The sequence below is a fragment of the Cryptosporangium sp. NPDC048952 genome (assembly GCF_043197895.1).
GTDB lineage: Bacteria > Actinomycetota > Actinomycetes > Mycobacteriales > Cryptosporangiaceae > Cryptosporangium.
Genome location: NZ_JBICTY010000005.1, coordinates 54,668 through 111,628 on the forward strand (window position 1 = coordinate 54,668; position 56,961 = coordinate 111,628).

The window sequence follows — 56,961 nt, forward strand, 5'->3', positions numbered from 1 at the left end:
TGAGGGAGTCGCATGATCAAGGTGTACGTGGCGCTGTGCCTGCGGGTGCAGGAGCTGACCCGCGAACGCGACCGCGGCGACGGCCCGGTGCCGACGTCGATCATCATCGCGGGGCTCGCGGTGCTGGCCGCGGCGGTGGTCGCGTGGGCCACGACGAAGGCCAACAACGCGATGAACTCGGCCCCGTAAATGCCGCTCCGTGGCCCGGTTCCCGGTGACACTGGCCGCCGCCGAACCGGCGTCGGTGGTGCCGCGGTGCGCGACGGCGGGCGGCGCGGTGGCGTCCGCCGGGGTGGACGCTTCAGCTGGGCACGGCGGGAACGTAGGAGCGACCGCGGGTCGTCGCCGGTGGAGTTGGCGATTCTCGCGCCTGCGGTGTTGCTGGCGTTGTTCGCGTCGATCCAGGTCGCGGCGGTGTTCATGGCGCGGTCGGTCGCGTTGTCCGCGGCCCAGGAGGCGGCGACCGCGGAGCGGGTGGCGGGTGCCCCGGCCGGTGCCGGCGAGGACCGTGGCCAGCGGTTCCTGTCGCGGGCTGGTGACTGGCTCGACGCCGGTCAGGTCGGCGTCCAGCGGGACGGCGAGCAGGTCACGACGACGGTCACCGGTCAGGCGATCTCGCTGATTCCGGGGTTCACGTTCACGGTCACGGAGACGGCGCGCGGTGAGGTCGAGCGCTTCACGACGGACGACGGGGGTGCGGGACCGTGAGCGGGCGGGGTGGCTCGGCCGTGGGCGGGCGGGGTGGCTCGGAGGCTTGCACGCTTTGGCGTGCCATAGCCCACCAAGGCGTGCAAGCCTCGACGGCCCGGGACGCGGGCGAGCGGGGCTCGATCGCCGTGGAGTTCGCCATCTTGGTGCCGGCGTTCCTGCTGTTGATCGCTGTGGCTGCGGTGATCGGGCGGCAGACCGTCGCCCAGACCGCGATCGAAGGCGCGGCCCACGACGCGGCGCGGGCGGCGTCGATATCGAGGACCGCGGCCACCGCGCAGAGCCGCGGGAACGAAGCGGCGAAGAGCGTCCTCGACGCGCAGGGTCTGCACTGCGACCCGGTGACGATCACCGTCGACACCGGCGAGTTCGCACGTCCGGTCGGACAGGCGGCCGCGGTCACCGCGACGGTTTCCTGCTCGGTGGCCTTCTCCGACATCGCGATCCCGGGCATGCCCGGGAACCGAACGTTGTCAGCGACCTTCACCAGCCCGCTGGACGTCTACCGGAGCCGATCATGACCCCCCGCCCGTCCCCGGCGCCGCTCGCGGTCGCGGCGTGGGACCCGCTCGCGGCGCCGGTCGCGGGCGCGGTGCGGGACACGGGCGCGGTGGCGGTGCCGGTCGCGGTCGCGTCGCCGGATGCGGGCGCGGTCGCGCTGCCGGATGCGGTGGCGGTGCGGGACACGGTCGTGGTGTCGAATGCGGTGCCGGGCGCGGTTGCGGCGTGCGAACCGCTCGTGGTACCAGATGCGGTCGCGGTGCGGGACTCGCTCGTGGCCGGTGGGGCGGGCGTCTCGGGGGATGCGGGGCGGGTGAGCGTGTTCCTGGCGATCGCGCTCGCCGGGGTGCTGATCCTGATCGGGATGGTCGCCGACGGTGGAGCGCGACTGCGCGCGATGCAGCGCGCGGACAACGTCGCCGCGGAAGCCGCACGCGCCGCCGGCCAGGGAATCGACGGGGGCAAGGCGATCCCGGGCGGCGAGAAGGAGCTGGACCCCGAGCTGGCGAGTCAGGCCGCTCGGGAGTACCTCGCCGCGGCCGGCGTGCCGGGCACGGCGGTGGTGGGAGAGGGCGGGAAGCAGGTCACCGTCGAGGTCACGATCACCCGGGACACCGCGATGCTCAGCCTGATCGGGATCAACACGATCCAGGTCACCGGCCGTGCCACGGCTGTGCTCCGCACCGAATGAGCAGGAGGCGAGGATGAGTTCTCCATCCACGACCCGGCGTCCGGGTCGGGGCGAGGGCCCGGCGGGCCCCGGCGGCCCAGGCGGTGGCGGCGTCCCGGGCGACGGCCGCGGTGGGCGGGCGCGGCAGGTTTTGTCTGGGGTGGTCGCGCTCGGGGTGCTGCTCGGGGCGCTGGTCGGTGTGCCGGTGCTGCTGGCGGTGCTGGGCGGGAACCCGCTGCCGGATCATGTTCCGTCGTTGGCGGAGGCCGGGGAGGCGCTGACGTCGCCCGACGACGGGACGCTGTTCCTGCAGGCCCTCGCGGTGGTCGGCTGGGTGGGATGGGCGACCTTTGCGCTGTCGGTGCTGGTGGAGCTGCCGGCGGCGGTACGACGCCGTCCTGCGCCGCGGCTGCCCGGGTTACGCACCCAGCAGCGGATCGCGGCGACGCTGATCGCGGCGGTCGCGCTGATCGGGAGCTCCTCGGCGGTGGCGAGCGCCGCGACCCCACCAGCCCAGGTCTCGATCGGGACCGCACCGGTCACCACCACCTATACGGGCACCGCCCCCTGGTCCTCTGCCACCCCCCGCCATTCCCTCCCACCCGACCTCGCCCCGCCCCACGCCGCACCCCCCGAAGGCGCGCCTCGCGCCGCGGCGCCGCCTGAAGGCGTGTCTCGTGCCGTCGCGTCGCCTGAGAGCGCGTCTCGTGCCGCGGCGCCGCCTGAAAGCGCGTCTCGCGCCGTCGCGTCGCCTGAAGGCGCGTCTCGCGCCGTCGCGTCGCCTGAAAGCGTGCCTCGCGCCGCTGCGCCCTTCGATGACGCGGCTCGGGGTGGTGGGTCGCGGACGGCCGGACCTCATGGCTCCGCGTCTCGTGATGTCGCGTCCCGGGATGCCGCTTCGTTGGGCACGGCGCCGTTGGATGCGCGGCGGGCGGAAGCGGCGCTACCGGAGGGCCGGGCGGCGGGTGCGGAGGCGTTGCCGCCGTTGCCGGTGCGGACCGTGGTGTTCGGGGGAGTGCCGGGTAGTGCGGTTCGGCCGGTTGCTACCGGGGGCGAGACCTATGTGGTCGCGCCGGGGGATCGGTTGGCTGACGTTGCGGCGCGGTTCCTCGGGGACCCGGATCGGTATCCGGAGTTGGCCAGCGCGAATAGTCTGTCCGATGCGGACGAGATCCGGCCTGGGCAGCGGATCGTGCTTCCTTCGCATGCGCGGGATCGCGGGGCGTCGCAGTATGCGGCGGGGCCCGTGCAGAAGGCGGGGGACAGCTACGTCGTTGCGCCCGGGGACCAGTTGTCCGACGTCGCCGAGCGGTTCCTCGGGGACGCGGACCGGTATCCGGAACTGGCTACCGGGAGTGGGCTCGAGGATCCGGACGACATCCGGCCTAGTCAGCGGATCCAGTTGCCGCCCGGTGCGCAGGATCGCGGTTCCGACGCCCACGCCACCGGGCGGGTCGACGCCGCCCCCGACTTCAGCCCACAACCGCCGACCCCAGCCCCGGGAGCCCCAGCACCGGGCAACCCTGCCCCGTCGACCCCGAAGACCCCCGCCCCCAGGACGCCCACCCCCGCACCATCCGCGCCAGCCCCGAGCGCCCCGGCTCCGTCCACCCCCGCACCAGGCCAGGGCGCCCCAGGCACAGCCGCCCCGAGCACGCCCGCGCCCCGCTCAGCGGCGCCGTCTACCCCCGCGCCGTCCACGGCCGCCCCGAAGACGCCCGCCCCGAAGACACCCGCACCGGGCCACGGAGCACCCGGAACAGCCGCGCCGTCCACCCTGGCGCCGACCGCGCCGCCAGCACCGAGGACGCCCGCACCGGGCGAGGGCGCCCCGGGCACTGCCGCGCCGAGCGCCCCCGCGCCCAAGACAGCCGTGCCCAAAACGCCCGCGCCAAGCGCCCCGGCCCCCGGGACGGCCGCGCCGTCCAGGCCCGCACCGGGCCAGGGCGCACCGGGAACGGCTGCGCCGTCAGCGCCCACGCCGTCCACGCCCGCACCCGGCCAAGGAGCCCCCGGTACAGCTGCGCCACCCGCGCCCGCCCCCGGGACCGCTGCGCCACCCGCGCCCGCCCCCGGGACAGCTGCGCCCAAGGCACCAGCGCCCAGGACGGGCGCGCCCGATGCGCCCGGCCCCGGGACGACCGCGCCGTCCGCGCGTGCTCCGGGTGGGACGGCTCGGCCGGGGTCGGGGGAGCTCACGGCCGCCCCCGGCGGCGTCCGGCAGGAGCCGGACAACCCCCAAACCCGACCCGCCTCGCTCAACGAAGGGCTCTCGCCACTTCTGCCGATCGGTGTCCCGCTCGCCGGCGCGGGCCTGCTCGCGGCCCTCGTGCTGGCTCGCAGCCGACGCCAGGAAGCCATCGTCGGCCGCCACCGCCGGCACCGCGGCCACGGCAAGAGCAGCGACGGCACGAGCAGCCACGGCACGAGGGGCCACGGTAAGAACGGCCACGGTAAGAACGGCGACGGTAAGAACGGCCACGGCACGAGCGGCCACGGCAAGAACGGCGACAACAAGAAGAGCACTCCGAAAGCACCAACCGTCGCCCGCGACGGCTTCATCGCCGCACCCCCGCGCCCCCGAACCTCCCTCGAAGCCCCACCCGCAGCCAAACCCGACGCCAACAAGCGCCTCGACGCCGCCCTCCGCGCACTCTCCACCGCCCTGGTCGACCGCGAGGGCGACGCGATGCCCGACGTCACCGGTGCGTGGATCGAGCGGGGCGTCGTCCGGCTCGTGCTCGACCGTCCGTGCGCCGACCCACCCGCACCCTGGACGGGCAGCGAACTGTCCTGGGAGCTCCCCGCCGACGCGGACCTACCCGACACGACCGGCGTCCCCGCCCCGCTGCCGATGCTCGTCACCGTCGGCACCCGCAGTTCGAGCCCGCTCCTGCTCGACGTCGAACGCCTCGGCGTCATCACGCTCACCGGCGACACGTGGCGCGCCGACGACCTTCTCCGCTACGTCGGCGCGGAGCTCGCGGGCAATCCGTGGAGCGACGACCTCGAGATCCTCGTCGCCGGCCTCGACGAGGAGCAGACGAACAACCTCGTGATGATCGGCGACGGCCGGATCGAGCCGGTCCCGACCATCGCCGACGGCATCGGCCGGATGCGCCGCCGCGTGTCCCAAGCGCTGGGCGTGGAACCCGACGCCCCCGGCCGCCACGCTGCCAAGGACGAGACCGACGACGAGTGGGCACCCACCGTCCTGCTCGCCTCCGATCCCGACCTCGAAGAAACCATCGCGCTGGGCGAGCTCGACGCCGAACTCGCCACCACCGGGCGGTGCGGCGTCGGCGTCGTCGCATCCATTCGCGGTGACCTGGGGCGGTGGCCACTCGACATCACCGGCGAAGGAGCCATGTCGGCGAACTTCATCGGCGTCCGCGATCACGAGCTGCTCGCGGCGCGACTCTCCCCCTCGCGGCTGGGGAGCCTCGCCGAGCTCTTCGTCGACTCCGCCCTGGTGGAGAAGACCCCTTGACCTCAACCGAAGTTGAGTTTGCATGATCTTCGACGACGCGGAACGCGAGTACCTGTCGGACCAACGGCTCGGCCGGCTGGCGACCGTGGATGCCAAAGGCATCCCGCAGAACAGCCCGGTCGGCTTCTCGGTCGACTACGAGGCCGGCACGATCGACATCGCCGGCTGGAACATGGGCGCGAGCCGGAAGTTCCGGAACGTGCGACAGCAGGGCGGTGTCGCGTTCGTCGTCGACGACATCGCCTCGGTGAACCCGTGGCGGGTGCGCGGCGTCGAGATCCGGGGCGTCGCGGAGGCACTGACCGAGCCCCAACGCGAGATCATCCGGATCCACCCGCACTGGATCTTCAGTTGGGGCCTGGACGACCCCGACCACCCGAAGGGCTGGATCCGCCGACTCGCCACCTAACATGTCGAATGGGTCATCGGGGTTGGGAGAAGCATGGGGCTGGTCGTGGGAGTCGACGTGGGCGGTGCCCGCATCGCGGCCGGTCTGGTCGACGCCGATGGTCGGGTACTGATCCGGCAGACCGTTCCCACTCCACCGCGCCCCGCTGACCTGGTGCCCTGCGTCCAGAAGCTGGTCAGTGGCTTTCGGGGCGGATACGCGCTCTCGGCGGTTGGGTTGGGAGTCGCGGGCTTCGTCGACCGGGACCGGTCGACGGTGCTGTTCTCGTCGCTGGCGGGCTGGGCCGACCTGCCGATCGGTGCCGAGCTCGAGCAGCTGCTCGCCATTCCGGTCGTCGTGGAGAACTCCGGCAGCGCCGCGGCCTGGGCGGAGGTGCGCTTCGGTGCCGGCATGGGGGAGAGCAGCCTCGTCAGCTGCGTGATCGGCACCGGGCTCGGGGGAGGCTTCGTCGTCGACGGGCACCCCTACCGTGGCCGGTTCGGCGTCGCTGCGGAGTACGGGCACATTCCGGTGGTGCCCGGTGGGCTGCCCTGCGGCTGCGGCAACCGCGGTTGCTGGCAGATGTACGCGTCCGGAGCCGCGTTGGCGCGCGAGGCCCGCGAGCTCGCGAAAGCCGGCGCGGAGCAAGCCAAGCCGCTGCTGGAGAAGACCGGTGGCGACGTCGACGAGATCGGCTACCGGGTGGTCGTGGCAGCCGCGCGGGAGGGTGATCCGACGGCCGTCGCGATGGTCGAGAAGCTGGGCCGCTGGCTCGGCACCGGGATCGCGACAGTGGCGTCGGTGCTCGACCCGGGGCGCGTGGTGATCGGCGGCGGGCTGGTCGCGGCGCTCGCCGGCGTGGCGGTTCCGCCCGACAGCGAGAACCTCGAACTGCTGCTCGAACCCGCGCGTGACGAGTTCCGCCGCAGCCTGCCGGGGCGCGGATACCGGCGGGAGGCGAGCATCGAACCCGCCCGCCTCGGCTCCGACGCCGGCCTGATCGGTGCCGCGGACCTGGCCCGCTCCCGTTTCCGGAGCTGACGGCCGTTTCCCGGCAAAGGACCCGTACCCCACCTCGCGGTCCTCCCGGGTACCACCGAACGGCGCCGCGATGTCCACCATTGGGCCCTCAGGTCGGGGGCACTTCGTCGCAGAGCGGGTTTGGTGGCACTACGGGGCGGTACGGATGGCCGCGTATCTGCCATGGTGTAGCGGTGTTCGGGTGCTCTCGTGGACGACAGTCCGTTCTCGACGGTCGCGTCGATGCGCACGGCTGCCATCAGGGCACTCCCGTCGTAACGCTCGGGAAGTCGTGACGTTCTCGCCCGGTTCCGGCGACAAACGTGCGGTCAACCACGACGGCGCGCTCCCCGGTGCTGCCGAGGACCGTGAAGAGGCACGACGCCGCGCCGCGGCGTTCTCCGCGCACCGCAGAGCGGTGTGCCGTGACGAGCTGTGCCGCGCCTCCGCCGCCTGCGGCGTGGGCTGGCTGATCGTCTACCAGATACTGGCCCTGTTCGCCGAGGACAGCTGGGCAGCACCGCTGGTCACCGACGCCCTCTACCTGTTACCGATCACCGCCGCGGCGATCGCCGGTGTATTCGCCGCTCGCGCCAGCAGTGGCCGCATCAAACGGGTCTGGACGTGGCTGGCGATCTCCCACATCTGCTGGCTGATCGGCGAGCTGGTGTGGAGCGTCTGGGGCGTCTGGCTGTCCGAGGACCGGCTCGGCGCGGTGGCCGACACGGACAAGTCGATACCACTGTCCGATGTCGCCTACACGATCTCCTATGCCGCGCTGGTGCCGGCGGCGTGGATCGGCTTCGTGGAGACCAGGAAACTCTGGCGCGCGCGGGCCCTCGTCGACGCGGCCCTCGTCGTGCTCGCTGTCGGCTCGATCGGATGGCGTCTGCTCAGCGGCTCCGACCCGGTACAGCCGGACGTCCTCGTCGACCTGGCGTATCCCGCGGTCGGCCTGCTCTTCGTCCTCGCGCTGATCGGTGCGGGCCTGTCCGGCCACCGCGGCATCCCCTGTTCGATCCTGCTCACGATGATCGGGTTCGGAATCGGCGTCGCCGCCGACGCAGGCTACGCGTTCGCCGACGCGAGCAACTCGTTCACCGACGCGAGCCTCGTCAACCTCGGCTGGCAGGCGCAGGCCGTCTTCCTCACGCTGGGAGGTCTGGCCGCGATCCGGCACCCGGACGTGGAGCCACCCATGGAACGGTTCGACCACGATCGCGCGTTCGGCGCGGTCCTGATCTCCGGGCTCGTCGTCGCGCTGCTGGTAGGCGTCGACCAGATCCGCAACCACAAGGTCGACACGGTGTGGCTCGGGGTGACCGCGCTGGTGCTCGCCGGTCTGCTCGCGCGCCAGGCGCTGACGACGCGCGAGCGCACCCGTCTCGCCGAGCAGCTGGACGAGGCGCTGCAGGAGCAGCGGCGCACCGCGGTCACCGACGGGCTCACCGGCCTGTACAACCGGCCGTTTTTCCAGGCGCTGCTGGGTGTGGAGGCGCGGCGGGCGCTGCACGGCAACGGGCGCGCTGCGTTGATCCTCGCCCAGCTGGACTCGTTCGAGGAGGCCAACGACGCCGGCGATGCGGTGTTGGTGCAGGTCGCCGACAGGCTGCGAACCGCCGCGCGCCCCGGCGACGTGCTCGCGCGCTACGGCGTCGAGGAATTCGCCTGTCTGCTGCCCCAGACCGACGAGGAAGCCGCGATGGAGGTCGCGGAGCGGTTCCGGCAGGCGCTGCGGCGCACGTCGATCGTCGTGGGGAGCGGTGAGTCGGTGGCGGTGACCGCGTCGTTCGGTGTCGCGACCGCCACCGGCCACGAGGTGCTCGCGGAAGAGGACGACGAGCCCGTCCTGGACATGGACCGGCTCGTGCAGGACGCCGACCGGGCGCTCAACGACGCGAGGGTGCGCGGTGGGGACCGGGTCGTCGTCGCTGGTCGGGCCGACCGTCGGACGCTCGCCGACGACGTCGACGTTCCGGCCGAGCTGGCGTGGCTCGCCGATCGGGTCGACCGGGTGCTGAGCGACCACGAGCACAGCACGGCGGTGGCGCGGTGGTGCTTGCTGGTCGGCGGGTATCTGGCGCTCGATCACATCGAGTTGCGGCAGGTCGTCGCTGCTGGACGGCTGCACGACATCGGAAAGTTCGGCGTCGGTGCGGCGATTCTGCGGAAGACCGATCCGCTGACCGACGCCGAGTGGGGGGCTTTGCGGTGCCATCCGGCGGAAGGGGCGCGGTTGCTGCGCGGGGTCGGTGGTCACGCGGCGCTCGCGCCGTTGGTGGCGGCGCACCACGAGCGGTGGGACGGGCTCGGGTATCCCGAGGGCCTGAAGGGTGAGGACATTCCGCTCGGGGCGCGGATCATCGCGGTGTGTGACAGTTGGGCGGCGATGCGGGTCGACCGGCCCTATGCCCCCGCGCTCGACGCCCGCTCCGCCCGCGACGAGATCGAGCGCGCCCGAGGCACCCAGTTCGACCCGATCGTCGTCGACGCGTTCCTGGCGTTGCTGGATCAAGACCTAATAGACGACCCCCTCCCTCTTTGAGGGCGGCCCGCCCAGAACGACGCTGCCAGGCGAGCGCGAACCCTTGAGTATTCAGCTATACGCGGCGGGTCCGCGCTCGACTGGCAGCGCCGTCCTGGGCGGGCTCCAGGTTCAGACAAGTGCGCGCGCCTGGCGGCGCTTGAACAGCAACAGCATCAGGTGGACGCTGAACGCGGCGACAGTGGCGCCCAGTGTGTTGAGGAGGACGTCGTCCACGCTGGTGACGCGACCTATCGCAAGGGCGTACTGCAGGATTTCGACGGTGATCGAGGCGGCGCAGGCAATGGCGGTGACCGTCCGCACCCTGAGTGACCACCGTAGGGCGGAGCAGGCGCCGAACGCGGCGAACACCAGCAGGTTGCCGCCGATCTGTTCGATCGCGACCGCGGGCGCACCCCCGAGCTGATCGATCAGCCCGACCAGCGGCACTGACTCCACGGACCTCCCTGACCCCCGCGGAGTCAGGATCATCCACAGCCAGGGCGCGGTCCCCACCACCATCCCCACCTCGGCAACCGAATACCGCCACGCATGCCCGGTCCCGGGCTGCGCGAGCCCGGGAGTGGCCGCGCCGCGCCGGCTGCGCCATCGGGCCAGGGCGACGACGACCGCGGCGGCGGGCAAAAGTGCCAGCGTCGCCACGAGAACGACGCCGCTCCACGCCGCACCGACCATGGGCGGCATCGTGTCACAGGCGGAATAGTTGACACGTCATCTACATTAAGAAGGGAAACAACCCGAGGGAGGCTCCCGATGCCCGCAGTGACCGTCGAGAACCCGCTGCTCCTGCCGAGGATCACGCCCGTCGACCCCACCGCCGACCGTCCACGCCTCGTCAGCAGCGTGACCACCGCACCGCAGGGCTACGAGGGCGAGGGCTTCCCGGTCCGGCGCGCCTTCGCCGGCGTCGACCTCCGCGCCCTCGACCCGTTCATCCACATGGACCAAATGGGCGAGGTCGAATACGGCGCCGGGGAACCGAAGGGCACGCCGTGGCACCCGCACCGCGGCTTCGAGACCGTCACCTACATGATCGACGGCGAGATGGCCCACCAGGACTCGAACGGCGGCGGTGGCCTGATCACCAATGGCGACACCCAGTGGATGACCGCTGGTGGGGGCATCCTGCACATCGAAGCGCCCCCGGAACACATCGTAGCCAGCGGCGGTCTGTTCCACGGGCTGCAGCTCTGGGTGAACCTGCCCCGCTCGCTGAAGTTCGCGCAGCCCCGCTACCAGGACATCCGTGGCAGCAAGGTCGCCCTGCTCAGCAGCGACGACGGGGGAGCGCTGCTCCGGGTGATCGCCGGTGACCTCGACGGCCACGCCGGCCCCGGCAGTACCCACACCCCGATCACGATCGTGCACGCGACGCTGAGCCCGGGAGCCAGCGTCACCGTGCCGTGGCGTCCGGACTTCAACGCGCTGGTGTACGTGCTCGGCGGCGACGGCACGGTGGGGTCGAAGCAGCGCCCGATCCGCTCCGGGCAGCTCGCGGTGCTCGAGGACGGCGACTCGATCACTGTCGCCGCCGACGCCAAGCAGGACTCGCGTCACCCGAACTTCGACGTCGTCCTGCTCGGCGGGCAGCCGATCCGGGAGCCCGTCGCGATGTCCGGCCCGTTCGTGATGAACACGCGCGCCGAGGTCGTGCAGGCGTTCGAGGACTTCCGCGCCGGCCGCCTGGGCAGCCTCCCCGCCGCTCACGGCGCCTGAACGAGGTGGCGGAGGGCTCGCTACGACGAGCCTTCCGCCACCTCGTTCCTAGCGCGAACCCCCGTCGGGGCCGGGAGTATGCGGCTGGGGACGAATTGCGACAGCCACTTCGTCCGCACCACGGCCAAGGGGCCGATGATCGCCAGTACCAGCACGTAGCCGGCCGCGAACGCCGCCACCCGCGCGTCCAGGCCCGCGCCGATCGCGAGCGTTCCGAGCACGATCGAGAACTCGCCCCGGGTCAGCACGGTCACCGCCACGTTCGTCCCGGCACGCCGGTCGAACCCGTACAGCCGCGCCGCCCCGAGCCCGGCGATCGCGTTCAGCACGATGGTGAGCACCACCGCGACAGCGATCGGCATCCCCACCGACACGACGTCACCGGGATCGATCGTCAACCCGAACGTGAAGAAGAAGATCGCGGCGAACGCGTCCCGCAGCGGGTGCACCAGCGCGGTGACGCGCTTCGCCTGCGGCGTCGACCCGATCACCAGCCCGATCATGAACGCACCGATCGCGTCCGAGACGCCGAGCTCCTCCGCGGCACCCGCGACCACGACCGCGAGCCCCACGAACATCACGACGAGCAGCTCGTCCGCACGCACGTCCAACAGGCGCGACACCAGCCGCAGAACCCCAGCGCGCCAGCCCGAACAGCACCACGAGGAAGACGAACGCGATCCCGAACTCCGCCGCAGCCGCCGCGGGCGACGAAGCGTCGCCCAGAACGGGCTGCAGGGCCGCCAGGTAGAACGCCAGGAACACGTCCTCGACCACGATGATGCCGAGGATCAGCCGCGATTCCGGATTCCGCAGGCGACCGAGTTCGATCAGCAGTTTCGAAACGATCGCCGACGACGAAATGCCGACGACCCCGGCCAGCACGAACGCTTCCCGTGTTCCCCAGCCCAGTGCGAACCCGAACGCCAGGCCTCCGCCGATGTTCAGCACCAGATAACCGAGCCCGGCGGTCACCAATCGGCGCCCGCCGAGCACCAGATCGTCCAGGTGGAATTCGAGTCCCAGATAGAACAGCAGGAACACCAGGCCGAGCTTGGACAGCAACTCGAAGTGACCCGGGTCGGAAACGAGCGCGAGCCCCGGCGTGTGCGGGCCGAGCAACACCCCGGCCAGAATGAACAGCGGAATCGTCGGCAGCCCGATCTTGGCGCCGAGGCGGGCGAGAATTCCGGCGGCTAAGAACGCCCCGCCGAGCGCGAGCAGGATCTCTCCGATGTGCATCAGACCACCGCCCCGGAATCGGCTCGAACCGGCTGCTTCTTCGAGGGCGAGCCACTACCGCGGACCCGTCCCGGCCACTTCTGCTCGAGGACGACGGCGAGCGGCGTCGCGGTGAACGCGGACGACGCGGTACCGACGATCACGCCCGCGAGCAGCGCGATCGCGAAGTCGGTGAGCGAGTCACCGCCCAGGAACGCCAGCGCGCTCAGGATGAACAGCGCGCCGAGACCGGTGTTCACCGTGCGGGGCACGGTCTGCAGCACCGCTTCGTTGGCTACGTCGGCGAAAGGTGCCAAACGATTTTCGGAGCGCAGCCGGTTCGCCCCGCGCCAGCGTTCCCGGACACGGTCGAAGATCACTACCGAGTCGTTCACCGAATAACCGATCACGGTCAGCAGCGCGGCCAGGAACACCCCGTCCAGCGACTTCCCCAGCCAGGCGAACAGACCAACGACAATGACGACGTCGTGCAGCAGCGCGAGCACCGAGGAAACAGCGAACGTCCACCGGAACCGAATCACCAGGTACGCGGCCTGAGCGAGCAGCGCGACCGCCAATCCGATCAGCGCCTTGGTGCGCAGCTCGTCACCCAGCGACGGTCCGATCTGCTCGTCGCGAATGCGCTCCACCGAACCGGCACCCGCATCAGCGAGCGCGGTTCGGATCTGCTGCTCCTCGTCGTCCGTGATCTTTTCGGTGCGCACACTGACGTCGGAATCGCCGGACTCGACCACCACCGCACGCGGGAAACCCGCGTCCGTGACGGCCTGACGGGCATCACCGATCGAAATCGACTGCGACGTCGTGTACTCCATCAACCGGCCGCCGGTGAATTCGACGCCGAGGTTCAGTCCGCGAATTCCGATGCCTGCGAACGCGAGCACGACGAGCACGGCCGACACCGACAGGAACACCCTCCGGTGCCGCATCACGTTGAAGTTGCGAGCGGTGATCCACCGTTGTACCCGGCCCGGTCCGGACAGTCCCGTCCACTGCGGGTGCCGTCTGATCCAGGGCGACGCCACGAGCAGCTCCATCAGCACGCGGGTGAACAGCAGCGCGCTGACCATCGAGGCGAGGACACCGATCGACAGCGTCACGCCGAAGCCGCGGACCGGGCCCGACGCGAGGAAGAACAGCAGTCCCGCGGCGAGGAGCGTGGTGACGTTGGAGTCCGCGATCGCGGAGAAGGCGTTCTTGAAGCCGCTGCTCACGGCGGCCGGGAGCCCCCGCTTGGACACGCCGCCGGCGAAGTCCTCGCGGGATCGTTCGAAGATGAGCACGCAGCCGTCGATCGCCATGCCGATCGCGAGGACGAAGCCGGCTAGGCCGGGGAGGGTGAGCGTGGCACCCAGCGCGGTGAGCGCGCCGTAGGAGAGCACGCCGTAGCCGGCGAGGGCGATTCCGGCGACGAGGCCGGAGAGCCGGTAGACCAGCAGCAGGAAGCCGATCGTGAGGGCGACGCCGAGGATTGCCGCCTCGGCGCTGGCGCGGATCGCGGTCGCGCCGAGGGTCGGGCCGACGGTGCGTTGCTCGACGGTCTCGACCGGTACCGGGAGGGCGCCGGCCTTGACCAGCAGCGCCAGGTCGGTGGCTTCGGCCTTGGAGAACTGGCCGGTGATCTGGGTGGAGCCACCGGTGATGCCGACGTTGCAGCGCACGTCTTCACCGACCTGGGGCGCGGAGACGATCTCCTGGTCGAGGACGATCGCGACGCGGCGGGTCGGGTCGCCGGACGGGGAGCAGGCGGCCTGGCCGGTGACGGTCTCCCAGGCCCGCTCGCCGGCACCGCGGAAGTCCACGGTGACGAACCAGCCCAGGCCGCTGGTGGCGTCGAAGTTCGCGGCGGCGTTGGCGATTCCCTCGCCGGTGAGGGCCGCCGTGCCGAGCTTGAGCGGCACGCCGGTGTCGTCCTTGAGCGTGATCTCCTGCCCCGGATCAGCCGGAGCCGCCTTCACATCCGGCGCAGCACTCGCGTCGGGAGATGCGGAAGCGGACGGATCGGGGGTGGGGAGGGCGGATTGGTCGTAGCCGAGTACTGGGCGGACGGTCAGTTGGGCGGTGCGGCCGATGACCGCGGCCGCTTCGGCCGGGTCCTGGACACCGGGTAGCTCGACGATGATCCGGTTCTCGCCGGATCGGGTGATCGTGGGCTCGGTGACGCCGAGCGCGTCGATCCGTCGGCGGAGCACCTCCACCGTGCGGTCGGTGGCCTCGGCGTTGGCCTTGGTGGTCGACGTGTCGCTGGTCTCCAGCACGATCTGGGTGCCACCGCGCAGGTCGAGACCCAGCCGTGGACTGGACGTAACGGTCAGATAGATCGAGACGGCGACGATGGTGCACGCAAAAACCGCGCGCGCCAGGGTGGCGCGTGTCATGAACGGTCCTCCGGACGAGGGCAGGAACCGGCGCGCGGCTCAGGTGCCGCGGGCCGGACGGCTCAGATTCGTCCGGAGGAGGGTGGTGCTCGGGTGTCGGGCAGGCCCGCGGGAGCCGGCGGGGCACGGCTGGGTGCACCGGCCAGGGCGGGCCCGGCGGGGAGGATCGGCTCGATCAGGCCGAATCGTGCCACGGCGATGGCCACCGGAAGAAGATCCGGCTGACCTCGATGAACGGCCGCGGACGCGGGCTTGGAGTTCTCGTGCTGACCGTTCGGCCGCACGCGGTTGGCCGCCCCACTGACCGCCCCGTGCCCAGCCGCCCGCGCGGTAGCGGGAACCGGCGTGGCGCCGTACCCCACCGAGGTCGCGGCCCCGGGGGCCGCCGCCCCGCCCAACCCCACGGCCGCCAACAACGCCGCACACAGCGCAAGCACGAAGCGCGCCCCGCGCACGCCGAGAAGCGACCGGGGAGGTCGCTGGTCGGGGGCGTGCGTCATCGGCTGCGTAATCCCTCGGGGTCGTCCGCTCGAAGGTGGCGGTGACCACCACACTACGTGAGGAACAGGTCAATCAATGTCCGCGTGACGCTGGAGCGCCAGCACACACACGTCGTCCTCCAGCGACTCGCCAGCGGTCATCCCCGCTGTGACCTGCGCGATCACTGTCTGAGCAGGAACCACCCCCGGCCCCGCGACGATCCGTGACAGCAGCTCGACGAGTCGCTCCTGCCCCAGGTCCAGATCGACGCTCCGCCGCTCGATCAGTCCGTCGGTGTAACACAGCAACGTGCTGTTCCCGGGCATCGTCAGCGTGTGCGTGGCGTACGCCCGCCCGACCGACGCGCCAAGGATCGGATCCGCGCTCTTCAGCACGCTCACCTCGGCGGCGGCCTCCGCCTCCGACACCGCCAGCAGCGGGAACGGGTGCCCGGCGTTGGCCCAGTCGAGCCGCCCCGTACCCGGGTCGTACAGACACACGATCGCGCTGACCAGCGTCCCACTCGGATAAGCGACCAACATAAGACGGTTCAACCGACTGAGCACCGCACCCGGATCGGGGTGCTCGAGCATGTAGCCGCGGTTGACCGCGCGCACCTGACCCATGGTCGCGGCGGCCTGCTGGTCGTGCCCGACGACGTCACCGATCGACAGCGCGATCCGCCCGTCGGGCAGCGGGAACGCGTCGTACCAGTCACCGCCGACGTCGATCCGGTCGGCCACCGCGAAGTACTCGGCCTTCACCGCTCCGCCGGGCACGTCCGGCAGCTCGGCCGGCAACATCGCCCGCTGGAACAGCTCCAGCAGCAGCCGCTCGGCCGCGATCTCCTCCCGCGCCTCGGCGACGTCCCGCTGCGCGGCGACCAACTCACCCTGCGTCGCCTCCAGTTCCCCTTCGGCGGCCTTGGCGTCCGTGATGTCCTGGATGACGCCCCACAAGCCCACGACGTCGGCCTCCGGATCGTCGTCCGCGCGGACCGCCTCACCGTGGATGAGCATGTCCCGCACCGAGCCGTCGGCCCGGATCATCCGGGTCTCGGTGGTGTACGGCGCACCGGTCAGCACGGCCCGGGTCTGCACGGCGTACATGCGGTCGAGGTCGTCCGGGTGGACGTGAGCGGCGACCTCCTCGTCGGACGCCGGCGGCTCGTCCCGCCCCATCAGCGCGCAGAGCTCCTGCGACCAGATGTACCGCCGGCCGGTGAGACTGACCTCGAACCCGGCGAGCTGCGCGATCCGCTGCGACTCCAGCAGCCGGTGCGTGACCCTGGCGGTGGCCTGGAGCTGCTCGGCCTCACGTTCCAGCTGCTCCAGCCGGTTCCGCTCGGTCACGTCGGTGATCACCGCACCGACGCCGGTGACGTACCCGTCGGCGCCGCCCGACATCCGCACCGGGAACGCGTCGACAGCGAAGTGCCGCGCCGCGCCCGACGTCGTCGTGATCGGTAGTAGTTCGTGCCGGACGGTCGCCCCGGAAGTGAGCACCGTACGCAGCCGCGCAACCAATTCCCGAGGGACGTCCGGCAGGACGTCGTCGAGAGCGCGGCCGAGGTGCTCGGCGGCAGACCGGCCGGTCAGCGCGGCCAGCGACGTGTTCGCCCGCACGAACCGCAGGTCACGGTCGAACAGCGCGATGCCCACCGGCGCCGCCTCCACGAGCGGATCCAGGAGTGCGGTGGCCCGGCGGGCAGCGTCGCCCAAAAGATTGTCGACCCAGGCCACCGCCGCGACGGTCAACCCGAAGAAGACCACGGCCCACACCCACCGGCTGCTCGCGTCGGTCCGACCCGGCTCCTGCACGACGAACGCGGTGGCGAGCGACGCGGTCGCGACAGCGGCCGCCACCATGCCCGGAGCCCGGCCCCCGATCACCGTCGCGCCGATCACCGCGTACAGCAACAGGAAGCCGGGGATCACCTCGCCGGTGGGCGTGCTGACGATGACCAGGCCCGCGGCGAGCGGCAGCAGGACAGCGACGAGCCACCGGCCACGGCCGGCGATCCAGATCCGCCGTCTGCCCTGCAGCGTGCGCCGCAGCAGTGTGCGCCTGGCGAGCTTCACTCCGCTCCGTCCGCCAAGGCCTCCGTCGCTGAGACCGGGGCGGTCAGCCTAGCTGGCGGAGGCAGACCGTTTCAGGCATCGACTCGAGCGCCGCGAGGACGTCGTCGGAGAGCACACCGGGAATGTCGGTGACGACGTATCCCAGCTCGCCCCGGGTGTTCAGCAGCTGGCCCTCGATGTTGACGCCGTGCTCGGCCAGGATGCGGTTGACGGTGGCCAGCACGCCCGGCGTGTTGCGGTGCAGGTGCGCCAGCCGGTGGGTGCCCGGGTTCTGCTCGAGGCTGAGCGGCGGCAGGTTGACGCTCAGCGTCGTGCTGCCGGTCTCCAGGAAGCTGCGCAGCTTGCCGGCGACGAACCGGCCGATGTCCTCCTGCGCCTCCTCGGTGGAGCCACCGATGTGCGGGGTCAGGATGACGTTCGGCAGGCCACGCAGGTCGGACTGGAACTCGTCGCCGCGCTTCTTGGGCTCGTGCGGGAACACGTCGACCGCGGCACCGGCCAGGTGACCGCTGACGATGTGGTCGCGCAGCGCGCCCTGGTCGACCAGGAACCCGCGGGACAGGTTGAGGAAGATCGACCCCGGCCGCATCCGCGCGATCTGCGCCTCGCCGAACAGCCCCGCGTTGCCCGGGCGTCCGTCCACGTGCAGCGTGACGACGTCGGCCCAGTCGAGCAGGTCGTCGAGGCTCGTGTACCGGCGGGCGTTGCCCAGCGCGAGCTTGTCGGCGGTGTCGAAGAACCCGACCGACATGCCCAGCGCCTCGGCGACGACCGACAGCTGGCTGCCGATGTTGCCGTAGCCGACGATGCCCAGGCGACGCCCGCGCACCTCGTGGCTGCCCTCGGCCGACTTGTCCCAGACACCGTCGTGCAGGGAGTTGTTCTTCTCGGTGAGACGCCGGGTGAGCGCGATGATCTCGGCCAGCGCGAGTTCGACCACGCTGCGCGTGTTGGAGAACGGGGCGTTGAAGACCGCGATACCGCGCCCGGCGGCGGAGACCAGATCGATCTGGTTGGTGCCGATGCAGAACGCGCCGATCGCCAGGAGATCCGGGGCCTTCTCCAGAACCTGCTCGGTGACCTGTGTCTTCGAGCGGATGCCGAGCAGGTGCACGCCGGAGAGCGCGTCGATCAGCTCCGACTCGTCGAGGGCGCCGGACCGGGCGTCGACCTCGACGCCGGCCGCACCGAGGATCGCCTCGGCATGGGGGTGCAGGTTCTCGAGCAGCAAGGCCTTGAGCATGGCCCTATTGTCACTCGCTTCCGCGCGGACCCGAAATCCCGCCCTCTTCGAGCGCGAAGAGCAGATCGAGACCCACCGTCACCATCGCCTTGCGAACCATGGGCGGAGCGTTACGCAGCGTCGTCAGGCGGCTGTTTTCGGCGGTGAGGTGGTGCAGCCGGACGAGGAAGCTGAGCGCCTGCGATCCGATGAACGTCACACCGCCGAGGTCGACGACGACGTCGGCGGGCTGGGCCTCACCGGCGGTCGCGAGCGCGCCGTCGAGCGCCTCCATGACCAGGAGGTCGATCTCACCGTTGAGCGCGATCGTCACCAGGCCGGGCGCGGTCGTGACGGAGACGCGGGTGTCCGGGGCGAGCCAGCCGTTGCGGTCGTTCATGTAGGGGTTCCTCCTGCGGTGGCCCAGGGTGTTTCGGACACCACGAACCGACCGCGTCGCCAACGCGTGGAGGCCGTCTGCTCGACCCATGGGTCACGCGGGGGCGTGACTCGCGGTCATCTTAGTAGCGAGTGCGGGCACCGGTGTGACCGGCCTCTCCACCGGTTGGTCTTTGTGCGAGATCACAACGCGTAGCCGCCGACGCGGTGGGTACGGGGGAGAACATCCGAGAGCAAGGAGAGACGATGACGATCAGCGGTGAAGCGGGCGGTACCGGAGTCGACCCGGAGCGGCTCGACGACGACGATCTGTTCCGGGAGCTGCTGCGCCTGCACGAGACGCGCCACGAGACGCTCCGGCACGGCTCGGACGACGCGCTGGACGCACACACCACCCGGACCGCGGAGCTGGAAGGCGAGTACCTCCGGCGCTTCCCACAGCGCGAGATCGCCCCCGAGCGACTCCGTTCGGGGCGTGCCTAGCATTCGGGGATGCGCTATCTATCGCTGGGCAATTCCGGGTTGCTGGTGTCCGCGGTCGGGCTCGGCTGCAACAACTTCGGCGGGCGGCTCGACGTCACACGCACGCGCGCGGTCGTCGATGCCGCTCTCGACGTCGGGATCACGCTGCTGGACACCGCGGACGGATACGGCGGGCGCGGTGCGTCGGAAGAGGCGCTCGGCGAGGTGCTGGTCGGCCGCCGGAACGAGGTCGTCCTCGCGACGAAGTTCGGTCACCAGCGCAACGACATGGGGTACGGCCCGGCCGCCGGTTCGAAGGGTGGCCGGGCCTACGTCCGGCGTGCGGTCGAGGAGTCGCTGCGACGGTTGCGCACCGACCACATCGACCTGCTGCAGCTGCACACACCCGACCCGGTGACGCCGATCAGCGAGACGCTCGTGGCGCTCGACGAACTGGTGCGCGACGGGAAGGTCCGCTACATCGGGCACTCGAACTTCTCCGGCTGGCAGCTGGCCGAGGCCGCGCACGTCGCCCGTGAGCTGGGCACGGTGCCGTTCGTCTCGGCGCAGAACCACTGGTCGCTGCTGGAGCGTGACGTCGAACGCGAGGTCGTGCCGGCGGCGCGCCACTACGGGGTCGGCGTGCTGCCGTACTTCCCGCTGGCGAACGGGCTGCTGACCGGCAAGGTGCGGCGGGGTCAGCCGGTGCCGGAGAACTCGCGGCTGGCCGGGCGGGACGGGTACGTCACCGAGGAGAAGCTCGACCGCGTCGAGGCGCTGGCGAAGTGGGGCTCCGACTCCGGCCGCTCGTTGCTGGAGATCGCGATCGGTGGGCTCGCCGCGCAGCCCGGCTGCAGTTCGGTGATCGCGGGTGCGACGTCGCCCGAGCAGGTGCGGGCGAACGCGGCGGCGGGCGAGTGGGTGCCTACTCCGGAGGAGCTGATCGCTCTGAACGAGCTGGTACCGCCACGGGCCTAAGTTTTGTCGGTGGGGTGGGGGAGCATCGGGGCGTGCTCGTAGGACTGGTTCCGGCGTGGGGTGGTGGCGGGTGGCTCGCGGAGATCGATTCCGCGGGCCAGGTCACCGGCCCCGTGCGGTGGTGCGATGACGGGGCATCGCTGGCCCGCACGGTCGCCGAACGGGAGGCCGCCGACAAGCCGCGCTGGCTCTGGCCCACTGCCGCGGCCATCTACCCTGCGCTGCTGGCCGCCGGGGTCCGGGTCGAGCGCTGCCACGACCTCGAGCTCGTCGAGTCGCTCCTCGTCGGGTACGACGGGCACTGGGGCGAACCGCGGTCACTGGCCGCCGCGCTGGCCAGGGCCAGAGGCCTGCCGGTACCCCCCGACCGGCCCCCGCGCCCCCGCGACACCCAGCCGGTGCTGTTCGCGGCCGACGTCGAGGCGACAGTCGACACGACCGAGTCCATCGAGGTACTGGCCGAGGTCTACCGCGCCCAACTGCAGCGGATCGCCGCGGTCGAGCACCCCGACCGGTTCCGGCTGCTCATCGCCGCCGAGTCCGCCGGCGCGCTGGCCGCGGCCGAGATGGGGCACGATGGGCTGCCGTGGTCGGTCGAGCGGCACGACGCACTGCTGGAGTCGATGCTCGGCTCGCGGCCGCCTCCCGGCGACCTTCCTGTGCGCCTGCACGAAATCGCCGCCGACGTGCGGGCCGCGTTCGGTGGCCTGAAAGTCAACCCCGATGCACCTGCCGACGTCGTGCGCGCGTTCGGGCGGGTCGGCATCCAGATCCCGTCGACGCGGTCCTGGGTGCTCAAGCGGGTCGAGCATCCGGCCGTCGCGCCGATCCTCGCGTACAAGGAGCTGTCCCGGATCTTCGCCGCCCATGGGTGGAGCTGGCAGGACACGTGGGTGTCCGAGGGGCGGATGCGGCCGGAGTACGTGCCGGGCGGGGTCGTGTCCGGGCGGTGGGCCACCCGTGGGGGTGCGGCGCTCCAGCTGCCGAAGGTGGTGCGGCAGGCCGTGGTGGCCGATCCGGGGCACGTGTTCGTCGCCGCCGATGCGTCGGCGCTGGAGCCGCGGGTGCTCGCGGCGATGTCCGGTGATCGGCGGTTGGCGGAGTTCGCCGCGGCCGGCGATCTGTACACCGCGCTCGCGGCGGACGCGTTCGACAACGACCGGGCCCGCGCCAAGCTCGGGATGCTCGGTGCGCTCTACGGGCAGACCAGTGGCGAGGGTGGCCGGTTGGCTCACGTGTTGCGCCGTCGGTTCCCCGACGCGTTGGCCGCTGTCGACGACGCCGCCCGGGCCGGTGAGGAGGGCCGCCTGGTGCGCTCCCGCCTGGGCCGCACCTGCCCACCCCCCGGCCGCTCATGGGACTCCTCCCTCGACGGCGAGGGCTCCCCGACCGGCGCGGCCTCCCCGGCGACCGCCCCCGGCGGTGGCGCGGGCGGTGGCGCGGGCGGTGGCTTCGGCGAGGCCGAGGAGGGGGGCGAGGTGGAGCCCGGGGCTGCGGATCAGGCTCGGCGGGCGGCTCGGGGGCGGTTCACGCGGAACTTCCTCGTCCAGGCCACGGCGGCGGAGTGGGCGCTGATCTGGCTGGTGGGGCTGCGGCGGCGCCTGCGGCCCACCGCGCCCACGGGCGCGGAGCTGGTGTTCTTCGTGCACGACGAGGTCGTCGTGCACTGCCCGGAGACCATGGCCGACGAGGTGCGCGCCGCCGTGCTGGACGCGGCCGACGAAGCGCGTCGGCTGCTGTTCGGCGCGACGCCGGTGCAGTTCCCGCTCGACGTCGCGGTCGTCACGTCCTACGCGGAGGCGTGAGTCTTCGCCGCACCGGCTTCGAGGTCGGCGACCGCCTGGCGGTGCACCCGGCGCTCGATGAAGAACGAGAGGAACGGGATCGTTCCGGCGAGCATCACGCCGATGATCTTCAGCGCGGGCCACCGCAGCCGCATGGCCAGGTCGAGCGTCACGCCGAGGTAGACCATGTAGAGGAAGCCATGGATCGGGCTGACGATCGAGCTCAGCGAACCGTTGCCGCCGATGTATTTCACCGGCATCGCCACGAGCACCAGCACCAGCAGGCCCACACCCACGACGTACGCGGCGATCCGGAAGCGGGTCAGCGCCGACTTCAGTGAGGGGGTCACGGGGCGGTCTCCTCTGTCTTCGGTGCAGTCTTCGAAGGGGTGTTCAGGGACGCGAGATACGCGTTGTAAGCAGCCAGATGCTCATCGACCGGCTCAGCGCCGCCGCTGGCAGCCACCGGCTGCCACCGCCGCCGCACCCGCACGGTCCGCGGCCCACCACCAGCGCCACCATCCGCGCCAGCGCCAGCCGCGTCGGCAGCGCCACCCGCGTCGGCAGCGCCGCCCGCGCCGGCAGCGCCGCCCGCGCCGGCAGCGGCAGCGTCGGCAGCGCCGCGAGCGCCGCCCGCAGCAGCGGTGGCGGTGGCGGCCGCTGGGGGTGCGCCTGCGGCCGCCGCGGTGCCGGTCGCTGCGCGCGCGCCACGCGCGCTTCCGGCGACGCGTTGGGCGGCGTCGGCCGGGGGATGTAGTTCCAGGCGGAGCATGCGGAACCAGGCGTAGGCCACGAAAGCGGCGAAAGCGGGCCACTGCAAGGCGTAGCCGAGGTTCTGGGCGGTGCCGCCGAGCGAGTGAGCACGACCCCACTGCCACCACGCGAGCCCGAGACAGACCCCGATCAGCACGATCGCCACGACGTGGCGAACCAGCCACCGCCGGGAGAGAAGAAGCGACCGCACACCCGAAGGCTACTCGGATGCCTACGTCAGGTCGAAGAGTGCGTCCACCCCGGTGATCTCCAGGATCCGGGTAGCGGCCGGCGACGGACGCGACACCTGGAACTTCGCCCCGGCGTTACGCGACTCGTGCCACAGCGTCACCAACACCCCGAGCCCGGTCGAGTCCAGAAACGTCACCTCGGCCAGATCGACGGTCAGCGTCGCGGCAGGCCCCGCCTGCCGGAGCGCGGTAGTACCCGCCGACCGCAGCCGACCGGACGTGTCGAGGTCGAGCGCGCCACACGCGCGCAACACGATCTCGCTCCCGATCTGTTCGATCGTGAGCGACCACGGCGTGCTTTCCAGCGTCGGCTCCTTCCGGACAGAGACGGCGAGCCCGACTCTAACGGCGGCGCTCCCGTGCCGGTCGTACAGCGACCGAGGTCTGTCAGGCACCGGCATCGGGGTCCGCGTTCCGCTTGGGAGCGTAGTTGGGCACGTACTCCTGGCCGGACAGCTCGCCGATCGCGGCCACGATCTGGTCTGTCACCGCCCGGCGTGCCCTCGCCTTGCCTGCCTGACCCTTGTACTCCTCGAACGTCATCGGCGGCCCGAACCGGATTCCGACCTTTACCGGCCGCGGAATTCGCGTACCCGGCGGCAGCGCGCGCTCGGTGTTGATCATCGCGACCGGCACGACCGGCACGTCGGCGGTGAGCGCCAGCCACGCCACGCCGGTGCGACCCCGGTAGAGCCGCGCATCGGGGGAGCGCGTTCCCTCCGGGTAGATGCCGAACAGGCCCCCGGCCTTCAGCACGCCGAGGCTGGCGTCCAGCGCCTCCTGGGCGGCCCGGTTGTTGCCCCGGTTCACCGGCAGCTGCCCGGAGCTGCGCATGAACCGGGCGGTCAGCCGGTCGATCGGCCGGGTTCCGGTGAAGTACTCCTGCTTCGCGACGAAAACGACGTCCCGATCGAGGACGAGAGGCAGGAACACCGAGTCCATGATCGAGAGATGGTTCGACGCGAGAATGGCCGCCCCGTTCTCGGGGACGTACTGCTTTCCTTCGACCCACGGACGAAACGCGAGGTGGAGGATAGGGCCGCCGACCATCTTGCTCAGGCCGTACGCCATGGGGATTTCCTCCTCTGGCACCGCAGTGATTCGGGGTAACCCTACGGCTCCGAGCTTGCAGGCGTGGTGGCCGGGCAATGTGCAAGTTCGGGAAATAGTGACCCTTAGCACTTATGGGGCTACGGAGAGTTCTGACTCGTCCCGGTGGAGGAAGTCGGTGTCGCGGTGAATGGCGTCGTTCAAACTGGACAGCCGGGCACCCGAACCGCCCCACCGACCGGCCACGATCTCCGCGGCGATGCTCACCGCGGTCTCCTCGGGGGTGCGTGCGCCCAGGTCGAGACCGATCGGCGACGCCAGTCGCGCGGACTCCTCCGCGGTGAGCCCCGCCTCACGGAGCCGCTGCAGCCGGTCCTCGTGGGTGCGGCGCGACCCCATCGCGCCGACGTAAGCGGTGGGTATCCGCAGCGCTACTTCCAGTACCGGTACGTCGAACTTCGGGTCGTGGGTGAGGACGCACAGCACGGCCCGTTCGTCCACGCGCCCGGCGTCGGCTTCGGCCCGCAGATACCGGTGCGGCCACTCGACGACCACCTCGTCGGCGTCCGGAAAGCGTTTGGCAGTGGCGAACACCGGACGCGCGTCGCACACCGTCACGCGGTAGCCGAGGAACGAGCCGATCCGGGCGAGGGCGGCCGCGAAGTCGATCGCGCCGAACACGATCATCCGGGGCCTCGGGGCGAACGAGGACACGAACAGGGTCAGGTCGTCCCCGCGACGCTCGCCGTCGTGGCCGTAGTGGACGGTAGTCGTGCGCCCGGCCGCGAGCAGGCCGCGCACGTCGTCGGCGACCGCCTCGTCCAGGCGGCTCGAACCGAGGCTGCCGGCGAACCGGTCGGGCCAGACGACGAGCCGGCCGCCCACGCGGTCGTCGCCGGTCGGTGCCGCCGTGCTCGCGACACAGGTCACCACCGCGACCGGAGCGCCGTCGCGCACCGAGGCCACGACGTCGCCGAACTCCGGGAACGACTCGCGGTCGACCCGCTCCACCCAGACGTCGAGGATGCCGCCGCAGGTCAGGCCTACCGCGAAAGCATCGTCGTCGGAGACGCCGTAACGCTCGAGGCCGGGTGAGCCGGTGTCGATCGCGTCCTGGGCGCGCTCGTAGACCGCGCCCTCCACGCAACCGCCGGACACGCTGCCCACCGCGGTGCCGTCGGGGCCCACCAGCATCGACGCGCCCGCTGGTCGTGGGGCGCTCTTCCAGGTGGCTACGACAGTGCCGACGCCCACCGACTCACCGGCGTCCCACCAGCCGAACAGATCGTCGAGTACCTCGCGCATACGACATCACCCCGACACCACTATTACCCGTTCCGGGGGCGGACGCTACGCGTTGCTTCCGTTGTAAACCAGGCCGTAGAAGACGCCGCCGAGGACGAGGGCCCCGACGCCGATGAAGAAGAATCGGTTCCGAAGCGACATGCTCTTCAGCCACCTGCGCTGGAACCAGTTCAGCAGGAGCCCGGCGAGGATGACGAAGACGATGATGACGATGGCGCGGGGGTTGTTCTGCAGGCTGCCATCGTCCTGACCGAGCAGCACGTGACTCCTCCCGGTGACGAAGTACTTCCTCGAAGTTACGTGCGGGTCACGGCCCCGACCCACTCGCGCAGGGTATTGGGCATGAACGAACATGAGTTCATGGCATCCCGATGGAAGAAGGCGTCCCCGGCGCTGTTGGCCGGTGGGCTCGCGACGATGGGCGTCCTGCACTTCGTCGCCCCGAAGCCGTTCGCGCGGATCATCCCCAAGGCTCTGCCCAACCCGGACGCGCTGGTCGCGATCAGTGGTGTGGCGGAGCTGGCCTGCGCGGCGCTGGTGGCGGTGCCGAAGACCCGCCGGCTGGGCGCGCTCGCGTCGGCCGCGCTGTTCGTCGGTGTGTTCCCCGCGAACTGCCAGATGGCGGTCGACGCGAGCCGGACGTCGAACACGCAGTACAAGGCGATCGCCTACGGCCGCCTACCGTTCCAGGCCCCACTCGTGGCCTGGGCCCTCAGCGTCGCGAAGTCCAGTCGATGAGGTCGTCGGCGGACCAGGTGTTGATGACCTGGGCCGGGTCGACGCCGCACTGGGCGGCTCGGGCGCACCCGTAGGGCTGCCAGTCGAGCTGGCCCGGCGCGTGGGCGTCGGTGTCGATCGCGAAGTGACACCCGGCCTCGACGGCCAGCCGCAGCAGGCGCTTCGGCGGGTCGAGGCGCTCCGGCCGCGAGTTGATCTCCACCGCGACGCCGTGCTCGGCGCACGCCGCGAACACCGCGTCGGCGTCGAACTGGCTTTCCGGCCTTTTGCCTTGACCGGTGGATTCGCGGCCGGTCACCAGACGCCCGGTGCAGTGGCCGAGCACGTCCATGTGCGGGTTCTCGATCGCGCCCAGCATCCGCTTGGTCATCTTGTCGGCCGGATCGCGCAGCTTCGAGTGGATGCTCGCGACGACCACGTCGAGCCGGGCCAGCAGCTCGTCCTCCTGGTCGAGCGACCCGTCGTCGAGGATGTCGACCTCGATCCCCGTGAGGATCCGGAACGGCGCCAGCTCCTCGTTCAGCTCCGCGACGACGTCCAACTGCTTCCGCAGGCGGTCGGCGCTCAACCCGTTGGCGACGGTGAGCCGCGGCGAATGATCGGTCAGGACGACGTACTGATGGCCGATGCTGCGGGCGGCCTCGGCCATCTCGCGGATCGGCGAACCACCGTCGGACCAGTCGGAGTGCGTGTGGCAGTCGCCGAGCAGCAGCGATCGCAGTTCGGCGCCGGCCTCGTCGACCGACGTTCCCGCCGTGGCCTCCAGCCGACGCAGATACACCGGCTCCTCGCCGGCCAGCGACTCAGCCACGCAGCGGGCCGTGACGTCACCGATGCCCGGTAGCTTCTTGAGCGTGCCGGCCGTCGCGCGCTCACTGAGCTCGTCCGCGTCGAGCTTCTGCACCGCCGCGGCCGCCGAGCGGAACGCCCGGACGCGGTAGGTGGCTTCGTGCGCGCGTTCCAGCAGGAACGCGATCCGACGCAGGTCGGCGACCGGGTCACGAGTGGCGTCCGTCACCAGGTCACCGTACCCGTGTGAAACCCTTGCAGCATGACCACGCGGAAGAGCATCGAGTGCTGGCTGATGGACATGGACGGCGTCCTCGTCCACGAGGGTGTGCCGGTCCCCGGTGCCCCCGAATTCCTCGGGAAGCTGGTCGAAACAGGGCGTCCGCACCTGGTGCTGACGAACAACTCGATCTACACGCCGCGTGACCTGTCGGCGCGTCTGCAGCGGGCCGGTATCAACGTGCCGCCGGAGTCGATCTGGACGTCCGCGCTGGCCACCGCTCGTTTCCTCGACGATCAGCGGCCGGGCGGCACCGCGCACGTCGTCGGCGAAGCGGGTCTGACCACCGCGCTGCACGAGATCGGGTACGTCCTCACCGACGCCGACCCCGACTACGTCGTGCTGGGGGAGACCCGGAACTACAGCTTCGAGGCGATCACGACCGCGATCCGGCTGATCGACCGTGGTGCCCGGTTCATCGCGACCAACCCCGACCCGACCGGTCCGTCGCACGAGGGTGCGCTGCCGGCGACGGGGGCCGTGGCGGCGCTGATCAGCAAGGCCACCGGCGTCGAGCCGTACTTCGTCGGCAAGCCGAACCCGCTGATGATGCGGTCGGCGCTGAACGCGGTCGACGGGCACAGCGAGAGCACGGTGATGATCGGCGACCGGATGGACACCGACGTCATCGCCGGGATGGAAGCCGGGCTGGAGACCGTGCTCGTGCTGACCGGCGTCACTCAGGCCGCGGACGTCAACCGGTTCCCCTTCCGGCCCTCCCGCATCCTCAGCTCGGTGGCCGATCTGATCGACGAGGTCTGAGCCCGCGCCGCACATGGCACGATGGGTCGAGATGGCAGTGAACGAGCAGCCTGATCGCCGTCGTGCGGATCGCCCGGGCGGCGGAGATCGTCGTGTGGCGCGGCGGCTGGCGAACCGCCAAGTGGTCGAGGACGCCGCGCTGAAGCTGTTCGCGCAGAACGGGTTCGAGGCCACCACCGTCGACGAGATCGCGGCGGCGGCCGGCGTCAGCGTCCGGTCCTTCCACCATCATTTTCCGACGAAACGCGACGTGCTGGTCGGGGATCTGAGCGGGCAGTCCGAGCGGCTGGCGGTGGCGCTGGCCGAGCAGGCCGATGGGCAGCATCCGTTGGTGGCGTTCCGGGCTGCGTTGCACACGCTCGGTCTGCAGAAGGACGCCGGTCATCGGGAGCGGACGCTGCTGCGGGCGCGGATCCTGCGGTCCGAGCCGAACCTCGTGCCGTTGGCGCACGAGTTGTTCCGGGGGTTCGGGCGGGTGCTGGCCGAGGACGTCGCCCGAAGGGCCGGGCTCGATCCGGAGCGGGACGCGTATCCGCGGCTCGTCGCGTCGGTGGCGGTGGCTGCGCTCGGCTCGACGATGATGTCGTTGGCGCCGGAGCGGTGCGATCAGGGGGCGCTCGAGGAAGCCATCGACAACGCGTTCGACTGCGTCCTCGCGGGACTCCCCGCACCCTGCGCTGCCGCAGCGGCCGCGCTGCCCGCGGCTCCTGGGGCGGGGGCGGACGGGAAGATGTGCAGGCCGAGTAGTACGTAGCGGGCGAGGCCCGCTACGGCGGAGGCGGCCAGCATGACGGTCAGTTCCAGGACGGCGCCGGCGTGCGGGACCGTGAGGTCGAGGACGAGCAGCGCGCCGGTGGTCGCCACGTAGGAGAGCAGCACGGTGCTCGCCGCGGCTACCCGGGGCAGGATTCCGTTCCGGTCGCTGCGGAACACCCAGGAGCGGTTCGCCTCGTTGGAGGCCAGCGTCGAGATGATCGCGGCGACGGTGTTCGCCGCGGCGGACGGCATGATCGCGAGCAGCGGCACGAAAATCACCGCCGAGAGCAGCGTCGATGCCCCACCCACGACCACGAACCGCACCATCGGCCAAGCATGCTTGCGCACCAAGACCCCCGCCCCCGTCCACCCGGCCCGAATCGCACCCGCAGCCCACGCCGCACCCGCAGCCCACGCCGCACCGGCGGCCCGCGCCGCACCGGCGGCCCGCGCCGCGCCTGCGGCCCGCGCCGCGCCAGCGATAGGCCGCGGCCCAGCGACCGCCGCGGGCGCTGCGGGTGCGAGGCTCGCCTGGCGGGTGATCGCTAGGGCCAGTGCGAGTAGCGCGCAGCCGACGATGGCGTCGAGCCAGTAGTGGTTGCCGGTCACGACGACGACGGACACCGTCGTCAGCGGGTGGAGAACCGCGAGCCACCGCCACGGACTCCGCAACACCCGAACGATCGCGAGCGCGACGAGCACCGCCCACGCCACGTGCAACGACGGCATCGCGGCGAACTGATTCGCCACCCCGGTGCCCACCGGCCCGTACACCGACTGCCCGTACACGTGCGCGGTGTCGACCATGCCGTGGTCGACCAGCATCCGCGGCGGCGCCAACGGATAAAGAACGTGCCCGATCAGCGCGAACCCCGTCAACAGCGCGAGCGTCCGCCGGAACCACGGATAAGCGGCCGGCCGCCACACGAACAGCCAGACCAGCACGGCCACGGTCGCGGGGAAGTGCACGCTCGCGTAGTACGCGTCGAAGAACTCGACCAGCCGAGGCCAGTGCAGCGCCGCCTGCTGGACACCGTGCTCACTCGGTAAGTGCAGCCACCGCTCCAGCTCCCACACCGACTCGGCATGCACGAACGCCGCGCCGGTGTGCCCGGCGGCGAGAATCCGGCCGCCGGCATAGGCGAGGTAGAGCGCTGCGATGAGCGGCGCCTCACGTAATGCGCGCTGCGCGAGATCGCTACGCATCGTTGCTGGTCACAACGTTACCGTCGCACTTACTTGCAGGATCTGCAAAGTTGCTTAGTACATGTTGTTGATCACACGGTGAGCTTCGGCGGCCCACTCGACGCTCGAACGACCAGTTCGGGGGAGAAGCGCACCTGCCGGTGCACGTGCGGATCCGTCGCCTCGGCCTCGGCGACCAGCAACTCCGCCGCCGTCCGGCCGAGCAGGTGACGCGGCTGGCGTACCGAACTCAGCGGCACCGCCGCCGCGGCGGCGAACTCGATGTCGTCGTACCCGACGATCGAAATGTCGCCCGGCACCGAGAGCCCACGGGCCACCATCACCTGCAGGACGCCGAGCGCCAGCAGGTCGTTCGCGCAGAAGACGGCAGTCGGCGGGGTCCGCAGCCCGAGCAACCGCTCACCGGCGTCCCGCCCGGAGGCGACATTCAACGCCGCACCGGCGAGAATCTCCATCTCGCCGCCCGCGATCGCGCCCCGGTACCGGTCCGCGCACTGTGACAGGCTCATCGGCCCGCTCACGTAGGCGATCCGCTCGTGCCCCAGGTCGCGCAGGTGCGCCGCGGCGAGCTCGCCGCCCAGCACGTCGTCGACAGCGACCGAGCAGTAGTCACCCTCGCCCGCGTGCCGGTCGAGCAGCACCACCGGTACACCGCGGTTGCGCAGCCGGGTCAGCCGGTCCCCGTCGACGTCGACCGGAGTGATCAGCACACCCTGGACGCGCTGCTCCTCGAGCAGGTCGAGGTACGCCTGCTCCTTCTCGCGCCGTTCGTCGGAGTTGCAGAGGATGACAGCGAGCCCTGACTCGTTCGCGGCGTCCTCGACCCCGCGCGCGACGTCGGTGAAGAAGGGGTTCGTGACGTCGAGGACCACTAGGCCGAGCGTGCGGCTGCGGCCGGCGCGCAGATGGCGGGCCGACTCGTTCCGGACGAACCCGAGGTCCTCGATCGCCCGGCGCACCCGCTCCCGAGTCGCCGGCGCCACCGCGTCGGGACGGTTGAGCACGTTGGAGACGGTTCCGACCGACACGCCGGCTCGCTCCGCGACCTCGCGGATGCTGGTCGTCCCCATGCGGCGCCTCCAGTGGTGATCTGCGAGAGCGTACTGGCTGCCCAGGGATATTTGAAACGTCTCAACCAACGACCTGAGGGATGCCCCCGGTCACAGGAATGTCACGCAGGCGAAACCATTGACACGTGACGGCGCTCACTCGTACGGTCAGCGCCACCGCGTTGAAACGATTCATTCTCTCGATCAAAAGACCTGCAACGGAGCGTGTCCCGTGACCAACAGCGAGCCCTCCCGGCCGCTGCTCTCCCTGGAAGGGGTGGGCAAGACGTTCGGAGCGTTACGTGCGCTCGACGGCGTCTCGCTCGACCTCTACCCCGGTGAGGTGCACGCCCTCATGGGTGAGAACGGTGCCGGTAAGTCCACTCTGGTCCGCATCCTCGCGGGCGTCCACAAGCCCGACGCGGGCGTCGTACGGCTCGACGGCGAGGAAGTGACGTTCGGAGACCCGGCGTCCGCGCGGAACGCCGGCATCGCCGTGATCTACCAGGAGCCGACGCTCTTCGGCGACCTGTCGGTGACCGAGAACGTCTTCATGGGCCGCCAGCCGCTCGGCCGTTTCCGAAGCATCGACCGCAAGGCGATGCGCGGCGGAGTGGAGGCGCTGTTCGCCCGCCTCGGCGTCGCGCTCGACCCCGACCGTCCGGCCAGCGGCCTCTCGATCGCCGACCAGCAGCTCGTCGAGATCGCGAAGGCGCTGTCGCTGAACGCGCGCGTCATCATCATGGACGAGCCGACCGCGGCCCTCTCCTCCCGTGAGGTCGAGCGCCTCTTCACCGTCGCGCGCACGCTCCGCGCCGACGGCGCCGCGCTCGTCTTCATCTCCCACCGTCTCGACGAGGTCTACGCGCTCTGCGACCGGGTCACGGTGCTGCGCGACGGCAAGTTCGTCTCGTCCGACCCGCTGGCCGACGTCACCGAGGACGAGCTGGTCCGCCGGATGGTCGGCCGCAGCCTCGACGCGCTGTTCCCGAAGATGGACACGACGCCCGGCGAGGTCGCGCTGGCGGTTTCGCGGCTCACCCGCGAAGGCGTGTTCACGGACGTGTCCTTCGAGGTGCGGGCCGGCGAGATCGTCGCGCTGGCCGGCCTGGTCGGCTCGGGTCGCAGCGAGGTCGCCCGGTGCGTCTTCGGTATCGACAAGTACGACGCGGGGTCGGTCACGGTGCGCGGAAAAGCGCTCAAGCCGAACCGCCCCACCGCCGCGATCGACGCCGGCCTCGCGCTGGTGCCCGAGGACCGTCGCCAGCAGGGCCTGGTCATGGAGCTCTCGATCGAGCGCAACGCGACGATGACGCAGATGGGTGGGCTGTCCCGCTTCGGTCTGCTCAGCGGTCGTGCGGAGCGCACCCGCGCCAAGGAGTGGTCGACCCGCCTACAGCTCAAATACCGCAGGCTTTCCGACGCCGTGGGCGTGCTGTCCGGCGGCAACCAGCAGAAGGTCGTGCTGGCCAAATGGCTCGCGACGCAGCCGAAGGTACTGATCGTCGACGAGCCGACCCGGGGCATCGACGTCGGCACCAAGGCCGAGGTGCACCGGCTGCTCTCGCAGCTGGCGTCCGAAGGCGTCGCGGTGCTGATGATCTCGTCCGAACTCCCGGAGGTGCTGGGGATGGCCGACCGGGTGCTCGTCATGCGGGAGGGTCGGCTCGCCGCTGAGCTCGACCGCGCCGACGCCACCGAGGAGACCGTGCTGTCCGCCGCGGTCGGCCGATCGGGGCGTGCCGCATGAGTGCCCCGGTTGCTGAGCGGCAGCGGTCCGCGGCGGCGCTGCTCGGGCGGCTCGCGCGGGCTCGTGAGCTGGGACTCGTCGTCGCACTGTTCTTGCTGTTCGGGGCGACCGCGATCGTCAACCCGCGGTTCATCGGCGTGCAGAGCCTCAAGGACATCCTGCTCAACACCGCGATCGTGGGGCTGCTGGCGGTCGGTCAGACGCTCGTCGTCGTCACCCGCAACATCGACCTGTCGGTCGGCTCGGTGCTGGGTCTGTCCGCGTTCGTCACCGGTCTGCTGTTCGCCGACCACGACGTGCCGATCGTGGTCGCGTTCATCGTCGGGACGCTGATCGGCGCGGTGTGTGGCGTCATCAACGGCGTTTTGGTGGCGGTGTGCCGGATCCCGGCACTCGTGGTGACGCTCGGCACGATGTACGTGTTCCGCGGCGCCGACTACTGGCTCGCCGAGGGACGGCAGGTCAACGCCGCGGACATGCCGTCGGCGTTCCTGAAGATCGGAAGCGGCTCGGTGCTCGGCATCCCGATCCTGCCGCTGATCGCGCTGGTGCTGCTGGCGATCGCCGCGTGGGGGATGCGCAACCTGCGCTCCGGGCGGGAGCTGTACGCGATCGGCTCGAACCCCGACGCCGCCCGCCTGGCCGGTATCCCGGTCGGCCGGCGCCTGTTCGTCGCGTTCGTGCTCACGGGCGCGCTGTCCGGTGTGGCCGGCGTGCTCTGGGCCGCGCGGTACGGCACTGTCGACGCCACCGCCGCCACCGGCTTCGAACTCAACGTCGTGGCCGCCGTCGTCGTCGGTGGTGTCGCGATCTTCGGCGGCAGCGGCACCGTTGTCGGTGCCGCTCTCGGTGCACTGCTTCTGTCGACGATCGGCAGCGCGCTGGTCGTGCTGAAGGTCGAGGCGCTCTGGGAACGAGCCATCGACGGCGCGCTGCTCCTCCTCGCGATCACCCTCGACCGTGTCCTGGCCCTCCGCGCCGAACGCGCCCTCCGCGCCTCGGCCAGCCGAGGCGCCACCACTCTGCCCACGGGCTCCCCACCGACAGGTGACGCCGCTACCAAGAGCACGGTCACCGAGGGGAGTGCGCGATGAGTACTACGGTCCTGCCTCCGAAGGAGACGCCCGAGACCGGGTCGGACTCGCTGGCGGAGCACTCGCCGTTGCGGCGGCTGCTGTCGTGGGAAGGCGCGATCACCGCGCTGCTGATCTTCGTGGTCCTGCTGGCCTCGTTCGGCGTCGACAACTTCGCCAGCCAGTTCAACGTCACGAACTTGCAGCTCGACATCGTCGAAATTGCAATTCTGTCGTTGACTTTGACGCTGTTGGTCGTGATCGGCGAGATCGACCTCTCGATCGCCTCGAACCTGGGCATGTGCAGCGCGCTGATGGGCGTGCTCTGGAACGCCGGGCTGTCGATCGAGTCGATCATCCCGATCGTGATCGTCGTCGGCGCGATCGCCGGCGCACTGAACGGCTTCCTGGTGACGGTCGTCGGCCTGCCGAGCCTCGCGGTCACGATCGGCACGCTGGCGCTCTACCGCGGCTTGGCCTACGTGTTCCTCGGCGACAAGGCGGTCGCCGACTTCCCGGCGAGCTACACCAGCTGGCCCACGAAGACGCTCGGGAGCCTGCCGATCCCGTACCCGACGGTCCTGGTGATCGTGCTCGCGATCGTCGTCGGCATCATCTTGCACGCGACGCCGATCGGACGCTCGCTGTACGCGATCGGCTCGAACAAGGAGGCCGCGCGGTTCGCCGGCATCCGGGTCAAGCGGATCACGTTCTGGCTGTTCGTCTCGTCCGGTGCGTTCGCCGGAATCGCCGCTGTCGTCTACACGCTGCGGTTCGCCAGCGCCCGCGCCGACAACGCGAACGGGCTCGAGCTGACCGTCGTCGCGGCGGTCCTGCTCGGTGGTGTCTCGATCTTCGGCGGCCGGGGCACGCTGCCCGGCGTCCTGGTCGCGGTGCTGCTGGTGGGCGTGCTCCGCAATTCGCTCACGCTCGAAGACGTCAAGCCCGACACGTTGATGCTCGTCACCGGCGGGCTGCTGATCTTCTCCGTCCTCGCTCCCAACGCCGTTGCCTGGGGCCGCGAGCGGTGGAGACTCCGGAAGCTTTCGTCCTAACCCCCCACCACCACCCGAAAGGGACCGACAATGATGTTGCTCCGTGCACGGAGAGCCGTTGCGTTCTCCGCCGCGCTCGTCGCGGTCACGCTCGCCGCGGCAGCCTGCGGCGGCACCACCAAGGACTCCACCGACGACGACGCGGCAGCCGGCCCGGCATCGTCCGCCTCGGCGAACCCGGACGCTCCGATCAAGGAGGGTCTGAAGATCGCCTTCCTGCCCAAGCAGGTGAACAACCCGTACTTCACCGTGTCCGACAAGGGCGGCGAGAAGGCGGTCACCGAGTTCAAGGGCACGTACAAGGAGGTCGGCCCGTCCGAGGCCAGCGCATCCTCGCAGGTCCAGTACATCAACACGCTGACCCAGCAGGGCCAGGACGGCATCTGCGTCTCCGCCAACGACGCGAACGCGATCGTCCCGGCGCTGACCCAGGCCCGTCAGCGTGGCGTCAAGGTCGTCACCTACGACTCGGACGCCGCGGTCGCCGGCCGGGACGCGTTCGTGAACCAGGCCAACCCGGAGGACCTGGGCCGCACCGAGGTGCAGCTGCTGGCGAAGCAGATCGGTGAGAAGGGCAAGATCGCAATCCTGTCCGCCACGCCGAACGCCACGAACCAGAACGCCTGGATCGAGTTCATGAAGGACGAACTCAAGAAGTACCCGGGCATGTCGCTGGTGAAGGTCGCCTACGGCAACGACGACGACCAGAAGTCGTTCCAGGAGACGCAGGGTCTGCTCCAGGCGTACCCCGACCTCAAGGGCATCATCTCGCCGACGACTGTCGGTATCGCGGCGGCCGCTCGTTACCTGTCGTCGTCGCCGTACAAGGGCAAGGTGCAGCTGACCGGTCTCGGTACGCCGAACCAGATGCGGCAGTACGTGAAGGACGGCACGGTCAAGGAGTTCGAGCTCTGGGACCCGTCCAAGCTCGGTTACCTCTGCGCCTACACCGCCGCTGCGCTGTCCTCCGGGCAGATCACCGGTAAGGAAGGCGAGAAGTTCAAGGCCGGTGAGCTGGGCGAGTACACGATCGGCAAGGACGGCGCCATCCTCCTCGGCCCGCCCCAGGTCTTCGACGCGAAGAACATCGACCAGTTCAATTTCTGATCGGGTTGCCGGGGCGCCTTGCGCCCCGGCACTCCTAGGGGTGTCTCGTGCAGCGTGTTTGCCTTCTGGGCCAGGTCGATCCTGCGCGGCTCGATGAGTACCGGGAACGCCATGCGGCGGTGTGGCCGGAGATGTTGGCGGCGCTGTCTAGGCACGGCTGGACGAACTACTCGCTGTTCTTGAAGGACGACGGTCTCCTGATCGGTTACCTGGAGACCGAGGACTATTCCGCGGGGCTCGCCGGCATGGCCGGTGAGGAGATCAACGCCCGCTGGCAGGCAGAGATGGGGCCGTTCTTCATCGGCCTCGAGGGCCGGCGCCCGGACGAAGGCTTCCTGATCGTCCCCGAAGTTTTTCACCTGGATTGAGAGAAACCGCCATGTCCCGAGTTACCGACGTACTCAACAGCCAGCACATCGAGCTGCCCTCGTGGGCGTTCGCCAACTCGGGGACCCGGTTCAAGGTCTTTCCTCAGGCCGGCGTCCCGCGCGACCCGTACGAGAAGGTCGCCGACGCCGCGCAGGTGCACAAGTACACCGGCGCCGCACCGACGGTCGCGTTACACATCCCGTGGGACAAGACCGACGACTACGCCGACCTGGCGCGCTTCGCCAAGGACCAGGGCGTCACGCTGGGCACGATCAACTCGAACGTGTTCCAGGACAACGACTACATGCTCGGCAGCGTGACCAACCCGGACGCCGGGATCCGCCGCAAGGCCACCGACCACCTGCTCGAGTGCATCGACATCATGGACCAGACCGGGTCGCGCGACCTGAAGCTCTGGTTCTCCGACGGCATCAACTACCCCGGTCAGGACGACATCCGCGCCCGCCAGGACCGCCTCGCCGAGGCCTTGGCCGAGGTCTACGCGCGGCTCGGCGACGACCAGCGGATGCTGCTCGAGTACAAGCTGTTCGAGCCCGCGTTCTACGCCACCGACGTCCCCGACTGGGGCACCGCCTACGCCCACACGCTGACGCTCGGCGAGAAGGCAGTGGTCTGCGTGGACACCGGGCACCACGCACCGAGCACGAACATCGAGTTCATCGTCGCGGTGCTGCTGCGCGCCGGGAAGCTCGGCGCGTTCGACTTCAACTCCCGCTTCTACGCCGACGACGACCTGATGGTCGGTGCCGCGGACCCGTTCCAGCTGTTCCGCATCCTGTTCGAGGTGCTGCGCGGCGGCGGCTTCGACCGCGAGCCCGGCGCCATGGACGAGATCGCGTTCATGCTCGACCAGTGCCACAACATCGAGCCGAAGATCCCCGGCCAGATCCGCTCGGTGATGAACGTGCAGGAAGCGACAGCCAAGGCGCTGCTCGTCGACCAGGACGCGCTGGCCGCGGCCCAGGCGTCCGGCGACGTGCTCGGTTCGAACGCGGTGTTCATGGACGCGTACAACACCGACGTGCGGCCGCTGCTCGCCGACCTGCGCTCGAGCAAGGGCCTCGACCCCGACCCGATGGGCGCCTACAAGCGCTCCGGGTATGCCGAGAAGATCGTCGCCGAGCGCGTCGGCGGTACCCAGGCGGGTTGGGGAGCGTAGCTCCCGTTTGAGCCGGTAGACATCCTGATCTCCATTCGAAGGACTGGGTAATGACGAACGAGACCGTCGCCGCGCTGATCGCGCGTAGCAATCGCCTCGGGTCAAATCCGCGCAACACCAACTACGCCGGAGGCAACACCTCGGCGAAGGGCGCCGACACCGATCCGGTGACCGGTGGGCCGGTCGAGCTGCTGTGGGTGAAGGGCTCGGGCGGTGACCTGGGCACGCTGACAGCGTCCGGGCTCGCGGCGCTGCGCCTGGACCGGTTGCGGAGCCTGGTGGACGTGTACCCCGGGATCGAGCGCGAAGACGAGATGGTCGCCGCGTTCGACTACTGCCTGCACGGCCGCGGGGGTGCCGCTCCGTCGATCGACACCGCGATGCACGGCCTCGTCGACGCCGCGCACGTCGACCACCTGCACCCGGACTCGGGGATCGCGATCGCGACCGCCGCGGACGGCGAGAAGCTGACCGCGGAGATCTTCGGCGGTCGCGTGGCGTGGGTGCCGTGGCGTCGTCCCGGGTTCCAGCTGGGCCTGGACATCGCCGCGATCAAGGCCGAGAACCCCGGCGTGATCGGCACCGTCCTCGGTGGCCACGGCATCACGGCCTGGGGCGACACCAGCGAAGAGGCCGAGGCCAACTCGCTGTGGATCATCGAGACCGCTGCCGCGTACATCGCTCAGCACGGCGCGCCGGAGCCGTTCGGCGCGGTCGTGCCGGGCTTCGAACCCTTGGCGGTCGACGAACGGCGGGCCAAGGCTGCTGCGCTGGCTCCGGTGATCCGTGGGCTCGCGTCGACCGACAAACCGCAGGTCGGGCACTACAACGACAGCGACGTCGTGCTGGAGTTCCTGTCGCGCGAGAAGCTGGCACCGCTGGCCGAGCTCGGCACGTCCTGCCCGGACCACTTCCTGCGCACGAAGGTCCGCCCGCTGGTCGTCGACCTGCCGGGGACGGCGTCGGTCGAGGAGATCGTGACGCGGCTCGGCGAACTGCACGCGTCCTACCGTTCCGAGTACCAGGCCTACTACGACCGTCACGCGGACGCCGATTCGCCGGCGATCCGTGGCGCGGACCCGGCGATCGTGCTGGTCCCCGGCGTCGGCATGTTCTCGTTCGGCGCGAACAAGCAGACCGCGCGCGTGGCCGGTGAGTTCTACGTCAACGCGATCAACGTGATGCGCGGCGCCGAGGCGATCTCCACCTACGCCCCGATCGGTGAGTCGGAGAAGTTCCGGATCGAGTACTGGGCGCTGGAAGAGGCCAAGCTCAAGCGTCTCCCGAAGCCGAAGGCTCTGGTCGGACGCATCGCGCTGGTCACCGGGGCGGCATCGGGCATCGGCAAGGCGATCGCGGCCCGATTCGCCGCCGAGGGCGCATGCGTGGTGATCGCGGACCTGGACGCCGCCAAGGCCGCCGACGCCGCCGCAGAGCTCGGGAGCACCGACGTGGCGATCGGCGTCGCGGCCGACGTGACCGACGCCGCGGGGGTCCAGGCCGCGTTCGACGCCGCAGCGCTCGCGTTCGGTGGCGTCGACCTGGTCGTCAACAATGCGGGTCTGTCGATCTCCAAGCCACTGGCCGACACCACCGAAGCCGACTGGGACCTTCTCCACGACGTTCTGGCCAAGGGTTCGTTCCTGGTCGCCCAGCAGGCCGCTCGCGTGATGACCGCTCAGAACATGGGCGGCGACATCATCTACATCTCGTCCAAGAACAGCGTGTTCGCGGGGCCGAACAACGTCGCCTACTCGGCGGCGAAGGCCGACCAGGCGCACCAGGTGCGGCTGCTCGCGGCCGAGCTCGGTGAGCACGGCATTCGCGTCAACGGCATCAACCCCGACGGTGTCGTCCGCGGTTCCGGCATCTTCGCCGGCGGCTGGGGCGCCAAGCGCGCTGCGGTGTACGGCGTGCCGGAGGAGGAGCTCGGCAAGTACTACGCCCAGCGGACGCTGCTCAAGCTCGAGGTGCTGCCGGAACACGTCGCCAACGCGGCGTTCGCGCTGGTCGGCGGCGAGCTGACGCACACCACGGGTCTCCACGTTCCGGTGGACGCCGGCGTCGCGGCTGCCTTCTTGCGATGACGTCTCTGTTCGCGGCCGTCGACCTCGGGGCCTCCTCCGGCCGCGTGGTCGCCGGCCGGGTCGGCGCTTCCACGTTGGAGCTCGTCGAGGTGCACCGGTTCGTCAACGAGCCGGTGCGCCTGGCGGGCACGCTCCACTGGAACGTCACCGGCCTGTTCACCGAGATCCTCCGCGGGCTGCGGTTCCTGGGCCGCGATCACGGCACGCCGATTTCCATCGGCGTCGATTCCTGGGCTGTCGACTACGGTCTGCTCGACGCCGAGGGCGCGCTGCTCGGGACGCCCGTGCACTACCGGGACGAGCGCACCGAGGGAGTCGCTGCCGCGGTCGCGGATCAGATCGGCGCCGCCTCGCTCTACCAGCGCACGGGCCTCCAGACGCTGCCGTTCAACACCGTGTACCAGCTGGTCGCGGCGAGGGAGACGGCCTCGTACCAGGCCGCGAGCTCGCTGCTGCTCGTTCCCGACCTGATCGGCTACTGGCTCACGGGCGAGCAGGGCGCCGAGGTCACCAACGCCTCGACGACCCAGCTGCTCGACGTCCACAGCCGTGGTTGGGACGTGAAGCTGGCAACGGAGCTCAGCCTGCGCCCGGAGCTGTTGCCGCGGCTGCGGCAGCCGGGGGACCTGCTCGGGCGGCTGCGCGCGGACGTGGCCACCGAGGTCGGGTTCGACGCTCCCGTGGTGGCCGTGGCCTCCCACGACACGGCTTCCGCGGTGATCGGCGTGCCTGCGGTGGGGGACCGGTTCGCCTACATTTCGTGCGGTACGTGGGGTCTGGCGGGGCTGGAGCTCGATGCGCCGGTGCTGTCTTCGGCGAGTCAGGCGGCGAACTTCACGAACGAGGCCGGGGTCGACGGGACGGTCCGGTACCTGCGCAACGTGATGGGGCTGTGGCTGCTGCAGGAGTCGGTGCGCTGGTGGGAGCGTGATGGGTCTTCCTTCGACCTGCCCGAACTGCTGGCCGACGCTTCCCGGGTGCCGGCGGGTCGCACGGTGATCGACGTCGACGACGCCCGGTTCCTGCCGCCGGGCGACATGCCGTCGCGGATCGCCGCATTCGCGCGGGCGACGGGGCAGCCGGAGCCCGCTGCGCCTGCCGAGGTCGTGCGGTGCATCCTCGACAGCTTGGCGCTGGCGTTCCGGCGCACGATCCGCGAGGCGGCGTCGTTGGCTTCGCACGACGTCGACGTGGTGCACGTCGTGGGCGGGGGAGCGCGGAACGCACTGCTGTGCCAGCTGACCGCGGACGCGACCGGGCTGCCCGTGGTGGCGGGTCCCGTGGAGGCGACCGCGCTGGGAAACGTGCTGGTGCAGGCCCGTGCGGCGGGTTTGGTCTCCGACCTCGCGGACGCGAGGAGGTTGCTCGCGGGGACGCAGCGAGTCGTGAGGTACGCACCGCGCGAGGGGTTCCAGTGGGACACCCTCGCCGCCCGCCTACGCAACGAGTAATCGGGGTTACGACGAGTTCCCGGCCCTACCTCCGCCCGGCGTAGGCCCAGAAACTCGTCGTAGGGCCGGGAAGGCGTTGGTTAGTCTGGGTGGGGTGGGCAATCTCCTCGCGGTCAGCGATCTGCACGTCGGGTACAAGGAAAACCGCGACGTCGTGCGTTCGCTCCACCCCCTGAGCGATAACGACTGGCTGATCGTGGCCGGGGACGTCGCCGAGCGGATCGAGCACGTGGCGTGGACGCTCAAGGTGCTGACGCTCTCGTTCGCCAAGGTGATCTGGGTGCCCGGTAACCACGAGCTCTGGACGTCACCCAAGGACCCGGGCTCACCGCGGGGCACGACGAAGTACGAGACGCTGGTCGAGGCGTGCCGCGCGCTCGGGGTGACCACGCCCGAGGACCCGTACCCGGTGTTCGACGGTGGCGCCGAGCCCGTGACGATCGCCCCGCTGTTCACGCTGTACGACTACTCGTTCCGCCCCGACGGGCAGACGCAGGAGCAGGCGCTCGCGCAGGCCTATGACGTCGGCGTCGTCTGCACCGACGAGGCGATGCTGCACCCCGACCCCTACGCGACGCGCGAGGAGTGGTGCCGGGCGCGGGTGGAGTCGACGGCGGCCCGGCTCGACGCCGAGCTACCGCCCGACCAGCGGACCGTGCTGGTCTCGCACTGGCCCCTGAACCCCGCACCGACCAAGCGCCTGCGGTACACGGAGTTCGCGCAGTGGTGCGGCACGACGCTCACCGCGGACTGGCACCTGCGGTACCGGGCGGCCGTGGCGGTCTACGGCCACCTGCACATCCCGCTCAGCGACGTGGTCGACGGCGTGCCGTTCGAGGAGGTCTCCCTCGGCTACCCCCGAGAGTGGCAACCTCGCTCCCGCCCCCACGGCCTACCCCGCGTCATCCTCCCCGCCGCTCACGAATCTGCCTGAGCCAGGTGACCTCGCGGTCGCCGGCGGTGGCGATGAGCCCGGCATCGAGCTCGACCTCCCCGAGCCCCGCGTTCCGGGCGGCCTTTCAGCAGTCGGGAGGATCGCAACGAATTGCGATCCTCCCGCTCCGCAGCTGCCCGATCACCGTTGTCCCCAAGCCGCCCGCGAGCTGCGGATTACCCGGCTACCGGTACTGACGCACCGTCACGCAGATAGACGGGAATCTGCTCCAACGGAGCGTCCGCCTCGATCACGGTGCCGCCCGGGAACACCTCACCCGTGAACGCGTGGGTCCACTGCGCCCCCGCCGGCAGGTACACCGAGCGCGACCGCGCCCCCGCCTCGAGCACCGGCGCGACGAGCACCGAAGGCCCGAACATCAGCTGGTCGTCGACGTCCCACGCGCGAGCGTCGTCAGGAAAATCGACGAAGAGCGGCCGCATGGCGGGAAGTCCCTCGGACGAAGCCCGGTCCAGCTGCTCGTGCAGGTACGGACGCAACCGCTCCCGCATGAACATCACCTCGCGGATGATCCCGTACGCCTCCTCCCCGTACGACCACACCTCGTTCGGCCCACCGGTCATGTCCCACCCGGTGGACATTCGCGGCTCCCGGTTGCCGTGCAGCCGGAACAGCGGGCAGAACGCGCCGTACTGGAACCAGCGCACGATGAGCTCCCGGTACTCCGGGTCGGAAGCGTCACCACCGTGGAAACCGCCGATGTCCGTGGTCCACCACGGAATACCGGCGATCGCGATCGACAGGCCCGCACGCACCTGGCGCTGCAGCGCGTCCCAGGTCGCGGGAATGTCGCCCGACCACACCGCCGCGGCGTACTTCTGCGATCCCGCCCACGCCGAGCGGCACAGCAGGACCGTCTCCGGGTCGTCGGTCGACGTCATCCCGTCGAAGAACATCCGCGCCGTGTCCCGCGGGTAGACGTTCGCCACCTCCGCGCCCGGCCCGGCGTGGAACGACAGGTTCGCCGGGTGACCTGGGTTCAGTTCCGGCTCGCACGCGTCCAGCCACCACACCCGCACGCCGAGGTCGTAGTAGTTCTTCTTCGCCACCGACCACAGGAATTCGCGGGTCGCCGGGTTCGTCGGGTCGTGGAACGCGAACGGCATCGGCACCGGCATGCCCTTGTCGCGAATCGTGCCGTGGAACTCCGCGCCCTGGTCGGTGCCGACCAGCATTCCGTCGTCGCGCAGCTTCGGATAGTTCTCCGAGAGGGGTGAGATCGTCGGCCAGATCGAGACCATGAGTCGGACCCCGAGCGAGGAGAGCTCGTCCATCATCGCCGCGGGGTCCGGATACTCCGCCGGGTCGAACTTGTAATCCCCCATCGCGGTCCAGTGGAAGAAGTCGGAGACGATCACGTCCATCGGCAGGCCGCGACGCTTGTGCTCACGAACGACGGAAAGCAGTTCTTCCTGACTCCGGTACCGCAACTTGCACTGCCAGAACCCCGACGCCCACGACGGCAGTCGAGGCGCATGTCCGGTGGCATCGGCATAGCGAGAAAGAATCGACGAAGGCGACCCCGCTGTGATCCAGTAGTCGATGGAACGCGCCTGAGTCGCCGTCCACCGCGTCACGTTGTCGGCGAACTCCACCCGCCCGACCGCCGGGTTGTTCCACAGGAACCCGTAGCCACGGTTGCTCAGCACGAACGGGATCGACACCTCGGCGTTGCGCTGCACGAGATCGAGCGCGAGTCCCTTGTGGTCGAGCCGCCCATGGGTGCGCTGGCCCATTCCGTAGAACCGCTCGCCGGGATACGCCTTGAACTGCTGGTGTATTTCGCCGGCCCCCGACCGGTTGCCGTAGAAAACGCGCGCGCCCGGCCACCAGAAGTGCTCCCGCTCCTCGGCGAGCAGCTCTTCACCGGTCGAGGTCCGCACGAAACGAACGGACGGAAAAGGAAATCCGTCATCTTCCACAAGCGAAACGACAACGGTCAGCTCGCCGTTGACCAGCTTCCCGTCGGAAATCTCGACCGGCCCACACGCGGGCCGATCCTGCAGCGCCCCCACGTCGGACGAAGGAATCGACTCCCGCGCGGAACGAACCCGCACGCTGTCGGTTCCCCACGGCTCGATCCGGAGTACCTCGTGTTGAAAGCGGACTTCCAGAGCGTCCATGAGCCCTCCTATTTGAGCGAGCCAGCGGTGGTACCGGCCGCGACGTACCGCTGCGCGACCACGAGCAGCACGACGGCGGGAATCGACGCGAGCACGGCGGTGGCCATCACCGAGCTCCAGTCCGGCACGAACGTCCCGATGTACGTGTAGAGGCCGAGCGTCACCGGCCGGATGTCCTCGGTCGTGGTGAGCGTGAGCGCGAACAGGAAGTCGCCCCACGTGAACAGGAACGTGAAGAGCGCAGCGGTGACCAGCGCGTTGCGGCTCATCGGCAGCACGATCGAGCGGAACGTCCGCAGCGGGCCCGCGCCGTCGACCCACGCCGCCTCGATCACCTCGCGGGGCAGCCCACCCATGAACGCGCGCAGGATCAGCATCGCGAACGGGATACCCGCGGTCGAGTCCGCGAGGATCAGGCCGAAGTACGAGTTCAGCAGACCGAGGTCGTTGTACGCGCTGTAGAGCGCATTCGCGACGACGATGCCCGGCACCATCTGGCTGAGCAGCACTCCCAGCAGCACGACGCCGGCGAACCGGACCCGGAAATGTGCCAGTGCGTAGGCACCCGGCGTGGCGATCAACAGACTGAAGACGACACTGCCCACCGCGATGACGAGGCTCGTCAGCAAGTGACCGCCCTGATCACTCAAGGCCTTCGAATAGCCGGAGAAATCCAGCTCCACCGGCACCCACGGGGTGAGAGCCGCTCCACTGGAGGGCTGCAGTGAGACGTTGATCATCCAGTAGATCGGGAACAGCACCACGGCCAGGATCGCGAAGCCGCCCACGGTCCAACCCCACGACTTCATGCTTCCCTCCGGACGCCGCGCAGGTACACGAAGGCGAACACCAGCGAGATCGCGATCAGGATGTTGCCCAGCGCCGCACCCTGTCCGAAGTCGAACTCGACGAACGACAGGTGGTAGGACTGCGTCGCCAGCGTCTGGGTGGCGTTCGCGGGACCACCCCGGGTCAGCCCGAGGATCAGGTCGAGCACCTTGATCGTGTAGACCAGCCCGAGCACCAGCACGACGTTCACCACGGGTCGCAGCAGCGGCCAGGTGACGTACCGGAACGCGCGCCAGCCGGTCGCACCGTCCAGGGCGGCGGCCTCGTACAGGTCGGTGGGGATGTCCTGCAGGCCCCCGTAGAGGATCGTCGTGTTGAACGGGATGCCGATCCAGATGTTGACGATGATGCAGGCGATCAGGGCCAGCGACGTACTGGTCAGCCAGCCCGGGTTCCCCGGGATCACCCGATTCAGCACCCCGTTGTCCTGATCGAGGATCCAGCGCCAGATCGCACTGGCCACGATCAGCGGGATCAGCCACGGCAGCAGGATCAGCGACCGCAGCAGGCCCGAGAGCGGAAACCGCCGCCGGAAGTACAGCGCGATCCCCAAGCCGAGCACGAACTGCCCCGCGATCGACGCCACCGTGAATACCGCAGTGTTGAGCAGCGCCTTGCCGAAGACCGACGAGCCGATCACCGCGCTGTAGTTCGCGAACCCGACCCAGGGCGCCTCGCCGGTGTAGAACGTCGAGGTCGTGTACTCCTGGAACCCCATCACGAGGTTCTTGGCGACCGGATACCCGAAGAACAGCACCAGGTAGGCCACCGCCGGCACCAGGAACAGGATCTCCAGTGCCCGGTGCCGGCGGCGTGAATCAACCATTCTGCGCGTCCTGCAACGCCTTCTGCGGCGCCGCGCCGCCGGTCAGCGCTGCCTGGACGGCCGTGTAGATCTTCGTCGCTGCCTTCGGCCAGTCCTCGCCCAGCTCACCGGTGCGGGCCCTGGCGTCCTTCACGAGCGTGCTGAAGGCCTTCATCGTCGGCTGGTCGGCGACGAACTTGTCCTGCAACGACAGCTTCGTCGGAATGGTCTGCCGCTCCGTCGCCAGCAGCAGCTGGTTCTCGTCGGAGTTCAGGCATTCGACGATCTTCGCGGCGTTCTTCTGCTTGTCCTTGTTGCCGGTGTTCGGGATCGTCCACGTCTCGCCGCCGAGCGGGGCCACCGCGGTGCCACCGGCCTTCGGCGCCGGGATCGGCACGACGTCGTAGTGGAGGTTGGTGTTTTCGTTGAGCAACGGGAACTGCCACGGACCGTTGACCATCATCGCCGCGTTCCCGGCCTTGAACTGGTCGGCGACGTCGGCCTGGGTCCAGTTCAGCACCGACTTCGACGCGGAGCCGTCCTTCAGCAGGTCGACCCAGAGCTGCAGGGCCGCAGCCGTCTCGGGCGTGGCGATGTTCTTCTCGTCGCCGCCGTTCGACCACATGAACGGCAGGAACTGCCAGGTGCCCTCGTAGTTCGCCGGCGCGGAGAACCCGATGCCGTACTGCTTGCCCTTGGTGAGCTTCTTCGCCGCCGTCCGGAGCTCGGCCCAGGTGGTCGGCGGCTGCACGCCGGCTGCGGCCAGGATGTCCTTGTTGTAGAACAGCCCGATCGTGTTCGTGACCGGCTGCAGACCGTAGAGCTTGTCCTTGTAGGTCGACGCGGCGACGACGCCCGGCACGAAGCCGTCGGCCTTGAGGTCGAAGTCGCTGATCGGGGCGAGCGCACCGGTCGCGGCGATCTGCTGCAGGTCGGGGTTGTCGAGCATGAGGACGTCCGGCAGCGTCTTCGACGAGCTCTGCTGCAGCACCTTCTGGATGAGCGTGTCGCCGGGCACCGCCTCACGCTGGATCGTCAGCTTGTTCGCTGCGGCGCAGGCGTTCAGCACCTTCGTGTAGACGGGTTTGTCGGGGTCGTTGTTGTAGTAGTCGAGTACGCGTAACTTCGTCGGGTCGCCGCCCGAACCACTGCCTCCGCCGCCGCACCCGGCGAGCGCGAGCGGGAGCGCCAGAGCCAGAGCGGCTGCGGCGCGGACCATCGATCGACGCTGATCCATGAGCTTTTGTCCTTTCGGTGGGGGTTGGTTGTCGATACGTATCGATGAACGTCATGCCGAACTGCGTCAGGTGACCGTCTGTCGACGGGTGAGCTTCGGGGTGATCAGGTCGACCTGCGGCGGTTCAGGCGCCTCGAGCAGGCGGAACAGCGTCTCCATCGCTCGCCGGGAGACGTCGCGGGGCTCGAGCGAGACGTTCGTGACCGGCGGTTCGGTCTCCGCCGCCGCCGCATCGGTGAGCAGGCCGATCACCGAGATGTCCCGGCCGGGCACGAGCCCCCGGGCGTTCAGCGCGTGCAGGACCGGCTGGACGGTGTTCGACGCCGGGATGACGACGCCGAGCTTCCGCGCCTCGATCGCGGCCAGCGCGGCGGCGGCCCCGGACGCGGCCTCCCGGCCCCACTCCACCGGCGCGATCACGTCCAACGGCAGCCCATGGCTCGCGGCGGCCGCTCGAGTGGCGTCATAAAAGCGCCTGACGTAGTTGAGGTCGCGCTCCACGATGTCGGCCGGGTGACCGATCAACGCCAGCCGATCGTGGCCGGTCGCGGCGAGCTCGCCGACGGCGAGCCGGGCGGCCTCGGCGAAGTCGAGGTCGACGCAGTGCAGGCCGTGCGGGTCGTCCGGGACGCCGATCAGGATCACCGGCGTGCGGACGTCCGCCGCGACGGCGAGCCGGTCGTCGTCGCGCTGCAGGTCCATCAGGATGATCGCGTCGCAGAGCGACCGGCCGGCCAGCCGCCGGATGCCTGCCGAACCCTCGTTCGTCGTCACGAGCAGCACGTCGTGGTCCCGCGCGCGGGCAGCGCCCGCAATGGTCTCGATGAACGGCAGCAGGCCCGTCGTGTCGACTCCCGCGCCAAAAGGCACTACCAGTCCGACGACGTTCGTGCGCTGGCTGGCGAGGGCGCGGGCACCGGCGTTGGGCTCGTAGGTGAGGCGGTCGATCGCATCGAGGACCCGGCGCCGGGTGTCCTCGGAGATCGGGCGTTTGCCGCTCATCACGTACGAGACGGTGCTCTGCGAGACACCGGCGAGGCGGGCGACGTCCTTGCTCGTGAACGTGGCCATCGCACCTCCTCCGGGCGCTATCGATGCGTATCGATGGCGGCGAGGTTAAGCGCTTCCACGTCCGGTGCGCAAGAGGGGTTTCAGGAGCGGCCGTCCGGGCGCTCGACGATACGGACGACCCGGACGATCGGACCGACCTCCAGCGTGGCCACGTTGCCCCACTCGACAACGAGGTCACCGTCGGCTGTCGAATACTGCAGACGGCCCCCGCGGTGCAGATCCTGGCCGAAGCGGCGCAGCGCATCCTGTGGCGAACGGGCTACCACCCGAACAATTCGGGCGGTACCGTCGATCGCGACCCGGACCCAAAATTCACGCGCCGGTTCTGGTCCGTTTTCCGACGGGCGTTCGCGCTGCATAAGGGCACAGTATCGAACTCGCGTTCGAAATATCGTGCGGGTGGTACCGGCGCGTCCGGCGGGGTGTTCGGGGTGAATGAGCAGGTGGAGACGCTGAGCAATCAGGCGGGGGCGCGAGCCGATTCACTCACGTTCCTTCGGGGCGTGACCACTACTTACTTGGCGTCAACTCGTGATTTTCTGTCGATCACTCTTCAGAATTGAATATGCACCCTCAGCGACGAGGGTGGGGGTTCTACTGGTCCGTGGCGACGGGATCGGAGAAAAGCTCATGGGTCGTTACGTCAAGAAGCGCGGGGACGACGAGCAGACGTTGTACTGGTACCCGGGCGAGAAGGTCGACTGGATGCAGGGCGCGATCGCCATCGGCAGTGGCGTGATCGCGGGGGTTGCGATCCGCGTCGTGGCCGACAGCACCATGTGGGGCGCCGCAGTCGGGTTCTCGGTGACCGCCGCGCTCGCCGGGATGTACCTCGGCCGACGCGACGCACGAGCACTGGCCGCGACCGACACGACCCGATGGTCCGGGCTCGTGCTGATCGCGCTGGCGTTCCTCCGCGCGCTGGCCAAGGGCTCGGGTGCAGCGCTGGCCGCCATCGTCATCGCGCGGTCGGCGACGCCGGGGATCTGGACCGAGTGGTTCCTGCCGCTGGTGCCGGCCGTGATCGGCGCGGTCTCGCACCACCTGGGCATGTTCTACGAGAACCTGGAGAAGGCGTCCCAGGTCAAGGTCAAGGCCTCCGAGTCGGAGATGGCCAAGTTCGCCGCGGAGATGCGCAAGGCGAAGGAAGCCAAGGCGGCTGCTGCGCCGACCGAGAGCCTCCCTCCCGTTCCGGAGCGCCAGGACGTCCCGGCCGTGCCGACGCCGCAGGAGGTCGCCGCGTCGCTGCCGGGCGAGGTCGACGAGAAGCCGCGCTGGCCGCAGCGCTCGGGCCCCGCGGAGACCACCAGCTTCCAGTCGGACAGCGGTGCGGTGTTCTCCCGGCGTCGGCCGGCGGACACCCGCGGGTGAGCTCCTCGCACGCCAGCTGCGCCGGTGGGCTCGGGCCCGCCGGCGCTCGCTGTTTGAGACAACCGGCACGTTTAAGAGTCGTCTTGACGACATGCGACACGCCGAAAAGGGCGAAACCGGTACGGAACCGGCTCTGATGCGCGACGATCGAGGCATCTGACCGGGTAGAACGGCTTGGCACGACACCCGCCGCAAGGGCATCATGAGTGTCGACCTATCGATGGACGAGAGCGTTGGGGAAGGCGTACCTCGTTCCTTCGGGAGGTCTCCGGTGTCAGCACGTGGCGTTTTGTACGTCCACTCCTGCCCGCCTGCGGTGTGCCCGCATGTGGAGTGGGCTGTCGCACGGGTCCTTGGCGTGCCCGTGAACATGAAGTGGACGGCTCAGCCTGCCGATCCAACGACCCTGCGTACCGAGTCCCAGTGGACCGGTTCTCCGGGGACGGCCGGCGAGATCGCCACTGCGCTGCGCGCATGGCCGATGACTCGGTTCGAGATCACCGAGGAACCCAGCCCCGGCGTCGACGGCGAGCGGATCATGCACGTCCCCGGCCGGGGCGTCCACCGCAGCGCGATGAGCGCCAACGGCGACATCATGGTGTCGGAGGACCGCCTGCGGAGCCTGCTGGCCACCGCGGCCGGCCCGGACGCGCTCGCGCACGGCCTGGAGAAACTCCTGGCGGCCGAGTGGGACCTCGAACTCGAGCCGTACCGCCACGCGGGCGACGGCGCCCCGGTCACCTGGCTGCACCGGACAGGCTGAGTACGGTGGGGCCGTGGCCCGTCACGCTCGGATTGCTCCCAGCCGTTTCGACCGTCCCGGCAGCGGGCCACGGCGATCGCTGTTCCTGGCGATCGCCGGGGTGGTCGTCGTCGGGCTGGTGATCGGTGGGGTCTGGGTGGTGACCCGGGACGAGTCACCTGTTGATCCCGCGCCTTCCGCCGCACCTTCTTCGGCCGACGCTGCCCCTTCGGCCCGGGCCATCGCCTCGAAGCTCGACGACGTCGACTTAGTCGGGCAGATGCTCATGCCGTTCGTCTACGGCGACGATTCGGACGAGGTCACCGACTCCACGCGTCAGCTGAACCTGGCCCGCACCGGGGCCGGGACCCCGTCCGAGATCATCTCGAAGTACCGGCTCGGCGGCGTGATCCTCGTGCGCCGGGCCTCCGACGACCCGACAGCGCCCACGAACCCCGCGTCGAACGTGGGTTCGCCGGCCCAGGTGCGGCGGTTCACCGACGGACTGCGCAAGACCGCCGCGGAGCTGCCCGCCGGCGTCCCGCTGATGATCGGCGTCGACCAGGAGCACGGCACCGTGACGCGGATCCGCGACGGGGTCACCCGCTTGCCCACCGCGATGGCGTTCGGGGCGGCCGACGATCCGGCGCTGACCGAGCAGGCCGCGGCGGCGTCCGGCTCGGAACTCGCGGCGCTCGGGATCGACGTCGACTTCGCGCCGGACGCGGACGTGATCGGCGGTCCCGGCAACACCGTGATCGGGTCCCGGTCGTTCGGGGCGGACCCCGCGGCGGTGGGCCGGCACGTGGCCGCGTCCGTGCGAGGCTACCGGAGCGCCGGTGTAGCCACCGCGCTCAAGCACTTCCCGGGGCACGGGCACACCGACGTCGACAGCCACGAGGCGATCCCGGTGCTGGGTCAGGACCGTTCTTCGCTCGATGCCCAGGATCTGGCCCCGTTCACAGCCGGTATCGACGCCGGGAGCCAGATCGTGATGTCCGGGCACCTGGACGTCCAGGCGATCGACCCGGGCACGCCCGCCTCGCTGAGCCACAAGGTGCTCACCGATCTGCTGCGCGGGGAGTTGGGGTTCACCGGGATGGTGGTCACCGACGGTCTGGACATGAAGGCGCTGACCGACAAGTACTCGGCTGGTGAGGTGGCGGTGCGGGCGGTGCTCGCGGGCAACGATCTGCTCCTGCTGCCGCCGGACGTGAGCGGGGCGCAGCAGGCGCTGCTCGGGGCGCTGAAGTCCGGACGCCTGCCGCGGGAGCGGGCGGTGGACGCGGTCACGCGGATCCTCACCGTGAAGCTCGCGTCGCGTCCGGAGGCGCCGGGGCTCGACTCGCTCCGTTCGCCCGACCACCTGCAGGCGGTGGACCGCGCCGCGGCGGCGGCCGTCACCGTGCTGAAGGGCAAGTGCTCGGGGGCGCTGGTGCGGGGTCCGGTGACGATCACCGGTGGGTCGTCGGAGGCGCGTGAGTTCCTGACGTCTGCGCTGTCGAGGGTGGGCGTGCAGATCGGCGCGGGTGGGGACTCGATCCACCTGACGGGGTACCTCGACACGGCAGCGGACCTGCGGCCCGCGTCGGTGACGGTGGCCACCGATACGCCGTACCTGTTGGCGTCCGCGAAGTCGCCGACGCTGGTGGCGACGTACGGCAACGTGGAGTCGTCGATGACGGCACTGGCGAACGTGCTGGTGGGGAAGGCGAAGGCTCCGGGCAAATCACCCGTGCCGGTGACCGGCCTGCCCCGCTCAGCCTGCTCGTAGGCCTGTGGACGGTCTCAGCGGGGGTGGGCTCCGGTCTTCCATCGTGGTCGGATGCCACGTCCCCTGTATCGTCCCCCGCGCCTCCGCCGCGCGTTCTTCCGAGGCTCCGATGCCCTGCAAACCGGCTTGCTGACGCCTGATCAACTCCGCACCAACGCCTGGCGCAAGGTGTTCCGCGATGTCTACGTGGACTCGTCCGTCCCGGAGAGCTACGAGCTGCGGTGCCGAGCCGTCCGGCTGCTGCTCCCCGAGGGCGCCGCGGTCACCGGTCGATCGGCGGCGTGTCTGGACGGCGTCCCGATCGGCGAGCCGAACGACCTGGTTCAGGTGATCGCTCCGAGCGGTACGCGCTGGGCGCGACGCGGGTGCACGCTCACCCGGACGTCCTGGTTACCGGCCGAGCACGTGGTGCCCGGCGTCGTTCCCCGGACGATCCCGCTGCGCACGGCGTGGGAGATCGCGTCCGGGCCGAACCTGGTGGAGGCGGTGGTCGACCTGGACGTCGTGTTCCGTTCCGGACGTCCGAGCAGGGAGGCGTTGGACGCCTGGGTCGGCGCGAACCCGGAGTCACAGGCAGCGCTGGCGATCGGCCTCGCCGATCCTCTCGCCGAGTCGCCGCAGGAGTCGCGTACCAGGGTCCGTCTGGTGCTGGCGGGCTTCCCGCCGCCGACATCGCAACACGAACTCTGGTTCGAGGGACGATTCGTCGCTCGCTTCGACTTGTCGTGGCTCGCCGCGAAGGTGGCCGTCGAGTACGACGGGATGTGGCACGGCGAAGGCGGGCAGATCAGCAAGGATCGAGCGCGCCTCAACCGGATCAACGAAGCCGGGTGGGAGGTGCTCTTCGTGACCCGCGACCAGCTGCGCGAGCCCGAGCTGTTCGCGCTCTTCTGCGACCAACTCCGGAGGGCGCTCGCCCGCCGCGGGGTGGCCTGCAGCAAGTAACCGGTCGGGCGACGGGTGACCGGGCCTACGACGAGTAACCGGGCCTACGACGAGTAACCGGGCCTACGACGGGTTCGCGGGCCTACGACGGCCCGCTGTAGGGCCGCTAACTCGTCGTAGGCCCACAAACCCGTCGTAGAGCCGGAAACGCGTTCAGGCCCCGCAAGCGATCGGGGCCTGAACGCGCGAACTGCCTAGAGGGCTCGGAAGGCCAGGGCGACGTTGTGGCCGCCGAAGCCGAACGAGTCGTTGATCGCCGCGGTGATCGTCATCTTTCGCGCCGTGTTGGCCGCGATGTCCAGGCAGACCCCGTCGTCCGGGTTCTCCAGGTTGATCGTCGGCGGCACGATGCCGTCACGGATCGACAGGACCGTCGCGATGGCCTCCACCGCGCCCGCAGCACCGAGCAGGTGCCCGGTCATGGACTTGGTGGCCGTCACCACGGGGTGGTCGCCGATCGCCTTCTGCAGTGCCAGCAGCTCGCCCATGTCGCCGGCCGGCGTCGACGTGGAGTGGCCGTTGACGTGCTGGATGTCGGCGCCGGTCAGGCCGCCGTCCTGGAGTGCCTCGACGACCGCTCGCGCCTGCCCGGACCCCGAAGGATCGGGCTGCACGATGTCGTAACCGTCGGCCGTGATGCCCGCACCGGCCAGCACCGCGTACCCGGAACGACCCCGGGCGCGGGCGAACTCGGCACGCTCGAGCACGACCATGCCGCCGCCCTCACCCAGGACGAACCCGTCCCGGGCCTTGTCGAACGGACGCGAGGCGCGCTCGGGCTCCTCGTTCCGCGTCGACATGGCACGCATGGCACCGAAGCCGGCCATCGGCAACGGGTGGATGCAGGCCTCCGCACCACCGGCCAGCACGACGTCGGCCTTGCCGCTGCGGATCAGTTCCAGGCCGATGGCGATCGCTTCGGCGCCGGTGGCACACGCGGAGACCGGGGCGCGCACGGCGGCCTTCGCGCCGATCTCGAGTCCGACGACAGCGGCCGGCCCGTTCGGCATCAGCATCGGGATGGTGAGCGGAGAGACCCGACGGGGGCCCTTCTCGCGCAGCACGTCCCACTGGCCGAGCAGGGTCAGCGCACCACCGATGCCGGAGCCGACCACGACCGCGAGACGCTCGGGATCGACGTCAGGGGCACCCGCGTCGGCCCAGGCTTCGCGCGCGGCCACGACGGCGACCTGCTGCACGCGGTCCATGCGACGCGCCTTGACGCGCTCGATGACCTCGGTGGGCTCGACCGCCAGCTTCGCGGCGATGCGCACCGGTAGATCGGTGGCCCAGTCGTCGGTCAGGGCCTGGACGCCGGACTTGCCGTCCAGCATGGCTTGCCAGGTAGTGGCGGTGTCGCCACCGAGCGGGGTCGTCGCACCCAGCCCGGTGACGAGCACCTCGACGTTCGCCCCGGCGCCAGTGGGCGCCGAAGCGGCGGAAACCGCCTGAGCGGCGGGGACCTCAGCGGAGGGGCGCTCGGTCATGTGATCAGGCCTGCGCCTGGGAGATGTAAGCCACCGCGTCGCCGACGGTCTTCAGGCCCTGGACGTCGTCGTCCGGGATCTTGACGCCGAACTTCTCTTCGGCTGCCACGACGACCTCGACCATGGACAGCGAGTCCACGTCCAGGTCGTCCGTGAACGACTTGTCGTCGGCGACGTCGTCCTTCTGGACGTCGGCGATCTCCTCGAGGATCTCAGCCAGACCGGCGCGGATCTCGTCGTTGCTGCTCACTGTTGACGCATTCCTTTCGTTGTGGGGTGGCGGACGGCTCAGGGGATGGTAATAACCTGGCCGGCGTAGGTAAGTCCTCCACCGAAGCCGAACAGTAGCGCCGGGCCGCCCGAAGGCAGTTCACCGCGCTCGGCCAGCTTGGAGAGGGCCAGTGGGATCGAGGCCGACGACGTGTTGCCGGACTCGATGATGTCCCTGGCGATCACCGCGTTCGTCGCGCCGAGGCGCTTGGCGATGTGATCGATGATGCGGACGTTGGCCTGGTGCGGGACGAACGCGACCAACTCGGACGGGTCGACCCCGGCGCGCTCGCACGCCGCCCGGGCGAACGGTGCCAGCGCGGTGGTGGCCCAGCGGAACACCGCCTGGCCTTCCTGCCGGATGTAGCCCCCGTCGTCGATGTGCAGCACGTCACCGCGCGGACCGTCACTGCCCCAGTACACCGGGCCGATGCCGTTCTGCTCGGACGCGGTGACCACCGCGGCCCCGGCGCCGTCGGCGAACAGGATGCAGGTGGTGCGGTCCTTGAAGTCGATCACGTCGGTGAGCTTCTCGGCGCCGATGACCAGCGCGGTCTTCGCCGCGCCCGCCGCGATCGCGTGCTGCGCGCTGGCCAGCCCGTAACTGAAACCCGAACAGGCCGTATTGACGTCGTACGCGCCCGGGGCGTTGATGCCGAGTCGCGCCGCGACCTGGCTGGCCACGTTCGGCAGCATCGTCGGCGGGGTCAGCGTCGCGACGATGACGAGGTCGACGTCGGCGGCTTCGATACCGGCGTTGGCCAGCGCCTTGCCGGACGCGGCGACGGACATCTCCAGCGCCGTCTCGCCCTCGGCGGCGAACCGGCGCGCCTTGATGCCGACCCGCTCCTGGATCCACGCGTCGTTCGTCTCGACGCCGAACTCCGTGCTCAGGTCGTCGTTGGTGACGATGCGGGCGGGCTGGTAGTGGCCGAGACCGGCGATGCGGGCGCCGGGTCCGTCGGTGTAGCGGCTCATGTTTCAGGCTCCGAACTGTGCTCGGCGATCAGCTCGGCCGCGGCCGGCAGGTCGTCGGGAGTGTTGACGGTGACGACCTTGACGCCCTTCATCGCGCGCTTGGCCAGACCGGCGAGCGTGCCCGCGGGAGCGAGTTCGATCGCCGCGGTGACGCCGAGTTCGAGCAGCGTGGCCTGGCAGGAGTCCCAGCGCACCGGCGAGGTGACCTGGGCGACGATCCGCGCCAGGGCGTCGGTACCGGACGTGACCACGGCGCCGTCGGCGTTCGACAGCAGCGTCCGCGCGGGGTCGGCCACCTCGACCGACTTGGTCGCCGCGGCGAGCGCGTCCGAGGTCATGTACGGCGTGTGGAACGCACCGGCGACCTGCAGCGCGATCACCCGGGCGCGGGCCGGCGGATCGTCGGCCAGCTTGGCCAGCGCGGGCAGCGGCCCGGCCGCGACGATCTGACCGGCACCGTTGCGGTTCGCCGGGTGCAGGCCGAGCGTCTCCAGCCGTTCGAGCACTTCACTTTCGACGCCACCGAGCACCGCGCTCATGCCGGTGGGCTCGAGGGCGCACGCCGCAGCCATTTCGCGGCCTCGGACGGCGGCCAGTTCGATGGCGTCGGACGGGGTGAGGACACCGGCCAGTGCGGCGGCGGTCAGCTCACCGATGCTGTGGCCGGCCACCACGTCGGCCTTCGTGGCGGGCAGGAACCCCGCAACGGCGAGGCCGGCGGCAACGAGGAGGGGTTGGGTCTTCGACGTGTCCCGGATCTCGTCCGCGTCAGCTTCGGTTCCCAGCCGCACCAAATCCAGACCGGTGGCGGTCGAGTAGTCACGGAGCACAGCGGTTGCCCGGTCGGCGCCGTCCCAACCGGTGAGCCACGGGGTGAGGAAACCTGGCTTCTGCGAGCCCTGTCCGGGGGCGAGTAGGGCGAGCACGTATGAAGCCTCGCAACTGAACCGCAGCTTTCGCGTTATGGCGAGCCACTAACTCCTACGCAGGTTTTTGGAGGAAACCTCCAAAGGATGGGGGGTGCGGGCGACGTGCGTCACTGGTAGCCGCGAAAAGGCGCTGAATCGGTCCCGTTCAGGCTTGGCCGTGCATCCGTCCGATAGCGAGCGCCAGTCGCAGACTGAACGCCTCTCGCGGATTCGTGGGGGCCAGGCCGGTGATCTCCCCGATCCGACGCAGACGGTAACGCACGGTGTTGGGGTGAACGAAGAGCATCCTCGCGGTGCCTTCCAGGGTGCCGCCGCTGTCGAGATAGACGGAGAGCGTTTCCACCAGCGTC

Annotated in this window: 53 protein-coding genes and 4 pseudogenes (2 of these 57 only partly in view); 31 read left to right on the forward strand and 26 right to left on the reverse strand. The window is 70.2% G+C overall.

Translation table 11 applies throughout. The features are described from left to right. The 10 genes and pseudogenes from ACGFY5_RS26870 to ACGFY5_RS26915 all read left to right on the forward strand — a co-directional run. A protein-coding gene (locus ACGFY5_RS26870; protein WP_392725031.1) for a type II secretion system F family protein crosses the window boundary here: on the forward strand, positions 1–3 show its 3' portion. It extends 852 nt beyond the left edge of the window; the window shows 3 of its 855 coding nt (coding positions 853–855); its start codon lies off the left edge, out of view; the stop codon is at positions 1–3. A 9-nt stretch (positions 4–12) separates the two neighbouring features. Next, positions 13–189, forward strand: coding sequence for a hypothetical protein (locus tag ACGFY5_RS26875; RefSeq protein WP_392724021.1), 177 nt, complete (start codon positions 13–15; stop codon positions 187–189). A gap of 66 nt (positions 190–255) precedes the next feature. Beyond that, positions 256–708: a TadE family protein gene (locus ACGFY5_RS26880; RefSeq protein ID WP_392724022.1), complete on the forward strand. Its 453-nt coding sequence runs from the start codon at positions 256–258 to the stop codon at positions 706–708. An 80-nt stretch (positions 709–788) separates the two neighbouring features. Next, positions 789–1,229: a TadE family protein gene (locus tag ACGFY5_RS26885; RefSeq protein WP_392724024.1), complete on the forward strand. Its 441-nt coding sequence runs from the start codon at positions 789–791 to the stop codon at positions 1,227–1,229. A 254-nt stretch (positions 1,230–1,483) separates the two neighbouring features. After that, a complete protein-coding gene (locus ACGFY5_RS26890; RefSeq protein WP_392725033.1) occupies positions 1,484–1,900 on the forward strand; it encodes a hypothetical protein in 417 nt (138 codons plus the stop codon). A 13-nt stretch (positions 1,901–1,913) separates the two neighbouring features. After that, positions 1,914–5,369, forward strand: a complete 3,456-nt coding sequence (locus ACGFY5_RS26895) for a LysM peptidoglycan-binding domain-containing protein (protein WP_392724025.1) — start codon at positions 1,914–1,916, stop codon at positions 5,367–5,369. 22 nt (positions 5,370–5,391) lie between these two features. Next, positions 5,392–5,778, forward strand: coding sequence for a PPOX class F420-dependent oxidoreductase (locus tag ACGFY5_RS26900; protein WP_392724027.1), 387 nt, complete (start codon positions 5,392–5,394; stop codon positions 5,776–5,778). Between the two features lie 33 nt (positions 5,779–5,811). Further along, positions 5,812–6,798, forward strand: coding sequence for an ROK family protein (locus ACGFY5_RS26905; protein WP_392724029.1), 987 nt, complete (start codon positions 5,812–5,814; stop codon positions 6,796–6,798). Positions 6,799–7,975: 1,177 nt separating this feature from the next. Next, positions 7,976–8,695: pseudogene (locus ACGFY5_RS26910) on the forward strand (GGDEF domain-containing protein); the annotation flags it as partial. Positions 8,696–8,821: 126 nt separating this feature from the next. After that, entirely contained in the window at positions 8,822–9,322 is a 501-nt protein-coding gene (locus ACGFY5_RS26915) for an HD-GYP domain-containing protein (protein WP_392725035.1), read from the forward strand. A gap of 111 nt (positions 9,323–9,433) precedes the next feature. Here the strand turns inward: ACGFY5_RS26915 and ACGFY5_RS26920 are convergent, their stop codons facing one another. Then, on the reverse strand, positions 9,434–9,997 hold the full coding sequence (locus tag ACGFY5_RS26920; protein WP_392724030.1) for a VanZ family protein: 564 nt from the start codon (positions 9,995–9,997) through the stop codon (positions 9,434–9,436). 78 nt (positions 9,998–10,075) lie between these two features. On the opposite strand from ACGFY5_RS26920, the gene ACGFY5_RS26925 reads away from it, so the two are divergent. Then, entirely contained in the window at positions 10,076–11,038 is a 963-nt protein-coding gene (locus ACGFY5_RS26925; RefSeq protein WP_392724032.1) for a pirin family protein, read from the forward strand. A gap of 20 nt (positions 11,039–11,058) precedes the next feature. Here ACGFY5_RS26925 and ACGFY5_RS26930 read toward each other — a convergent pair. From ACGFY5_RS26930 to ACGFY5_RS26955, 6 genes and pseudogenes are all read right to left on the reverse strand, one after another. Beyond that, positions 11,059–12,280 (reverse strand): annotated as a pseudogene (locus tag ACGFY5_RS26930) (cation:proton antiporter). Beyond that, the gene (gene secD / locus ACGFY5_RS26935; protein ID WP_392724034.1) at positions 12,280–14,658 is read right to left on the reverse strand and encodes a protein translocase subunit SecD; all 2,379 of its coding nucleotides are present in this window, start codon (positions 14,656–14,658) and stop codon (positions 12,280–12,282) included. Before secD ends, ACGFY5_RS26930 begins: the two are co-directional and overlap by 1 nt. 62 nt (positions 14,659–14,720) lie before the next feature. Beyond that, complete coding sequence (locus ACGFY5_RS26940; RefSeq protein ID WP_392724036.1) at positions 14,721–15,158, reverse strand: hypothetical protein; 438 nt, start codon at positions 15,156–15,158, stop codon at positions 14,721–14,723. 69 nt (positions 15,159–15,227) lie between these two features. Beyond that, positions 15,228–17,219: a SpoIIE family protein phosphatase gene (locus tag ACGFY5_RS26945; RefSeq protein WP_392724038.1), complete on the reverse strand. Its 1,992-nt coding sequence runs from the start codon at positions 17,217–17,219 to the stop codon at positions 15,228–15,230. Positions 17,220–17,262: 43 nt separating this feature from the next. Beyond that, the gene (serA, locus tag ACGFY5_RS26950; RefSeq protein WP_392724040.1) at positions 17,263–18,462 is read right to left on the reverse strand and encodes a phosphoglycerate dehydrogenase; all 1,200 of its coding nucleotides are present in this window, start codon (positions 18,460–18,462) and stop codon (positions 17,263–17,265) included. Between the two features lie 10 nt (positions 18,463–18,472). Beyond that, complete coding sequence (locus tag ACGFY5_RS26955; protein ID WP_392724041.1) at positions 18,473–18,841, reverse strand: STAS domain-containing protein; 369 nt, start codon at positions 18,839–18,841, stop codon at positions 18,473–18,475. Positions 18,842–19,086: 245 nt separating this feature from the next. Between ACGFY5_RS26955 and ACGFY5_RS26960 the strand changes: the two genes are divergently transcribed. Genes ACGFY5_RS26960 through ACGFY5_RS26970 form a run of 3 tightly spaced genes read left to right on the forward strand, consistent with a single transcriptional unit; the run spans position 19,087 to position 22,085 of the window. Further along, positions 19,087–19,323 carry a DUF6158 family protein gene (locus ACGFY5_RS26960; RefSeq protein ID WP_392724043.1) on the forward strand — a complete coding sequence of 79 codons (237 nt, stop codon included), beginning with the start codon at positions 19,087–19,089 and terminating at the stop codon, positions 19,321–19,323. 9 nt (positions 19,324–19,332) lie between these two features. After that, positions 19,333–20,280, forward strand: coding sequence for an aldo/keto reductase (locus ACGFY5_RS26965; protein WP_392724045.1), 948 nt, complete (start codon positions 19,333–19,335; stop codon positions 20,278–20,280). Continuing rightward, positions 20,220–22,085, forward strand: coding sequence for a bifunctional 3'-5' exonuclease/DNA polymerase (locus ACGFY5_RS26970; RefSeq protein WP_392724047.1), 1,866 nt, complete (start codon positions 20,220–20,222; stop codon positions 22,083–22,085). Before ACGFY5_RS26965 ends, ACGFY5_RS26970 begins: the two co-directional genes overlap by 61 nt. Here the strand turns inward: ACGFY5_RS26970 and ACGFY5_RS26975 are convergent. From ACGFY5_RS26975 to ACGFY5_RS27000, 6 genes are all read right to left on the reverse strand, one after another. Further along, positions 22,070–22,414, reverse strand: coding sequence for a DUF3817 domain-containing protein (locus tag ACGFY5_RS26975; protein ID WP_392724048.1), 345 nt, complete (start codon positions 22,412–22,414; stop codon positions 22,070–22,072). The two genes, ACGFY5_RS26970 and ACGFY5_RS26975, sit on opposite strands and share 16 nt — an antisense overlap. Then, positions 22,411–23,028 carry a hypothetical protein gene (locus ACGFY5_RS26980; protein ID WP_392724050.1) on the reverse strand — a complete coding sequence of 206 codons (618 nt, stop codon included), beginning with the start codon at positions 23,026–23,028 and terminating at the stop codon, positions 22,411–22,413. Before ACGFY5_RS26980 ends, ACGFY5_RS26975 begins: the two co-directional genes overlap by 4 nt. Positions 23,029–23,049: 21 nt before the next feature. Beyond that, positions 23,050–23,463 (reverse strand): STAS domain-containing protein, encoded by a 414-nt coding sequence (locus tag ACGFY5_RS26985; RefSeq protein WP_392724052.1) that lies wholly within the window; start codon positions 23,461–23,463, stop codon positions 23,050–23,052. Continuing rightward, complete coding sequence (locus tag ACGFY5_RS26990; RefSeq protein WP_392724053.1) at positions 23,456–24,139, reverse strand: lysophospholipid acyltransferase family protein; 684 nt, start codon at positions 24,137–24,139, stop codon at positions 23,456–23,458. The genes ACGFY5_RS26985 and ACGFY5_RS26990 overlap by 8 nt, the downstream gene beginning before the upstream one ends. A 111-nt stretch (positions 24,140–24,250) precedes the next feature. Continuing rightward, a complete protein-coding gene (locus ACGFY5_RS26995; protein ID WP_392724055.1) occupies positions 24,251–25,423 on the reverse strand; it encodes an XdhC family protein in 1,173 nt (390 codons plus the stop codon). A gap of 45 nt (positions 25,424–25,468) precedes the next feature. Then, positions 25,469–25,684, reverse strand: coding sequence for a hypothetical protein (locus tag ACGFY5_RS27000; RefSeq protein ID WP_392724056.1), 216 nt, complete (start codon positions 25,682–25,684; stop codon positions 25,469–25,471). 81 nt (positions 25,685–25,765) lie between these two features. Between ACGFY5_RS27000 and ACGFY5_RS27005 the strand changes: the two genes are divergently transcribed. Next, entirely contained in the window at positions 25,766–26,161 is a 396-nt protein-coding gene (locus tag ACGFY5_RS27005; RefSeq protein ID WP_392724057.1) for a hypothetical protein, read from the forward strand. Here ACGFY5_RS27005 and ACGFY5_RS27010 read toward each other — a convergent pair. Further along, a complete protein-coding gene (locus ACGFY5_RS27010; protein WP_392724059.1) occupies positions 26,136–27,179 on the reverse strand; it encodes a PHP domain-containing protein in 1,044 nt (347 codons plus the stop codon). The two genes, ACGFY5_RS27005 and ACGFY5_RS27010, sit on opposite strands and share 26 nt — an antisense overlap. Positions 27,180–27,212: 33 nt before the next feature. On the opposite strand from ACGFY5_RS27010, the gene ACGFY5_RS27015 reads away from it, so the two are divergent. Then, positions 27,213–27,992, forward strand: coding sequence for an HAD-IIA family hydrolase (locus ACGFY5_RS27015; RefSeq protein WP_392724061.1), 780 nt, complete (start codon positions 27,213–27,215; stop codon positions 27,990–27,992). Between the two features lie 31 nt (positions 27,993–28,023). Further along, positions 28,024–28,599, forward strand: a pseudogene (locus ACGFY5_RS27020) (TetR/AcrR family transcriptional regulator); the annotation flags it as partial. On the opposite strand, the gene ACGFY5_RS27025 reads toward ACGFY5_RS27020, so the two are convergent. Next, positions 28,599–29,954, reverse strand: coding sequence for a phosphatase PAP2 family protein (locus ACGFY5_RS27025; protein ID WP_392724063.1), 1,356 nt, complete (start codon positions 29,952–29,954; stop codon positions 28,599–28,601). The pseudogene ACGFY5_RS27020 and the gene ACGFY5_RS27025 overlap by 1 nt on opposite strands. A 71-nt stretch (positions 29,955–30,025) precedes the next feature. Further along, positions 30,026–31,024 carry a LacI family DNA-binding transcriptional regulator gene (locus ACGFY5_RS27030; protein ID WP_392724065.1) on the reverse strand — a complete coding sequence of 333 codons (999 nt, stop codon included), beginning with the start codon at positions 31,022–31,024 and terminating at the stop codon, positions 30,026–30,028. Between the two features lie 211 nt (positions 31,025–31,235). Here ACGFY5_RS27030 and ACGFY5_RS27035 point away from each other — a divergent pair, with 211 nt between their 5' ends. The 9 genes from ACGFY5_RS27035 (at position 31,236) to ACGFY5_RS27075 (ending at position 42,009) form a co-directional block, all read left to right on the forward strand. Next, a complete protein-coding gene (locus tag ACGFY5_RS27035) occupies positions 31,236–32,753 on the forward strand; it encodes a sugar ABC transporter ATP-binding protein (RefSeq protein ID WP_392724067.1) in 1,518 nt (505 codons plus the stop codon). Then, positions 32,750–33,847, forward strand: coding sequence for an ABC transporter permease (locus ACGFY5_RS27040; RefSeq protein WP_392724069.1), 1,098 nt, complete (start codon positions 32,750–32,752; stop codon positions 33,845–33,847). The genes ACGFY5_RS27035 and ACGFY5_RS27040 overlap by 4 nt, the downstream gene beginning before the upstream one ends. Continuing rightward, positions 33,844–34,881, forward strand: a complete 1,038-nt coding sequence (locus tag ACGFY5_RS27045; protein ID WP_392724071.1) for an ABC transporter permease — start codon at positions 33,844–33,846, stop codon at positions 34,879–34,881. The genes ACGFY5_RS27040 and ACGFY5_RS27045 overlap by 4 nt, the downstream gene beginning before the upstream one ends. 33 nt (positions 34,882–34,914) lie before the next feature. Beyond that, positions 34,915–35,988 carry a rhamnose ABC transporter substrate-binding protein gene (rhaS, locus tag ACGFY5_RS27050; protein ID WP_392725037.1) on the forward strand — a complete coding sequence of 358 codons (1,074 nt, stop codon included), beginning with the start codon at positions 34,915–34,917 and terminating at the stop codon, positions 35,986–35,988. A gap of 47 nt (positions 35,989–36,035) precedes the next feature. Beyond that, complete coding sequence (locus ACGFY5_RS27055) at positions 36,036–36,356, forward strand: L-rhamnose mutarotase (protein WP_392724073.1); 321 nt, start codon at positions 36,036–36,038, stop codon at positions 36,354–36,356. A gap of 11 nt (positions 36,357–36,367) precedes the next feature. Next, positions 36,368–37,537, forward strand: a complete 1,170-nt coding sequence (gene rhaI / locus ACGFY5_RS27060) for an L-rhamnose isomerase (RefSeq protein ID WP_392724075.1) — start codon at positions 36,368–36,370, stop codon at positions 37,535–37,537. Between the two features lie 50 nt (positions 37,538–37,587). Beyond that, positions 37,588–39,624 carry a bifunctional aldolase/short-chain dehydrogenase gene (locus ACGFY5_RS27065; protein ID WP_392724077.1) on the forward strand — a complete coding sequence of 679 codons (2,037 nt, stop codon included), beginning with the start codon at positions 37,588–37,590 and terminating at the stop codon, positions 39,622–39,624. After that, positions 39,621–41,075: a rhamnulokinase family protein gene (locus tag ACGFY5_RS27070; RefSeq protein WP_392724078.1), complete on the forward strand. Its 1,455-nt coding sequence runs from the start codon at positions 39,621–39,623 to the stop codon at positions 41,073–41,075. Before ACGFY5_RS27065 ends, ACGFY5_RS27070 begins: the two co-directional genes overlap by 4 nt. Before the next feature lie 85 nt (positions 41,076–41,160). Then, positions 41,161–42,009: a metallophosphoesterase family protein gene (locus ACGFY5_RS27075; RefSeq protein ID WP_392725039.1), complete on the forward strand. Its 849-nt coding sequence runs from the start codon at positions 41,161–41,163 to the stop codon at positions 42,007–42,009. Between the two features lie 176 nt (positions 42,010–42,185). On the opposite strand, the gene ACGFY5_RS27080 is transcribed toward ACGFY5_RS27075, so the two are convergent. The 5 genes from ACGFY5_RS27080 to ACGFY5_RS27100 all read right to left on the reverse strand — a co-directional run bounded on the left by ACGFY5_RS27080 (position 42,186) and on the right by ACGFY5_RS27100 (position 48,115). Continuing rightward, positions 42,186–44,153, reverse strand: a complete 1,968-nt coding sequence (locus ACGFY5_RS27080) for a TIM-barrel domain-containing protein (protein WP_392724080.1) — start codon at positions 44,151–44,153, stop codon at positions 42,186–42,188. 8 nt (positions 44,154–44,161) lie between these two features. Further along, a complete protein-coding gene (locus ACGFY5_RS27085; RefSeq protein WP_392724082.1) occupies positions 44,162–44,962 on the reverse strand; it encodes a carbohydrate ABC transporter permease in 801 nt (266 codons plus the stop codon). Beyond that, the gene (locus tag ACGFY5_RS27090; protein WP_392724083.1) at positions 44,959–45,828 is read right to left on the reverse strand and encodes a carbohydrate ABC transporter permease; all 870 of its coding nucleotides are present in this window, start codon (positions 45,826–45,828) and stop codon (positions 44,959–44,961) included. The genes ACGFY5_RS27085 and ACGFY5_RS27090 overlap by 4 nt, the downstream gene beginning before the upstream one ends. Beyond that, positions 45,821–47,044 carry an extracellular solute-binding protein gene (locus ACGFY5_RS27095; protein ID WP_392724085.1) on the reverse strand — a complete coding sequence of 408 codons (1,224 nt, stop codon included), beginning with the start codon at positions 47,042–47,044 and terminating at the stop codon, positions 45,821–45,823. Before ACGFY5_RS27095 ends, ACGFY5_RS27090 begins: the two co-directional genes overlap by 8 nt. Before the next feature lie 66 nt (positions 47,045–47,110). Next, entirely contained in the window at positions 47,111–48,115 is a 1,005-nt protein-coding gene (locus ACGFY5_RS27100) for a LacI family DNA-binding transcriptional regulator (protein WP_392724087.1), read from the reverse strand. Positions 48,116–48,138: 23 nt separating this feature from the next. Between ACGFY5_RS27100 and ACGFY5_RS27105 the strand changes: the two genes are divergently transcribed. From ACGFY5_RS27105 to ACGFY5_RS27125, 5 genes are all read left to right on the forward strand, one after another. Continuing rightward, a complete protein-coding gene (locus ACGFY5_RS27105) occupies positions 48,139–48,678 on the forward strand; it encodes a hypothetical protein (RefSeq protein ID WP_392724088.1) in 540 nt (179 codons plus the stop codon). A 67-nt stretch (positions 48,679–48,745) separates the two neighbouring features. After that, a complete protein-coding gene (locus ACGFY5_RS27110; protein WP_392724090.1) occupies positions 48,746–49,486 on the forward strand; it encodes a hypothetical protein in 741 nt (246 codons plus the stop codon). Between the two features lie 271 nt (positions 49,487–49,757). Continuing rightward, complete coding sequence (locus ACGFY5_RS27115) at positions 49,758–50,249, forward strand: DUF3145 domain-containing protein (protein ID WP_392724091.1); 492 nt, start codon at positions 49,758–49,760, stop codon at positions 50,247–50,249. An 85-nt stretch (positions 50,250–50,334) separates the two neighbouring features. Next, on the forward strand, positions 50,335–52,002 hold the full coding sequence (locus ACGFY5_RS27120; protein ID WP_392725041.1) for a glycoside hydrolase family 3 protein: 1,668 nt from the start codon (positions 50,335–50,337) through the stop codon (positions 52,000–52,002). Positions 52,003–52,053: 51 nt separating this feature from the next. Then, on the forward strand, positions 52,054–52,947 hold the full coding sequence (locus ACGFY5_RS27125; protein ID WP_392724092.1) for an endonuclease domain-containing protein: 894 nt from the start codon (positions 52,054–52,056) through the stop codon (positions 52,945–52,947). Positions 52,948–53,141: 194 nt separating this feature from the next. Here ACGFY5_RS27125 and ACGFY5_RS27130 read toward each other — a convergent pair whose 3' ends face one another. The 5 genes and pseudogenes from ACGFY5_RS27130 to ACGFY5_RS27150 all read right to left on the reverse strand — a co-directional run. After that, on the reverse strand, positions 53,142–54,434 hold the full coding sequence (locus tag ACGFY5_RS27130; RefSeq protein ID WP_392724094.1) for a beta-ketoacyl-[acyl-carrier-protein] synthase family protein: 1,293 nt from the start codon (positions 54,432–54,434) through the stop codon (positions 53,142–53,144). A gap of 4 nt (positions 54,435–54,438) precedes the next feature. Beyond that, entirely contained in the window at positions 54,439–54,684 is a 246-nt protein-coding gene (locus ACGFY5_RS27135) for an acyl carrier protein (protein ID WP_035849846.1), read from the reverse strand. 38 nt (positions 54,685–54,722) lie between these two features. Then, positions 54,723–55,682: a beta-ketoacyl-ACP synthase III gene (locus tag ACGFY5_RS27140; protein ID WP_392724096.1), complete on the reverse strand. Its 960-nt coding sequence runs from the start codon at positions 55,680–55,682 to the stop codon at positions 54,723–54,725. A 14-nt stretch (positions 55,683–55,696) separates the two neighbouring features. Continuing rightward, a pseudogene (locus ACGFY5_RS27145) lies at positions 55,697–56,608 on the reverse strand (ACP S-malonyltransferase); the annotation flags it as partial. Between the two features lie 148 nt (positions 56,609–56,756). Next, a protein-coding gene (locus ACGFY5_RS27150; RefSeq protein WP_392724098.1) for a PucR family transcriptional regulator crosses the window boundary here: on the reverse strand, positions 56,757–56,961 show its end. It continues 965 nt past the right edge of the window; only the last 205 of its 1,170 coding nucleotides appear in the window; its start codon lies off the right edge, out of view; the stop codon is at positions 56,757–56,759.

Bases quoted from the DNA above. Each gene is read 5' to 3' on its own strand.
- ACGFY5_RS26875 (WP_392724021.1), top strand. From the start codon at position 13: ATGATCAAGGTGTACGTGGCGCTGTGCCTGCGGGTGCAGGAGCTGACC.
- ACGFY5_RS26895 (WP_392724025.1), top strand. From the start codon at position 1,914: ATGAGTTCTCCATCCACGACCCGGCGTCCGGGTCGGGGCGAGGGCCCG.
- ACGFY5_RS26900 (WP_392724027.1), top strand. From the start codon at position 5,392: ATGATCTTCGACGACGCGGAACGCGAGTACCTGTCGGACCAACGGCTC.
- ACGFY5_RS26905 (WP_392724029.1), top strand. From the start codon at position 5,812: ATGGGGCTGGTCGTGGGAGTCGACGTGGGCGGTGCCCGCATCGCGGCC.
- ACGFY5_RS26920 (WP_392724030.1), bottom strand. From the start codon at position 9,997: ATGGTCGGTGCGGCGTGGAGCGGCGTCGTTCTCGTGGCGACGCTGGCA.
- ACGFY5_RS26925 (WP_392724032.1), top strand. From the start codon at position 10,076: ATGCCCGCAGTGACCGTCGAGAACCCGCTGCTCCTGCCGAGGATCACG.
- secD (WP_392724034.1), bottom strand. From the start codon at position 14,658: ATGACACGCGCCACCCTGGCGCGCGCGGTTTTTGCGTGCACCATCGTC.
- ACGFY5_RS26940 (WP_392724036.1), bottom strand. From the start codon at position 15,158: ATGACGCACGCCCCCGACCAGCGACCTCCCCGGTCGCTTCTCGGCGTG.
- serA (WP_392724040.1), bottom strand. From the start codon at position 18,462: ATGCTCAAGGCCTTGCTGCTCGAGAACCTGCACCCCCATGCCGAGGCG.
- ACGFY5_RS26955 (WP_392724041.1), bottom strand. From the start codon at position 18,841: ATGAACGACCGCAACGGCTGGCTCGCCCCGGACACCCGCGTCTCCGTC.
- ACGFY5_RS26960 (WP_392724043.1), top strand. From the start codon at position 19,087: ATGACGATCAGCGGTGAAGCGGGCGGTACCGGAGTCGACCCGGAGCGG.
- ACGFY5_RS26965 (WP_392724045.1), top strand. From the start codon at position 19,333: ATGCGCTATCTATCGCTGGGCAATTCCGGGTTGCTGGTGTCCGCGGTC.
- ACGFY5_RS26990 (WP_392724053.1), bottom strand. From the start codon at position 24,139: ATGGCGTACGGCCTGAGCAAGATGGTCGGCGGCCCTATCCTCCACCTC.
- ACGFY5_RS26995 (WP_392724055.1), bottom strand. From the start codon at position 25,423: ATGCGCGAGGTACTCGACGATCTGTTCGGCTGGTGGGACGCCGGTGAG.
- ACGFY5_RS27005 (WP_392724057.1), top strand. From the start codon at position 25,766: ATGAACGAACATGAGTTCATGGCATCCCGATGGAAGAAGGCGTCCCCG.
- ACGFY5_RS27015 (WP_392724061.1), top strand. From the start codon at position 27,213: ATGACCACGCGGAAGAGCATCGAGTGCTGGCTGATGGACATGGACGGC.
- ACGFY5_RS27025 (WP_392724063.1), bottom strand. From the start codon at position 29,954: ATGCGTAGCGATCTCGCGCAGCGCGCATTACGTGAGGCGCCGCTCATC.
- ACGFY5_RS27030 (WP_392724065.1), bottom strand. From the start codon at position 31,024: ATGGGGACGACCAGCATCCGCGAGGTCGCGGAGCGAGCCGGCGTGTCG.
- ACGFY5_RS27040 (WP_392724069.1), top strand. From the start codon at position 32,750: ATGAGTGCCCCGGTTGCTGAGCGGCAGCGGTCCGCGGCGGCGCTGCTC.
- ACGFY5_RS27045 (WP_392724071.1), top strand. From the start codon at position 33,844: ATGAGTACTACGGTCCTGCCTCCGAAGGAGACGCCCGAGACCGGGTCG.
- rhaS (WP_392725037.1), top strand. From the start codon at position 34,915: ATGTTGCTCCGTGCACGGAGAGCCGTTGCGTTCTCCGCCGCGCTCGTC.
- rhaI (WP_392724075.1), top strand. From the start codon at position 36,368: ATGTCCCGAGTTACCGACGTACTCAACAGCCAGCACATCGAGCTGCCC.
- ACGFY5_RS27065 (WP_392724077.1), top strand. From the start codon at position 37,588: ATGACGAACGAGACCGTCGCCGCGCTGATCGCGCGTAGCAATCGCCTC.
- ACGFY5_RS27070 (WP_392724078.1), top strand. From the start codon at position 39,621: ATGACGTCTCTGTTCGCGGCCGTCGACCTCGGGGCCTCCTCCGGCCGC.
- ACGFY5_RS27080 (WP_392724080.1), bottom strand. From the start codon at position 44,153: ATGGACGCTCTGGAAGTCCGCTTTCAACACGAGGTACTCCGGATCGAG.
- ACGFY5_RS27085 (WP_392724082.1), bottom strand. From the start codon at position 44,962: ATGAAGTCGTGGGGTTGGACCGTGGGCGGCTTCGCGATCCTGGCCGTG.
- ACGFY5_RS27090 (WP_392724083.1), bottom strand. From the start codon at position 45,828: ATGGTTGATTCACGCCGCCGGCACCGGGCACTGGAGATCCTGTTCCTG.
- ACGFY5_RS27095 (WP_392724085.1), bottom strand. From the start codon at position 47,044: ATGGATCAGCGTCGATCGATGGTCCGCGCCGCAGCCGCTCTGGCTCTG.
- ACGFY5_RS27100 (WP_392724087.1), bottom strand. From the start codon at position 48,115: ATGGCCACGTTCACGAGCAAGGACGTCGCCCGCCTCGCCGGTGTCTCG.
- ACGFY5_RS27105 (WP_392724088.1), top strand. From the start codon at position 48,139: ATGCGTATCGATGGCGGCGAGGTTAAGCGCTTCCACGTCCGGTGCGCA.
- ACGFY5_RS27110 (WP_392724090.1), top strand. From the start codon at position 48,746: ATGGGTCGTTACGTCAAGAAGCGCGGGGACGACGAGCAGACGTTGTAC.
- ACGFY5_RS27125 (WP_392724092.1), top strand. From the start codon at position 52,054: ATGCCACGTCCCCTGTATCGTCCCCCGCGCCTCCGCCGCGCGTTCTTC.
- ACGFY5_RS27130 (WP_392724094.1), bottom strand. From the start codon at position 54,434: ATGACCGAGCGCCCCTCCGCTGAGGTCCCCGCCGCTCAGGCGGTTTCC.
- ACGFY5_RS27140 (WP_392724096.1), bottom strand. From the start codon at position 55,682: ATGAGCCGCTACACCGACGGACCCGGCGCCCGCATCGCCGGTCTCGGC.